The 57,671-nt window shown below is 63.9% G+C and carries 48 protein-coding genes, 2 tRNA genes, 3 rRNA genes, 1 other RNA gene and 1 pseudogene (2 of these 55 running past the window's edge); 17 read left to right on the forward strand and 38 right to left on the reverse strand.

Going from position 1 to position 57,671, the window contains the following annotated elements; translation table 11 throughout:
- Together pyrC and AKI39_RS19740 are read right to left on the reverse strand one after the other, a co-directional pair.
- Nucleotides 1–519, reverse strand: partial view of a dihydroorotase gene (gene pyrC, locus AKI39_RS19735; protein ID WP_066639940.1) — the 5' end (the start) only. 546 nt of this gene lie to the left of the window's left edge; the window shows 519 of its 1,065 coding nt (coding positions 1–519); it begins with the start codon at nucleotides 517–519; its stop codon lies off the left edge, out of view.
- Between the two features lie 75 nt (nucleotides 520–594).
- On the reverse strand, nucleotides 595–1,788 hold the full coding sequence (locus AKI39_RS19740; RefSeq protein ID WP_066639943.1) for a M20 aminoacylase family protein: 1,194 nt from the start codon (nucleotides 1,786–1,788) through the stop codon (nucleotides 595–597).
- Nucleotides 1,789–1,934: 146 nt separating this feature from the next.
- Between AKI39_RS19740 and AKI39_RS19745 the strand changes: the two genes are divergently transcribed.
- Complete coding sequence (locus tag AKI39_RS19745) at nucleotides 1,935–2,213, forward strand: SWIB/MDM2 domain-containing protein (RefSeq protein WP_066639945.1); 279 nt, start codon at nucleotides 1,935–1,937, stop codon at nucleotides 2,211–2,213.
- A gap of 253 nt (nucleotides 2,214–2,466) precedes the next feature.
- Here the strand turns inward: AKI39_RS19745 and AKI39_RS19750 are convergent, their stop codons facing one another.
- The 7 genes from AKI39_RS19750 to AKI39_RS19780 form a co-directional block, all read right to left on the reverse strand.
- Nucleotides 2,467–2,835 (reverse strand): DUF4870 family protein, encoded by a 369-nt coding sequence (locus tag AKI39_RS19750; protein ID WP_066639947.1) that lies wholly within the window; start codon nucleotides 2,833–2,835, stop codon nucleotides 2,467–2,469.
- A 225-nt stretch (nucleotides 2,836–3,060) separates the two neighbouring features.
- Nucleotides 3,061–3,173, reverse strand: a 5S ribosomal RNA gene (rrf, locus tag AKI39_RS19755).
- Nucleotides 3,174–3,479: 306 nt separating this feature from the next.
- Nucleotides 3,480–6,365, reverse strand: a 23S ribosomal RNA gene (locus AKI39_RS19760).
- A gap of 342 nt (nucleotides 6,366–6,707) precedes the next feature.
- Nucleotides 6,708–6,783: transfer RNA gene (locus tag AKI39_RS19765), tRNA-Ala, on the reverse strand.
- A 27-nt stretch (nucleotides 6,784–6,810) separates the two neighbouring features.
- A tRNA-Ile gene (locus AKI39_RS19770) sits at nucleotides 6,811–6,887 on the reverse strand.
- 83 nt (nucleotides 6,888–6,970) lie between these two features.
- Nucleotides 6,971–8,501 (reverse strand): 16S ribosomal RNA (locus AKI39_RS19775).
- Together the 16S, 23S and 5S rRNA genes with 2 tRNA genes alongside form the textbook arrangement of a ribosomal RNA operon.
- Nucleotides 8,502–9,251: 750 nt before the next feature.
- Nucleotides 9,252–9,728 (reverse strand): Lrp/AsnC family transcriptional regulator, encoded by a 477-nt coding sequence (locus tag AKI39_RS19780; RefSeq protein ID WP_066639949.1) that lies wholly within the window; start codon nucleotides 9,726–9,728, stop codon nucleotides 9,252–9,254.
- A 138-nt stretch (nucleotides 9,729–9,866) separates the two neighbouring features.
- Here AKI39_RS19780 and hppD point away from each other — a divergent pair, with 138 nt between their 5' ends.
- Nucleotides 9,867–10,994: a 4-hydroxyphenylpyruvate dioxygenase gene (gene hppD, locus AKI39_RS19785; RefSeq protein WP_066639957.1), complete on the forward strand. Its 1,128-nt coding sequence runs from the start codon at nucleotides 9,867–9,869 to the stop codon at nucleotides 10,992–10,994.
- Nucleotides 10,995–11,132: 138 nt separating this feature from the next.
- Here hppD and AKI39_RS19790 read toward each other — a convergent pair whose 3' ends face one another.
- Entirely contained in the window at nucleotides 11,133–11,486 is a 354-nt protein-coding gene (locus AKI39_RS19790; RefSeq protein WP_066639959.1) for a c-type cytochrome, read from the reverse strand.
- Complete coding sequence (gene ilvD / locus AKI39_RS19795; RefSeq protein ID WP_066639962.1) at nucleotides 11,470–13,155, reverse strand: dihydroxy-acid dehydratase; 1,686 nt, start codon at nucleotides 13,153–13,155, stop codon at nucleotides 11,470–11,472. Before ilvD ends, AKI39_RS19790 begins: the two co-directional genes overlap by 17 nt.
- Before the next feature lie 89 nt (nucleotides 13,156–13,244).
- On the opposite strand from ilvD, the gene lgt reads away from it, so the two are divergent.
- A complete protein-coding gene (gene lgt / locus AKI39_RS19800) occupies nucleotides 13,245–14,036 on the forward strand; it encodes a prolipoprotein diacylglyceryl transferase (protein WP_066639964.1) in 792 nt (263 codons plus the stop codon).
- Here the strand turns inward: lgt and AKI39_RS19805 are convergent.
- From AKI39_RS19805 to AKI39_RS19820, 4 genes are all read right to left on the reverse strand, one after another.
- Nucleotides 14,011–14,787, reverse strand: a complete 777-nt coding sequence (locus AKI39_RS19805; protein ID WP_066639966.1) for an SIMPL domain-containing protein — start codon at nucleotides 14,785–14,787, stop codon at nucleotides 14,011–14,013. The genes lgt and AKI39_RS19805 overlap by 26 nt on opposite strands.
- 170 nt (nucleotides 14,788–14,957) lie before the next feature.
- A non-coding RNA gene (gene ssrS, locus AKI39_RS19810) (6S RNA) lies at nucleotides 14,958–15,145 on the reverse strand.
- 102 nt (nucleotides 15,146–15,247) lie between these two features.
- Nucleotides 15,248–15,559 (reverse strand): cell division protein ZapA, encoded by a 312-nt coding sequence (locus AKI39_RS19815; RefSeq protein ID WP_066639968.1) that lies wholly within the window; start codon nucleotides 15,557–15,559, stop codon nucleotides 15,248–15,250.
- A 2-nt stretch (nucleotides 15,560–15,561) separates the two neighbouring features.
- Nucleotides 15,562–16,008, reverse strand: a complete 447-nt coding sequence (locus AKI39_RS19820; RefSeq protein WP_066639973.1) for a hypothetical protein — start codon at nucleotides 16,006–16,008, stop codon at nucleotides 15,562–15,564.
- A 478-nt stretch (nucleotides 16,009–16,486) separates the two neighbouring features.
- On the opposite strand from AKI39_RS19820, the gene AKI39_RS19825 reads away from it, so the two are divergent.
- From AKI39_RS19825 to AKI39_RS19840, 4 genes are all read left to right on the forward strand, one after another.
- Nucleotides 16,487–16,951 (forward strand): tripartite tricarboxylate transporter TctB family protein, encoded by a 465-nt coding sequence (locus AKI39_RS19825; protein WP_066639975.1) that lies wholly within the window; start codon nucleotides 16,487–16,489, stop codon nucleotides 16,949–16,951.
- A gap of 13 nt (nucleotides 16,952–16,964) precedes the next feature.
- Entirely contained in the window at nucleotides 16,965–18,470 is a 1,506-nt protein-coding gene (locus tag AKI39_RS19830; RefSeq protein ID WP_066639978.1) for a tripartite tricarboxylate transporter permease, read from the forward strand.
- A gap of 300 nt (nucleotides 18,471–18,770) precedes the next feature.
- Nucleotides 18,771–20,375: a gamma-glutamyltransferase family protein gene (locus tag AKI39_RS19835; protein WP_066639985.1), complete on the forward strand. Its 1,605-nt coding sequence runs from the start codon at nucleotides 18,771–18,773 to the stop codon at nucleotides 20,373–20,375.
- A gap of 44 nt (nucleotides 20,376–20,419) precedes the next feature.
- Nucleotides 20,420–21,325: an NAD(P)-dependent oxidoreductase gene (locus AKI39_RS19840; protein ID WP_066639988.1), complete on the forward strand. Its 906-nt coding sequence runs from the start codon at nucleotides 20,420–20,422 to the stop codon at nucleotides 21,323–21,325.
- 123 nt (nucleotides 21,326–21,448) lie between these two features.
- On the opposite strand, the gene AKI39_RS19845 is transcribed toward AKI39_RS19840, so the two are convergent.
- From AKI39_RS19845 to AKI39_RS19870, 6 genes are all read right to left on the reverse strand, one after another.
- Nucleotides 21,449–22,375 carry a 2-hydroxyacid dehydrogenase gene (locus tag AKI39_RS19845; protein ID WP_066639991.1) on the reverse strand — a complete coding sequence of 309 codons (927 nt, stop codon included), beginning with the start codon at nucleotides 22,373–22,375 and terminating at the stop codon, nucleotides 21,449–21,451.
- Nucleotides 22,376–22,590: 215 nt separating this feature from the next.
- Nucleotides 22,591–24,114 (reverse strand): tripartite tricarboxylate transporter permease, encoded by a 1,524-nt coding sequence (locus AKI39_RS19850; RefSeq protein WP_066639994.1) that lies wholly within the window; start codon nucleotides 24,112–24,114, stop codon nucleotides 22,591–22,593.
- A 6-nt stretch (nucleotides 24,115–24,120) separates the two neighbouring features.
- The gene (locus tag AKI39_RS19855) at nucleotides 24,121–24,564 is read right to left on the reverse strand and encodes a tripartite tricarboxylate transporter TctB family protein (protein ID WP_066643395.1); all 444 of its coding nucleotides are present in this window, start codon (nucleotides 24,562–24,564) and stop codon (nucleotides 24,121–24,123) included.
- Between the two features lie 161 nt (nucleotides 24,565–24,725).
- Nucleotides 24,726–26,291, reverse strand: coding sequence for a sensor histidine kinase (locus AKI39_RS19860; protein ID WP_066639997.1), 1,566 nt, complete (start codon nucleotides 26,289–26,291; stop codon nucleotides 24,726–24,728).
- 7 nt (nucleotides 26,292–26,298) lie between these two features.
- Nucleotides 26,299–26,991: a response regulator gene (locus AKI39_RS19865; protein ID WP_066640000.1), complete on the reverse strand. Its 693-nt coding sequence runs from the start codon at nucleotides 26,989–26,991 to the stop codon at nucleotides 26,299–26,301.
- A complete protein-coding gene (locus AKI39_RS19870; protein ID WP_066354653.1) occupies nucleotides 26,972–27,544 on the reverse strand; it encodes an RNA pyrophosphohydrolase in 573 nt (190 codons plus the stop codon). Before AKI39_RS19870 ends, AKI39_RS19865 begins: the two co-directional genes overlap by 20 nt.
- Before the next feature lie 66 nt (nucleotides 27,545–27,610).
- Here AKI39_RS19870 and AKI39_RS19875 point away from each other — a divergent pair, with 66 nt between their 5' ends.
- From AKI39_RS19875 to AKI39_RS19920, 10 genes are all read left to right on the forward strand, one after another.
- On the forward strand, nucleotides 27,611–29,344 hold the full coding sequence (locus tag AKI39_RS19875; RefSeq protein WP_066640002.1) for a proline--tRNA ligase: 1,734 nt from the start codon (nucleotides 27,611–27,613) through the stop codon (nucleotides 29,342–29,344).
- Complete coding sequence (gene ybgC, locus AKI39_RS19880) at nucleotides 29,341–29,775, forward strand: tol-pal system-associated acyl-CoA thioesterase (RefSeq protein ID WP_235610682.1); 435 nt, start codon at nucleotides 29,341–29,343, stop codon at nucleotides 29,773–29,775. The genes AKI39_RS19875 and ybgC overlap by 4 nt, the downstream gene beginning before the upstream one ends.
- A 2-nt stretch (nucleotides 29,776–29,777) precedes the next feature.
- On the forward strand, nucleotides 29,778–30,455 hold the full coding sequence (gene tolQ / locus AKI39_RS19885) for a protein TolQ (protein ID WP_066640005.1): 678 nt from the start codon (nucleotides 29,778–29,780) through the stop codon (nucleotides 30,453–30,455).
- On the forward strand, nucleotides 30,455–30,946 hold the full coding sequence (locus AKI39_RS19890; RefSeq protein WP_066640007.1) for an ExbD/TolR family protein: 492 nt from the start codon (nucleotides 30,455–30,457) through the stop codon (nucleotides 30,944–30,946). The genes tolQ and AKI39_RS19890 overlap by 1 nt, the downstream gene beginning before the upstream one ends.
- Nucleotides 30,947–30,970: 24 nt before the next feature.
- Nucleotides 30,971–32,122: a cell envelope integrity protein TolA gene (gene tolA, locus AKI39_RS19895; protein WP_066640009.1), complete on the forward strand. Its 1,152-nt coding sequence runs from the start codon at nucleotides 30,971–30,973 to the stop codon at nucleotides 32,120–32,122.
- Between the two features lie 16 nt (nucleotides 32,123–32,138).
- On the forward strand, nucleotides 32,139–33,452 hold the full coding sequence (gene tolB, locus AKI39_RS19900) for a Tol-Pal system beta propeller repeat protein TolB (RefSeq protein WP_066640011.1): 1,314 nt from the start codon (nucleotides 32,139–32,141) through the stop codon (nucleotides 33,450–33,452).
- A gap of 34 nt (nucleotides 33,453–33,486) precedes the next feature.
- Entirely contained in the window at nucleotides 33,487–33,984 is a 498-nt protein-coding gene (locus AKI39_RS19905; RefSeq protein ID WP_066640013.1) for an OmpA family protein, read from the forward strand.
- A gap of 99 nt (nucleotides 33,985–34,083) precedes the next feature.
- A complete protein-coding gene (gene ybgF, locus AKI39_RS19910) occupies nucleotides 34,084–34,770 on the forward strand; it encodes a tol-pal system protein YbgF (protein ID WP_066640015.1) in 687 nt (228 codons plus the stop codon).
- A 3-nt stretch (nucleotides 34,771–34,773) separates the two neighbouring features.
- Entirely contained in the window at nucleotides 34,774–35,826 is a 1,053-nt protein-coding gene (locus AKI39_RS19915; RefSeq protein ID WP_066640017.1) for a FecCD family ABC transporter permease, read from the forward strand.
- Between the two features lie 20 nt (nucleotides 35,827–35,846).
- Complete coding sequence (locus AKI39_RS19920) at nucleotides 35,847–36,740, forward strand: ABC transporter ATP-binding protein (RefSeq protein WP_066640018.1); 894 nt, start codon at nucleotides 35,847–35,849, stop codon at nucleotides 36,738–36,740.
- Here the strand turns inward: AKI39_RS19920 and tssM are convergent.
- From tssM to tssA, 17 genes and pseudogenes are all read right to left on the reverse strand, one after another.
- The gene (gene tssM, locus AKI39_RS19925) at nucleotides 36,685–40,341 is read right to left on the reverse strand and encodes a type VI secretion system membrane subunit TssM (protein WP_066640020.1); all 3,657 of its coding nucleotides are present in this window, start codon (nucleotides 40,339–40,341) and stop codon (nucleotides 36,685–36,687) included. The two genes, AKI39_RS19920 and tssM, sit on opposite strands and share 56 nt — an antisense overlap.
- A 40-nt stretch (nucleotides 40,342–40,381) precedes the next feature.
- On the reverse strand, nucleotides 40,382–41,401 hold the full coding sequence (gene icmH / locus AKI39_RS19930; protein WP_338012433.1) for a type IVB secretion system protein IcmH/DotU: 1,020 nt from the start codon (nucleotides 41,399–41,401) through the stop codon (nucleotides 40,382–40,384).
- Nucleotides 41,394–41,672 (reverse strand): annotated as a pseudogene (locus tag AKI39_RS26275) (type IVB secretion system protein IcmH/DotU); the annotation flags it as partial. The pseudogene AKI39_RS26275 and the gene icmH, both read right to left, overlap by 8 nt.
- Nucleotides 41,654–42,994 carry a type VI secretion system baseplate subunit TssK gene (tssK, locus tag AKI39_RS19935; RefSeq protein ID WP_066640024.1) on the reverse strand — a complete coding sequence of 447 codons (1,341 nt, stop codon included), beginning with the start codon at nucleotides 42,992–42,994 and terminating at the stop codon, nucleotides 41,654–41,656. The pseudogene AKI39_RS26275 and the gene tssK, both read right to left, overlap by 19 nt.
- A 14-nt stretch (nucleotides 42,995–43,008) precedes the next feature.
- Entirely contained in the window at nucleotides 43,009–43,539 is a 531-nt protein-coding gene (tssJ, locus tag AKI39_RS19940; RefSeq protein ID WP_158515192.1) for a type VI secretion system lipoprotein TssJ, read from the reverse strand.
- A complete protein-coding gene (locus AKI39_RS25755; RefSeq protein WP_158515193.1) occupies nucleotides 43,532–43,804 on the reverse strand; it encodes a hypothetical protein in 273 nt (90 codons plus the stop codon). Before AKI39_RS25755 ends, tssJ begins: the two co-directional genes overlap by 8 nt.
- A complete protein-coding gene (locus AKI39_RS19950; protein ID WP_235610684.1) occupies nucleotides 43,801–45,738 on the reverse strand; it encodes a type VI secretion system Vgr family protein in 1,938 nt (645 codons plus the stop codon). The genes AKI39_RS25755 and AKI39_RS19950 overlap by 4 nt, the downstream gene beginning before the upstream one ends.
- Nucleotides 45,739–45,832: 94 nt before the next feature.
- Nucleotides 45,833–46,222 carry a DUF4280 domain-containing protein gene (locus AKI39_RS19955; protein ID WP_066640032.1) on the reverse strand — a complete coding sequence of 130 codons (390 nt, stop codon included), beginning with the start codon at nucleotides 46,220–46,222 and terminating at the stop codon, nucleotides 45,833–45,835.
- A 23-nt stretch (nucleotides 46,223–46,245) separates the two neighbouring features.
- The gene (locus AKI39_RS19960; protein ID WP_066640034.1) at nucleotides 46,246–47,583 is read right to left on the reverse strand and encodes a hypothetical protein; all 1,338 of its coding nucleotides are present in this window, start codon (nucleotides 47,581–47,583) and stop codon (nucleotides 46,246–46,248) included.
- 211 nt (nucleotides 47,584–47,794) lie between these two features.
- Nucleotides 47,795–50,425, reverse strand: a complete 2,631-nt coding sequence (gene tssH / locus AKI39_RS19965; protein WP_066640037.1) for a type VI secretion system ATPase TssH — start codon at nucleotides 50,423–50,425, stop codon at nucleotides 47,795–47,797.
- A gap of 15 nt (nucleotides 50,426–50,440) precedes the next feature.
- Nucleotides 50,441–51,454 carry a type VI secretion system baseplate subunit TssG gene (tssG, locus tag AKI39_RS19970; protein WP_066640039.1) on the reverse strand — a complete coding sequence of 338 codons (1,014 nt, stop codon included), beginning with the start codon at nucleotides 51,452–51,454 and terminating at the stop codon, nucleotides 50,441–50,443.
- The gene (gene tssF, locus AKI39_RS19975) at nucleotides 51,439–53,313 is read right to left on the reverse strand and encodes a type VI secretion system baseplate subunit TssF (RefSeq protein WP_066640041.1); all 1,875 of its coding nucleotides are present in this window, start codon (nucleotides 53,311–53,313) and stop codon (nucleotides 51,439–51,441) included. The genes tssG and tssF overlap by 16 nt, the downstream gene beginning before the upstream one ends.
- Nucleotides 53,310–53,822 (reverse strand): type VI secretion system baseplate subunit TssE, encoded by a 513-nt coding sequence (gene tssE, locus AKI39_RS19980; protein WP_066640043.1) that lies wholly within the window; start codon nucleotides 53,820–53,822, stop codon nucleotides 53,310–53,312. The genes tssF and tssE overlap by 4 nt, the downstream gene beginning before the upstream one ends.
- 115 nt (nucleotides 53,823–53,937) lie before the next feature.
- On the reverse strand, nucleotides 53,938–54,420 hold the full coding sequence (locus AKI39_RS19985; protein ID WP_066640046.1) for a type VI secretion system tube protein Hcp: 483 nt from the start codon (nucleotides 54,418–54,420) through the stop codon (nucleotides 53,938–53,940).
- 97 nt (nucleotides 54,421–54,517) lie between these two features.
- Complete coding sequence (gene tssC, locus AKI39_RS19990) at nucleotides 54,518–56,014, reverse strand: type VI secretion system contractile sheath large subunit (RefSeq protein WP_066643416.1); 1,497 nt, start codon at nucleotides 56,012–56,014, stop codon at nucleotides 54,518–54,520.
- Between the two features lie 36 nt (nucleotides 56,015–56,050).
- On the reverse strand, nucleotides 56,051–56,587 hold the full coding sequence (tssB, locus tag AKI39_RS19995) for a type VI secretion system contractile sheath small subunit (RefSeq protein ID WP_066640055.1): 537 nt from the start codon (nucleotides 56,585–56,587) through the stop codon (nucleotides 56,051–56,053).
- Between the two features lie 68 nt (nucleotides 56,588–56,655).
- On the reverse strand, nucleotides 56,656–57,671 hold the 3' portion of the coding sequence (gene tssA / locus AKI39_RS20000; protein ID WP_066640057.1) for a type VI secretion system protein TssA. It continues 25 nt past the right edge of the window; only the last 1,016 of its 1,041 coding nucleotides appear in the window; the start codon falls outside the window, past its right edge — the gene reads right to left on this strand; it ends in the stop codon at nucleotides 56,656–56,658.

Genomic DNA, 57,671 nt, shown 5'->3' on the forward strand with positions numbered 1-57,671 from the left:
CTGTCGCAGCGGCCGCATGACGCGCTCGATGAACAGCGCCTCGCGATCAAAGACGTCCACCTGCGGATCGGTTACCTCGCCATGCACCAGCAAAGGCATGCCGCATTTTTCCAGCGCGTCCAACGCAGGCCGGCACTTGCCCAATAGGTCGGTCACGCCGGCGTCCGAGTTCGTCGTCGCGCCGGCCGGATAGAGCTTCACCGCGTACACGCTGCCCGATTTGCTGGCGCGGCGGATTTCATCGGCAGAGGTGTTATCGGTCAGGTAGAGCGTCATGAGAGGCGTGAACGACCCGGCGGCCACCCCCGCGCGGGCGAGTGCGGCCTCGATGCGTTCGCGGTACGCCAGCGCCTGCGCCGTTGTGGTAACAGGCGGCCTCAGGTTGGGCATGATGATCGCCCGGGCGAACTGCCGCGCGGTGTCGGCCACCACGGCCACCAGGGCATCGCCATCGCGCAGATGCAGATGCCAATCATCCGGCCGCGTGATGACCATGGTATCGAAAGACTGTGTGGACATTGAATTTCCAAGGAAGATGATGGCGGTGTTCGGCGTTCGGCGTTCGCGGAAATGATGTCACGGACGGGGCGGCAATTATTCCGACAGCGGCATGCCCCGCTCGGCCAGCGCGCAGAACATCGCCGCGCCCAGCGGAATGACGGCGTCGTTGAAATCGAAATGGCTGTTGTGCAGCGTGCACCCCGATTCCGCGCCGCCCTGCCCCAAGCGAAAGTATGCGCCCGGACGGGATTGAAGCATGAACGAGAAGTCCTCCGATCCCATGGAAGGAACCAGGTCGCGGACGACGTTCTCCTTGCCCACCATCTCGGTAGCGATATCGGCGACCAGGTTGGCGTGCTGGGGCGTATTCAGCGTGGCGGGATAGATGCGCTCGTACTTCACCTCCGCGGTCGCGCCGAACGCGCTGGCGATCGACGTGGCCAACTCGCTCATGCGGCGTTCGACGAGCTCCTGCACGGTCTTGCGGAAGGTGCGCACCGTACCCACCATCCGGGCTTCCCGGGGAATCACGCTCATGGCGCCCGGATGGCCGGCCTGCACGGAGCCCACGGACAGTACCGCGGAATCCAGCGGATTGATGTTGCGCGCGACGATGCTTTGCAGGGCCGTGATCAGGTGCCCGGCCACCACCACGGGGTCTATGGTCTGGTAGGGATGCGCGCCGTGGCCACCGCGTCCGTTGATGACGATCTCGAAACGGTCGGCGGCGGCCATCATCGGCCCCGGGTTGATGCCTATCGTCCCCGGTGGCAGTCCCGGCCAGTTATGCAGGGCATAGATGGCATCGCACGGAAAAGTGTCGAACAGTCCATCTTCCATCATTGCCTTGGCACCACCGCGGCCTTCCTCCGCGGGCTGGAAGATAAGCACCGCGCTGCCGTCGAAGTTGCGCGTTTGCGCCAGGTAGCGCGCCGCGCCCAATAGAACCGTCGTATGCCCATCGTGCCCGCAGCCATGCATCAGGCCTGGCTTGGTGGACTTGTGCCCGAAAGCGTTGTCTTCGGTCATGGGCAGCGCATCCATATCGGCGCGCAATCCGATCATGCGGCCGCTGTCCGTGCCGCGGCCGCGAATTACCCCAACCACGCCTGTTTTGCCGATACCCCGGTGCACTTCAATGCCCAGCGCTTCGAGCGCGCCGGCCACGATCCCCGACGTGCGCACCTCCTCGAAGCCGAGCTCTGGATGCGCATGCAGGTCGCGCCGCAGTGCCGTTAGTTCATCATGGAATAAGCGTATCGATTCGAGCGCTGAACGCGGATACATAGTCCGTCACGGATTACAAAGTTGCGGAGATCAGTGGGTAATTTTAGTTGCTACAGACGATAAATGCCTTTGTCTTTAGGGCGCAGACACGTTATGCTCCGGCCGCAGGATCAATTTTCCAACACTCAGAGAAGGAGAGCCGCATTATGGCCACACCCTCCAAAACCGCGTCCGCCCGCAAGCCGAATGCTGCTTTCATGAAGCCGCTCACCCCGAGCGCGGATCTGGCTGCGGTCATCGGTCCCGAGGCCGTGCCGCGCACCGAGGTCACGAAAAAGATCTGGGAATACATCAAGAAGCACAACCTGCAAGATGCCAGCAATAAGCGCAATATCAACGCAGATGACAAACTGCGGCCGCTGTTTGGCAAAGACCAGGTTTCGATGTTCGAATTGACCAAGTTGGTCAACGCCCATCTCAAGTAAGGTTCGCTTCACCGCGAGACCACATGGACCAGGCTGATGCGTCAGCGGGTTCCATCCTTGCGGACCCCGGCAAACGATAGCGCCGCGACGCGTTTCGTATCAGCAGGCGCCGTGCCAGGGAACGTGGGCACCGACCTTCCATGGCTGTGTTCTGATAACCGCCCGGGACAGATTAAAAAAAACGGCTGGCATTCGTGCCAGCCGTTTTTTTTCACTCTCCGCCCGCGCGACTTACGTGCGCTGGCCGGTGTGATTAGCCATACGTCGCGGTGGGCGCTCGCCCTTCCATCAGCGCAAGCCAGCCCTTGATGAGGCGATAGAGCACCCATATCACGGTGGCGGCGACACCGATCCAGCCGACAAAAATCAGCGTCGCAATGGCGCTGATCGCCAGCCACAGCAAGGCCCACCAGAACGTGCGCAGCAACCAATCGAAGTGCGAAGCGTAGTAGGTGCCGGCTGCATCCGCACGCTTGATATACACGAGCACAACGGCCGCAAGTGTCGCGATGGCGAGGAAACCACCCGTCACGAAGCCCAAGGCATACAGGCCATACGCCACGTGCGTAATGGTGCGCAGGTCGGGGGCACTGCTGGTAACAGGGGTCTGGGGCTCACTCACAATAACCGCTCCTTCTCGTTGACCCGAATATGGTACCGCACAACATCCGCGGCCTTCGCCGAACAAGAAAACCGGAGTGTTGAACGTTGTTATTTGCGGACGTCTTCGAAGCTGCCCGCAAAAAGAGATCGCTATCAAGCGAAGGGGGCGCTGTGACGTCTTCCGAAGGGCGGCACATAAAGCAAAACCCCGCTGGGGTGACCCAGCGGGGTTTTGGGGGTAAGAGCCTGACGATGACCTACTTTCACAGACGTCCGTCCACTATCATCGGCGCGAAGGCGTTTCACTGTCCTGTTCGGGATGGGAAGGAGTGGGGCCACCTTGCTATGGTCGTCAGGCGTAAAGGGTTGCGCGGCGTGCCGGCCCGGTTGGGGGGCTGGCGCGTCACGCCAATCTGGTCAAAGCACACGCAAGCGCGCTTGCGGCGAGGGTATTGGGGTTGCCGGCAGCGGCGGCGCTGTTGAGGCGCGGCCGGTGAGCGGCATAGGATTCGGGTTGGGACTGCGTGGCGGATCGCATGGATCCGCGTGGCACGTCTACGCCAAGCATCATGGCAAGCGGGCGGCCTGGGCAGGTGGCTCAGGCGACCGGCTCGCAGTCAGTTGCGAGGGTTGCAATTGTTGGGGTCTAACCATCAGGGTTATAGGATCAAGCCGCACGGGCAATTAGTATCGGTTAGCTTAACGCATTACTGCGCTTCCACACCCGACCTATCAACGTCCTGGTCTTGAACGACCCTTTAGGGGGCTCGAGGCCCCGGGATACCTAATCTTCAGACGAGTTTCCCGCTTAGATGCCTTCAGCGGTTATCTCTTCCGTACATAGCTACCCGGCAATGCCATTGGCATGACAACCGGTACACCAGAGGTACGTCCACTCCGGTCCTCTCGTACTAGGAGCAGGCTCCGTCAAGTATCCAACGCCCACGGCAGATAGGGACCAAACTGTCTCACGACGTTTTAAACCCAGCTCACGTACCTCTTTAAATGGCGAACAGCCATACCCTTGGGACCGGCTACAGCCCCAGGATGAGATGAGCCGACATCGAGGTGCCAAACACCGCCGTCGATATGAACTCTTGGGCGGTATCAGCCTGTTATCCCCAGAGTACCTTTTATCCGTTGAGCGATGGCCCTTCCATTCAGAACCACCGGATCACTATGTCCTGCTTTCGCACCTGTTCGACTTGTCAGTCTCACAGTCAAGCACGCTTATGCCATTGCACTATCAGCACGATTTCCGACCGTACCTAGCGTACCTTCGAACTCCTCCGTTACGCTTTGGGAGGAGACCGCCCCAGTCAAACTGCCCACCATGCACTGTCCCCAACCCGGATAACGGGCCAAGGTTAGAACCGCAAACAGACCAGGGTGGTATTTCAAGGTTGGCTCCACCGAATCTGGCGACTCGGTTTCCGCGCCTCCCACCTATCCTACACAGGCCGGTTCACAGTCCAATGCAAAGCTACAGTAAAGGTTCATGGGGTCTTTCCGTCTAGCCGCGGGTAGATTGCATCATCACAAACACTTCAACTTCGCTGAGTCTCGGGAGGAGACAGTGTGGCCATCGTTACGCCATTCGTGCAGGTCGGAACTTACCCGACAAGGAATTTCGCTACCTTAGGACCGTTATAGTTACGGCCGCCGTTTACCGGGGCTTCGATCAAGAGCTTGCACCCCATCACTTAACCTTCCGGCACCGGGCAGGCGTCACACCCTATACGTCGACTTTCGTCTTTGCAGAGTGCTGTGTTTTTAATAAACAGTCGCAGCCACCGATTCTCTGCGACCCCATCATGCTCAGCGCGCAGGCGCCTCACACTACCGGGGCATACCTTCTCCCGAAGTTACGGTATCAATTTGCCGAGTTCCTTCTCCCGAGTTCTCTCAAGCGCCTTGGAATATTCATCCCGTCCACCTGTGTCGGTTTGCGGTACGGTCTCGTACAGCTGAAGCTTAGAGGCTTTTCTTGGAACCACTTCCAATCACTTCGCGAGACATGCTCGCTCGTGCCACACCCTTGAGTCACGCGCCCGGATTTGCCTAAGCGCCCTCTCTAATGCAGCAACAGGGACATCCAACACCCTGATGATCTTCCGCGATCCGTCCCCCCATCGCACTGTACGACGGTGCTGGAATATTAACCAGCTTCCCATCAGCTACGCATCTCTGCCTCGCCTTAGGGGCCGACTCACCCTGCGCCGATGAACGTTGCGCAGGAAACCTTGGACTTACGGCGAGGGGGCTTTTCACCCCCTTTATCGCTACTCATGTCAGCATTCGCACTTCTGATACCTCCAGCAACCCTTACGAGTCACCTTCACAGGCTTACAGAACGCTCTCCTACCGCGTGCAGTTTGACCTGCACACCCGCAGCTTCGGTTTATCGCTTAGCCCCGTTACATCTTCCGCGCAGGACGACTCGATCAGTGAGCTATTACGCTTTCTTTAAAGGATGGCTGCTTCTAAGCCAACCTCCTGACTGTCTAAGCCTTCCCACTTCGTTTCCCACTTAGCGATAATTCGGGACCTTAGCTGGCGGTCTGGGTTGTTTCCCTCTTGAGTCCGGACGTTAGCACCCGGTGCTCTGTCTCCCAAGCTGGACTTGCGGGTATTCGGAGTTTGCCATGGTTTGGTAAGTCGCCATGACCCCCTAGCCATAACAGTGCTCTACCCCCCGCAGTCATACTTGAGGCACTACCTAAATAGTTTTCGGAGAGAACCAGCTATTTCCAGATTTGTTTAGCCTTTCACCCCTATCCACAGCTCATCCCCTAGTTTTTCAACACTAGTGGGTTCGGTCCTCCAGCACGTGTTACCGTGCCTTCAACCTGGCCATGGATAGATCATCTGGTTTCGGGTCTACACCCAGCGACTAAATCGCCCTATTCGGACTCGCTTTCGCTACGCCTTCCCTATCCGGTTAAGCTTGCCACTGAATGTAAGTCGCTGACCCATTATACAAAAGGTACGCCGTCACCCCACAAGGAGGCTCCGACTGTTTGTATGCATACGGTTTCAGGATCTATTTCACTCCCCTTCCGGGGTTCTTTTCGCCTTTCCCTCACGGTACTGGTTCACTATCGGTCGATCACGAGTATTTAGCCTTGGAGGATGGTCCCCCCATCTTCAAACAGGATTTCACGTGTCCCGCCCTACTTCTCTTACGCTTAGTTCCACGCATTGCATTTCGCCTACAGGGCTATCACCTGCTACGGCCGGACTTTCCATTCCGTTCGACTATACAACGCGCTAAAACGTAAAGGCTCTTCCGATTTCGCTCGCCACTACTTTCGGAATCTCGGTTGATTTCTTTTCCTCGAGTTACTGAGATGTTTCAGTTCACCCGGTTCGCTTCCTGGAACCTATGTATTCAGCCCAGGATACCGTCTCGCGACGGTGGGTTTCCCCATTCGGATATCTGCGGATCAATGCTTGTTTGCCAGCTCCCCGCAGCTTTTCGCAGGCTACAACGTCCTTCATCGCCTGTGATCGCCAAGGCATCCACCATATGCACTTAGTCGCTTGATCCTATAACGCTAATGGCTATAAAACCGAACAAGCAACCGTCTTGCTTCTGACATGATTACTTCGCGTTTGTGCCGTTCAAATCAATTCACTTGAGTTTGAACTATCATGCAATCACAACCCGTATCCAACGGCGCATTCAACTTCAATGCACCGCCAATACTTCTCGTTGTGCTTCTTCCAGATTGTTAAAGAACGAATAAAACTGTCGAGTCAAAAACCCAACGCTCAAGACTCGACCCGCCAGAACCCGGCAGGTCAAACACTGAGCGTTGAACTCTTTCTTCGCGGACCCGGCACTCGCACTCACCAATGGCCGCCAATTGACCAGCAATTGACAGTAAATGGTGGAGGTGAACGGGATCGAACCGATGACATCCTGCTTGCAAAGCAGGCGCTCTCCCAGCTGAGCTACACCCCCAATTAAAGCGTCGCCGCCCTAATCTCGTGGTGGGTCTGGTTGGATTCGAACCAACGACCCCCGCCTTATCAAGACGGTGCTCTAACCGACTGAGCTACAGACCCAATGCGTATCGGATCCGCTATCGATCCAGTCTTTTCAACAACCGATAAGTGTGGCCGCTTAACAAACCCTGACGCGCGCTCTGAAAGGAGGTGATCCAGCCGCACCTTCCGATACGGCTACCTTGTTACGACTTCACCCCAGTCATGAATCCTACCGTGGTAATCGCCCTCCTTGCGGTTAGGCTAACTACTTCTGGTAAAACCCACTCCCATGGTGTGACGGGCGGTGTGTACAAGACCCGGGAACGTATTCACCGCGACATGCTGATCCGCGATTACTAGCGATTCCGACTTCACGCAGTCGAGTTGCAGACTGCGATCCGGACTACGATCGGGTTTCTGGGATTGGCTCCCCCTCGCGGGTTGGCGACCCTCTGTCCCGACCATTGTATGACGTGTGAAGCCCTACCCATAAGGGCCATGAGGACTTGACGTCATCCCCACCTTCCTCCGGTTTGTCACCGGCAGTCTCATTAGAGTGCCCTTTCGTAGCAACTAATGACAAGGGTTGCGCTCGTTGCGGGACTTAACCCAACATCTCACGACACGAGCTGACGACAGCCATGCAGCACCTGTGTTCCGGTTCTCTTGCGAGCACTCCCAAATCTCTTCGGGATTCCAGACATGTCAAGGGTAGGTAAGGTTTTTCGCGTTGCATCGAATTAATCCACATCATCCACCGCTTGTGCGGGTCCCCGTCAATTCCTTTGAGTTTTAATCTTGCGACCGTACTCCCCAGGCGGTCAACTTCACGCGTTAGCTGCGCTACCAAGGCCCGAAGGCCCCAACAGCTAGTTGACATCGTTTAGGGCGTGGACTACCAGGGTATCTAATCCTGTTTGCTCCCCACGCTTTCGTGCATGAGCGTCAGTGTTATCCCAGGGGGCTGCCTTCGCCATCGGTGTTCCTCCACATATCTACGCATTTCACTGCTACACGTGGAATTCCACCCCCCTCTGACACACTCTAGCCCGGTAGTTAAAAATGCAGTTCCAAGGTTAAGCCCTGGGATTTCACATCTTTCTTTCCGAACCGCCTGCGCACGCTTTACGCCCAGTAATTCCGATTAACGCTTGCACCCTACGTATTACCGCGGCTGCTGGCACGTAGTTAGCCGGTGCTTATTCTGCAGGTACCGTCAGTTACGCCAGGTATTAGCCGGCGCCGTTTCTTTCCTGCCAAAAGTGCTTTACAACCCGAAGGCCTTCATCGCACACGCGGGATGGCTGGATCAGGGTTGCCCCCATTGTCCAAAATTCCCCACTGCTGCCTCCCGTAGGAGTCTGGGCCGTGTCTCAGTCCCAGTGTGGCTGGTCGTCCTCTCAAACCAGCTACGGATCGTCGCCTTGGTGAGCCGTTACCCCACCAACTAGCTAATCCGATATCGGCCGCTCCAATAGTGCGAGGTCCTAAGATCCCCCGCTTTCCCCCGTAGGGCGTATGCGGTATTAGCTACGCTTTCGCGTAGTTATCCCCCGCTACTGGGCACGTTCCGATACATTACTCACCCGTTCGCCACTCGCCGCCAGACCGAAGTCCGCGCTGCCGTTCGACTTGCATGTGTAAGGCATCCCGCCAGCGTTCAATCTGAGCCAGGATCAAACTCTTCAGTTCAATCTCTGTTTCGTACAACCCACGTATCCGGAGACACGGGGCTGTCTTTCGCTAGCGCTCTCAAAGGAAGTGAGGACCCAGACGAACTAAATCGCCTGATTCCTGACACTTACTTTTGTGAGCACTTGATTTCTTCGGCCCCATCCCACCCGGCATTTGCATGCCACGCGAGACAGGTGCGCCTTGATTCATCAAGCGCCCACACTTATCGGTTGTTTCGTTTTTAAAGAACAAGTCGGGCTCGCCACCCCGGGCACCTTGCGGTTCCCGCTGACCTCGCATCGGCATTTCAGCCTTGCCATCCAAGCCGCCTAAGTCACCGTTGCCGGCTGCTTCGCGTCGCTTGCTGTGTCAGCAGCAGAGAAACGAGATTATGAAGACATTTTTTTGGGCTGTCAAATCGATCTTCTCGAACTGGATTTCGTCGCTAATCGTTCCGACAAAATCCCGGTCGATGGGCTTGCGACAGATTGCCCTGATTGGGCCGCCCGCACACGCCGATCACCTGACTCAGGTAGTCGCCGCATACCGCCGGCCACCACCAACCCGCAATCACCCTAACAAGGCCGCCCATCTCGTCGGCGGACTTGTCTCCAGTCCAATAACGCAACTGGAACTGAATATCATAGCACGGCGGCCGCCTCATCCCAACGGGTGGCCCCGCTTCCCTCGGTAAGGCGGCTCTGCCGCTGACAGGGATTGCGCCGAGGCCCCTGCTTGACGGGGGACCGTGGCCCGGGCGGCCCTGCCCTACAGCGCCAGCTCCGTCGTTTCCTTGATTTTCTGGAGCGAGAAGCTGGAACGCATGTCGATGACCGCGGGGTGCTGCATCAAGGTATCCATTGCGAAGCGAGAAAAGTGCGCAAGATCCTGCACCTGGATGCGCAACAGGTAGTCCATGTCCCCGGTCATGGCATAACAGGACACGACCTCCGGCCATCCTTGCACATCCCTGGCGAAGTCGGCCATCGGCGCGTGGCTGGAGCCGGTGTGCTTGTTCAGCCGGATGGTGACGTAGGCCACCAGCCCAAAGCCCACTTTTTCGGCGTCGACCACGGCAACGTAGCGACGGATATAGCCTTCTTCCTCCAGGCGCCGCACCCGCCGCAGGCAGGGACTCGGGGAGAGCGATACACGGTCCGCCAGCTCCTGGTTGGTCAGGCGGCCGTCGCGCTGCAGCTCGTTCAGAATCCTGCGATCCGTCCTATCTAGTGATTCTTTTGGCATTTTCGACCCTCTATTTTCATTTCAGAGCATTTTATTGCTTGAAATATGTAGAACGCAGCCATTTTCGCAATCGACTGCCGGGGCATGTTTTCTACAATTTTGGGACTTCTTCCAACGCAGAATATAGGGACGCAAATCATGACCGCAGCCTTCCACCCCTGGGATAACCCGATGGGCACCGCGGGGTTCGAGTTCGTCGAATACGCCGCGCCGGACCCGGCCGCCTTGCGCCGGGTATTCGAGCACCTGGGCTTCAAGGCGATCGCGCGCCATCGACACAAGGACGTCATCCTGTACCGCCAGGGCGGCATCAATTTCCTGGTCAATGCGGAGCCGGACTCCTTTGCGCAGCGCTTCGCACGGTTGCACGGCCCGTCGATCTGCGCCATTGCCTTCCGGGTCCAGGATGCCGCGGCCGCCTATCGCCGCGCCCTGGAACTGGGCGCCTGGGGATTCGACTCGCACAGCGGCCCGATGGAGCTGAACATCCCCGCGATCAAGGGCATCGGCGATTCCCTCATTTATCTGGTGGACCGCTGGCGCGGCAAGGATGGGCACGGGGGGATCGGCGATATCGGCATCTACGACGTGGATTTCGAGCCCATCGACCCGCGGACCGCGGAAAGCGATATGAACCACGTGGGCGCCGGGTTGACGATGGTCGACCATCTGACCCACAACGTGCATAAGGGCCGCATGGCGGAATGGGCCGAATTCTACGAGCGCCTGTTCAACTTCCGCGAAGTCCGCTATTTCGACATCGAGGGCCAGGTGACGGGCGTGAAGTCCAAGGCCATGACCTCGCCCTGCGGCAACATTCGCATCCCGATCAATGAAGAGGGCACCGAACAAAAGGGACAAATCCAGGAATACCTGGACCTTTATCACGGCGAAGGCATTCAGCACATCGCCATGAGCACCGACGACATCTATGCAACGGTGGAGGCGCTGCGCGCGCAGGGTGTCACCTTCCTGGATACGCCGCAAACCTATTACGAGCTGCTGGATCGGCGGCTGCCCGATCACGGCGAGCAGACGGAGCGGCTGGAGAAGAACCGGATCCTGCTCGATGGGGCCCCTGGCGGCGGCCTGTTGCTGCAGATCTTCACGGAGAACCAGATCGGACCGATTTTCTTCGAGATCATCCAACGCAAGGGCAATGAAGGCTTCGGCGAAGGCAACTTCAAGGCGCTGTTCGAGTCGATCGAACTCGACCAGATGCGCCGCGGCGTACTAAAGCCCGCGGACACAGCCAGCAAGGCATGAGCGGGGTCGCGCCTCAGCGGGAAAATAGGCGGCGGCCGGCCGGCAGGGTGCCACTCTATAAGGTGACCTGCGGCTGGCATTCGAGGTGACACTGGCGGAGTGGCACGGGGGGTGACGCTCTATCCCCCCGGCCGGAGATCAAGGATCTTTTCGCGCCGGCGCCAGGGACAGGATCCAGCTCGCGATTTCGCGTGCCTCTTCGGGACTGACTTGCGGCTGCGCGGCCATCGACAGCTTGCCCCAACGGTAGCGGCCCCCATTGCGTATGGACTGGGCCAGATAGCTCACCGCCTCCGGCTGCCCGGCATAGCGCTGGGCCACCGCGGTGAAGGGCGGCCCGACGCGCGGTGCGTCCACCTGGTGGCAGCCCAGGCAGACCTTGCTCTTTACCAACGATTCGCCCAAGGTCTGGGCGTGCGCGCCCTGGGCAAGCAGCAGCGACAGCGCGGCGTAGGCAGCGCCACGCCATATCGGCTCAATCTTCGAATGCATCGGTGACGGCTCCGCGACTGGCGGTGCCGGCCAGTTTGCCGAACTTCGCCAGCACGCCACGCGTATAGCGGGGCTTGGGCGCGGTCCAGGCTTTACGGCGTTCGGCCATTTCGTCGTCGCTGATATTCAGTTGCAACAATAGTCGGTGGGCATCGATGGTAACCGAATCGCCCTCCCGGATCAGCGCGATGGGGCCGCCCACGAACGCTTCCGGCGCCACATGGCCGACCACCATGCCCCATGTCCCGCCGGAGAACCGCCCATCGGTGATCAGGCCCACGGTTTCTCCCAAGCCCTGGCCCACCAGGGCGGCCGTGGGCGACAGCATTTCCCGCATGCCGGGCCCGCCCTTGGGACCCTCGTAGCGTATGACCACCACGTCCCCGGCCACGATGCCGCGCGCCATGATCGCGGCCATGGCATCGTCCTCGGAATCGAAAACGCGGGCAGGGCCGGTGATCACAGGGTTCTTCAGGCCGGTGATTTTCGCCACACAACCTTCCGGCGCCAGATTGCCCTTCAGGATGGCCAGATGTCCGTGGGAATACAAGGCCCTGTCCACGGGCCGGATGATGTCCTGCCCCGCCGGCGGCGCATCGGGTACATCGCGCAGCGTTTCCGCAATGGTCTTACCCGTGATGGTGGGACAGTCGCCATGCAATAAACCCGCATTCAACAGCAGCTTCATGACTTGCGGAATACCGCCGGCGCGATGCAAATCGGTGGCCACATAGCGTCCGGACGGTTTCAGATCGCAGATGACCGGTACGCGCAGGCGTATGCGTTCGAAGTCGTCGATGGTCCATTCCACTTCGGCGGCATGTGCGATGGCAAGAAAATGCAGCACGGCATTGGTGGACCCGCCCGTGGCCATGATGACCGATACCGCGTTCTCGATGGAACGCCGCGTGATCAGGTCCCTGGGCCGGATTCCCCGGCGCACGGCCTCCACCAGCACCCGCGCCGATTCGGCCGCGGATGCCGTCTTTTCCGCATCCTCGTTGGACATGGTGCTGGAATACGGCAGGCTAAGCCCCATCGCCTCGAACGACGAGCTCATGGTATTGGCCGTATACATGCCGCCGCAGGAACCGGATCCCGGCACCGCGCAGCGTTCGATCTGCTTGAAGTCCGTTTCGCCCATGCGTCCCATGGTGTATTCACCCACGGCCTCGAACACCGACACGATAGTCAGGTCGCGCCCCTGGTAATGCCCAGGCTTGATCGTGCCGCCATAGACATAGATGGCCGGCACGTTCATGCGCGCCATGGCGATCATGCCGCCGGGCATGTTCTTGTCGCATCCCCCGATCACGACGACGCCATCCATCCACTGCCCCTGGACGGCCGTCTCGATGCAGTCGGCGATGACCTCGCGGGACACCAGCGAGTACTTCATGCCTTCGGTACCCATGGACATCCCGTCCGATATCGTCGGTGTGCCGAAGATCTGCGGATTCGCGCCGGCATCCCGTATGGCCTGCACCGCGGCATCGGCCAGGCGCTGCAGCCCGCTATTGCAGGGCGTAATGGTGGAATGGCCGTTGGCCACGCCGATCATCGGGTTGTCGAAGTCGCTTTCGCGATATCCCAACGCGTAGTACATGGCGCGGTTCGGGGCGCGCGCGACGCCTTGCGTTATATGCCGGGAACGTTCATTCGCTGCCATGATCTGACTCCTTGCCCACGCACGATCCGCACTGCGGCCTGTCTGCGGGGCGGTTATGATCGGGCCACTTCGTTTTATACATCGAACCCATGCTGCGCTATCCGCAATTCGATCCCATCGCCGTCCGTATCGGCCCGCTGGCCGTCCATTGGTATGGACTCATGTATCTGTTCGGCTTCGGTCTGGTGTATCTGCTGGGGCGCTGGCGCATCGCGCATGACAAGGTAGCGGGAGGATTCTCGCCGCGCGACCTGGAGGACCTGATCTTCTACAGCGTGATCGGCGTGGTCGCAGGGGGACGGCTGGGCTATGTGTTGTTCTATAAACCAAGCTATTACTTCACGCACCCGCTGGAGATTTTTTATTTGTGGGAAGGCGGGATGTCCTTCCACGGCGGCCTGTTGGGCGTCATCCTGGTCATGTTGTACTTCGCCCGCAAGCGCGGCGTATCGTTCTTTACCGTGAGCGATTTCATCGCCCCACTGATACCGCTGGGCCTGGCAATGGGCCGACTGGGCAACTTCATCAACGGCGAACTATGGGGCCGGCCTACCACCGTACCGTGGGCCATGGTATTCCCGCAAAGCGGCGACGGCATCCCGCGCCACCCATCGCAGCTCTATGAACTGGGCCTGGAAGGCATCGTCCTGTTCATCCTGATGTGGTGGTTTGCCCGCAAGCCCAGGCCCACGGGCCAGGTCAGCGCCCTTTTCCTGATCGGTTATGGAACGTTCCGCTTCCTGGTGGAGTTCACCCGGGAGCCGGACAATTTCCTGGGCCTGCTGGCCGGCGGACTCAGCATGGGCCAATGGCTGTCCATCCCCATGGTTTTGATGGGCATCCTGATGTTCGTCTTTACTGCAAGACGACCGTCCCGCTGACGTCGACGCTGACCGTCACCATATCGGCCTGCAGCGGGACATCGGCGGCCGGCGCCGGGGCCGGCGCCCCTTTGGCCATCGCCATATAGGCACGCGGGGCGACGGCGCCCACGCCGCCCAGCTGGATTTTCTTGACGCGATATCCGCTGAAACCGAACGCGGATGCAGCCGCGAGCGCGCGCTCGCGGAAGGCCTGCGCCGCCTGGTTCAGCAATTTGCGTTCGGCGGCCTCGCGCGCCTTGCGCGACAAGGTAAAGCTGATATTCGATATGGCGCTCTTGTCGCCCATTTTGGTCGCCAGCGCGGAAGCCGCATCGAAGTCGGTCGATTCCAGGATGATGGAGCCCTCGCCCTGCCAGCCCACCAGCTTGCCTTTGTTACTGGTGTTCGGCCACACACGATAGCTGCCGGTGCGCGCGTTGACCTGGGCGTTGCTCTTGGCGGTTTTCATCATGTCGTCCAGCAGCAGGTTCAACTTGCGGCCGACCGAGGCCTGATCCGGCGCCTCGACCTGGGCGCTGACCGTGATCTGCACCGTGTCCTGCCTGACGTCTTCGGAAGCGGCGGCCTGCAGCGTCAGCAAAGGCCCCGTGTCCGCCTTGTCATCGCCGTGCGGCGCCGCGGCGGCGCCTGGCTCGGCGCCCGGCGCCGTCTGCGCCACCGCGCCCGGCGCAACGCAGACGGCGGCCAGGACCACTGCCCCGCGCGCCAGGAGGTGACCAAGAGGAATGGGCAGGAAGCGTTCGGGCATGTGTGTATGGCCTTTGAAACGGTGTACAGGGTAAAGGCGGCCTCGCGCCGGGCTGCTTGGCCGGCGCCTTGCATGACCGCCGAACGCGCAACAGGACAGCGGCGGAAGATATGCGCTTTATGCGCTTTGCCGATATGCCGCGGGCCTGCATGAGAGCAGGCCCGCAGAGTAAATGCCCCGCCTGTGCCGTCAGGACCGGCATCTCGAACCGAGAGGTTCAAGGTGGTCGCGATCGGAGGGGCCTCGGGTTCGTCTGACAGAGAGACGATCACACCAGCCCCCACATTCACGCAACCTGTATGCCATAAAGCATAGGTTCAGAGAATGTATGGTCCAGTCACGAGCACGGCAGGGACAAACCGAAAAACCGTGGATGAATCAGGATGCGGGCGCATCGTAGCGTGCAAGTGCGGATTGCACCGCCGATTCCTGTGTGCCCGCGGCACACGAGGATACACGACTACAGCAACTTTTCCTGCCCCGAGAGGGCGTCGTCCAGCATCGAATTCATGTCTTCAATTCTACGCTTGAAGTCGCCGACCGCCAACCCGCCCAGCGGACCGTCGGGCGCTTTCATCGACAACAGCTCGCCGGCCACCTGAAGCGCCGCCATGACGGCGATGCGTTCATTGCTCGACACTTTACCGGTAGCCTGGATACGCTGCATCAGCTGGTCCACATGGCGCACGGCGGCCACCAGCGTGGGTTTTTCATCCACCGAGCACGCGAGCGAATACTCACGTCCCAGGATATTGACATCTACGCGTTCCATACTTACTGGTGCTCCTCGACCGGCGCGCCAGGCAGGCGCGCCAGAACGGCGTCGATACGTTCACGCGCCGCCACGGCCGCCACACGCAAGCGCTGCAGGTCGGTTTCGCGCGCATTCAAGCGCGTTTGCCACGCGCTTTCCTGAGCGGCGAGCTGGTTTTCCAGCGCCTGGCGCTGTTCCGCATGTTTCTCGAGCTCGGCGCGCAGCCTGGCTTCGGCTTCTTCGGACTGCGCCAGCTTGGCGGCGAGTTCGCTATCGTGGGTCTGCAGGCGTTCCTGCAGGGCGTGCAGACGCGCATCCGCCTCGTCGCAGCGTTCGCGCAGTTTGCGGGATTCCTGTTCAGCCTGGGCCAGGCGGGATCGCAAGGCATCCCGTTCGCCATGCAGCTGGCGGGTGCGTTGCACCAGTTGCCCGATACGGGCAGCGAGTTGGTCTAGGTCTTGCAGCATGGGCGCTATCGTAAACCATTCGCAGCGCCGCTACATGGTCATATGCACCGTGTGATACCTGGCAATATTCGGTAGAACTGTCGCCCCGGCCGCGGCCGCGCCGCGCCCTTCCACGGCCAGTTCAGGCAGATCCGAACCCGCGGACAGTCCGTCGGCACGGGCCCCGGTGCCGCGTGGCAAGCACGCCACGGCGCCCTGGATGGGCTTTCCCTTCTCTTTCTAACTACTTTCAGAAAGCTTTCATTTACCTGCCAGCAAGGCCGGTTTGTAACGACTCAGGTACCTGACAGCTTCAATTTTAGGGAAAACCATAGGCTTTCAGCCAAATTACAGGGTTTCATCCCTCCATGGGCTCCATTACCATGCAGCCATTCACGGAGCTGTGAGTTTACTTTCATCAAGCAAACTTGAACCTGAAGCCAAGCAAACGGCCACCTGAACGTTTTTTTATCACATGCTGTATTAGGAGCAGACAATCATGCAGCTACGTAACAAACAGGACTTCTGGTCAGGGGTGATGTTCGTCGCCCTCGGACTGGGATTCGCCTGGCAGGCGACCAGCTACCAGATGGGTACCGCTGCGCGCATGGGCCCAGGATACTTCCCGTTCTGGCTCGGCGTCGTGCTGGCCCTGCTGGGTGCGATCGTTCTGATCGGCTCGCTGTCCGCCAAGGCCACCGAAACCCACGTGGAACACTTCGACTGGCGCATCGCTTTGCTGGTGCTCGGCTCGGTCGTCCTTTACGGTGTCGTGCTGAAGTTCCTGGGCGTTTACATCTCTGTCTTCCTGCTGGTGATCGTCAGCAGTCTGGCCAGCCACGAATTCAATTGGAAAGTGGCCGCGGCCAACGGTATTTTTCTGGTGGTGTTCGTCTACCTGGCTTTCATCAAGGGCCTGGGTCTGATTTTCCCGCTGTGGCCGTCCTTCATCGGCGCGAACTAAGGAGTAAACGGCCATGGAATTGTTTGATCACCTGATGCTGGGTTTCTCCGTCGCGATTTCGCCGGAAAACCTCGCTTATGCCCTGCTGGGTTGCCTGCTGGGTACCTTGATCGGCGTGCTGCCGGGTATCGGCCCCGTGCCGACCATCGCCATGCTGCTGCCGATCACCTATGTCCTGCCGCCTGTCGCGGGCCTGATCATGCTGGCCGGCATCTACTATGGCGCGCAGTATGGCGGCTCGACGACGGCCATCCTGGTGGCGCTGCCGGGTGAAACCTCCGCGGTGGTCACCGTGCTGGACGGCCACCAGATGGCACGCAACGGCCGCGCCGGCGCCGCCCTGGCCATCGCCGCGCTGGGCTCGTTCTTCGCCGGCTGCGTGGCGACCATGCTGCTGGCCGCCTTCGCGCCCCCGCTGGCCGAAGTGGCCTTCAAGTTCGGCCCCGCGGAGTACTTCTCGCTGATGGTGCTGGGCCTGGTCGGCGCGGTGGTGCTGGCGTCCGGCTCGCTGCCCAAGGCCATCGCGATGATCCTTCTGGGTCTGCTCCTGGGCATGGTCGGCACGGACGTGAACTCCGGCGTTGCCCGCTACGACTTCGGCATCCCGGAACTGCAGGACGGCATCGATTTCGCCATCGTAGCCATGGGCGTGTTCGGCTTCGCCGAAATCATGACCAACCTGGAACAGAAGGAAAATCGCGTCGACATCACCGACAAGATCGGCAGCCTGTACCCCAACAAGACCGAGTTCAAGGAAGCCTATCCCGCGGTCCTGCGCGGTACGGCGCTGGGTTCGGCGCTGGGCATCCTGCCGGGGGGCGGCGCAGTGCTGTCTTCCTTCGCGTCGTACACGCTGGAGAAAAAGATCTCGCGCCAGCCCAAGCGTTTCGGCAAGGGACACCCGGCCGGCCTGGCCGGTCCGGAATCGGCCAACAACGCCGCGGCGCAAACCTCGTTCATTCCCTTGCTGACGCTGGGCATACCGGGCAACGCCGTGATGGCCTTGATGGTCGGTGCGATGACCATCCACAACATCCAGCCCGGCCCGCAGGTCATGAGCAGCCACCCCGAGCTGTTCTGGGGCCTGATCGCCTCGATGTGGATCGGCAACTTGATGCTGGTGGTGCTGAACCTGCCGCTGATCGGCCTGTGGGTGAAGCTGCTGAAGGTGCCCTACCGCGTGCTGTTCCCGGCCATTCTGGTGTTCTGCACGATCGGCGTGTATTCGCTGAACTACAACACCTTCGATATCTTCACCACCGCGTGCTTCGGCCTGATCGGCTATGTGTGGGCCAAGCTCAAGTGCGAAGGCGCCCCGCTGCTGCTGGGCCTGGTGCTGGGGCCCATGATGGAAGAAAACTTCCGCCGCGCCTTGCTGCTGTCCCGCGGCGACTTCACGACCTTCATCAGCCGTCCCTTGTCGGCCAGCCTGCTGGCTGCCGCGCTGGCGCTGGTGATCATCGTCGCCCTGCCCTCCATCCGCAAGAAGCGAGACGAAACCTTCGTCGAGGAAGTTTGAACGGCATACGACCGGCCCCCGAACGGGGTGCCGGACCGGATGCGGGAAGCGCCCCCTGCGGGCGCTTTTTTTCATGCCACGCCCGGGATGCCGTGGGCCGCGCCAGGGACACGTACGGCGCGCAGGACCAGCGCGGGGCCGGCCAGGCCGGACCAGCTCAGCTGCCCTCGGCCCGGAACACCGCGCGCATCCCGCCCGGATACGGCCCGGATAGGGCGCGATCCGGATATGGTGCAGTGCACACAATCTCTTACGTTAAAGTAGGGGTTTACCCCCTCCTGAACGCCGTTCCCGCACCCTATGACTTTTGATTGGCAGAATCCCTACAGGACTGCGCGCGCGCCTGTGTTCGCACGCAATGTCGTGGCGACCTCGCAACCGCTCGCGGCCCAGGCCGGCCTGCGTGTGCTGGCCGCGGGCGGCAACGCGGTGGACGCGGCCATCGCGGCCGCGGCCACGCTGACCCTGACCGAACCCGTCAGCAACGGGCTGGGATCTGATTGCTTTGCCATCGTCTGGGACGGCTCGCGCCTGCATGGCCTGAATGCGTCCGGCACGGCGCCGGGGGCGTGGAATCCCGATTACTTCAAGCGCAAGCACAACGGAAGCATTCCCATGCGGGGCTGGGACAGCGTGACCGTGCCCGGATGCGTCGCGGGCTGGGCCGCCTTGCACGAAAAACTGGGCTCGCTGTCCTTCGAGGACATCCTGGCGCCGGCCATCGATTACGCGGAGCGCGGTTTTGCCGTGTCGCCCATCGTGCAGCAGAAGTGGGCCGCGCAAGCCGACGTGCTGCAATCGCTGCCCGGCTTCGCGGAGCACTTCCTGCCGCGCGGACGCGCCCCGGCGGTGGGCGAGCACTTCGTCCTGAAGGGTGCCGCCAGCACGCTGCGGCGCATCGCCGCATCCGGCGGGCGCGATTTCTACGAAGGCGAAACGGCTCACAAGCTGGTGGCGCATGCGCAGGCCCACGACGCCGGCATGACGCTGGCGGACCTGCGAGACTTCCGGCCCGAATGGGTGACGCCGCTGGGCCAGAATTATCGCGGCTATACGCTGCACCAGATCCCGCCCAATGGCCAGGGCATCGCCGCGCTGATCGCGCTTGGAATACTGGAAAACTTCGACGTCGCTTCCCGGCCGGTCGACCATCCCGATACGCAGCACCTGATGATCGAGGCCATGAAGCTGGCCTTCGCCGACGTCTATGCGCACGTGGGCGACGCCAGGCATATGTATGTGTCGCCGGAACAGATGCTGGCCCCCGACTACCTGGCGGCACGCGCAAAGTTGATCGACATGCGCCGCGCCAAGCTCTTCACGACCGGGCATGCGCCGACGGGGGGGACGATCTACCTGACCGCGGCGGACCGCAACGGCATGATGGTCAGCTTCATCCAGTCCAACTACATGGGTTTCGGCTCGGGTGTGGTCGTTCCCGGCACGGGTGTCAGCCTGCAGAACCGCGGCCACGGCTTCACGCTGGAGCCGGGCCACCCCAACCTGGTGAGCGGCGGCAAGCGGCCCTTCCATACGATCATTCCAGGCTTCCTCATGAAGGAAGGCGCGCCGGTGATGAGCTTCGGCGTGATGGGCGGCAATATGCAGCCGCAGGGCCATCTGCAGACGCTGGTGCGCATGCTGGATTTCGGCCAGCAGCCCCAGGCGGCCTGCGACGCGCCGCGCTGGAAATGGAATCATGGCATCTCGGTCGATGTCGAACCGGAAATGCCCCAGCAAGTGCTGGACGCGCTGCGGGCTCGCGGCCATTTGCTGGAAGGCCTGGAGGATCCTTACATGGACTTCGGCTCCGGCCAGTTCATCTGGCGCCTGGGCGATCCCGCGGTGGACGGCTACGTCGCGGCGAGCGACAGCCGCCGCGACGGCTTGGCGGCGGGTTTCTAGGCGACTTTTTTTGTTCGATAACACCTCTGCAACCGGAGATCTGCATGGCTTCCATCGGCAGTAAAACGTACGACGCGACGTCATCGAAGAAAGTGGCCTTCCTGGGCCTGGGCGTGATGGGGTTTCCCATGGCGGGCCATCTGGCGCGCGCCGGACACCAGGTGACGGTCTATAACCGCACCGCGGCCAAGGCGCAGGAATGGGCTGGGGAATTCGGCGGCAAGACCGCCGGGACGCCGCGCGAGGCCGCCGCGGGGGCGGAGATCGTGTTCTGCTGCGTGGGCAACGACGACGATTTGCGCAGCGTCGTACTAGGCGACGACGGCGCATTCGCCGGCATGGGCAAGGCGGCGGTGTTCGTCGACCACACCACCGCGTCGGCTCAAGTGGCGCGCGAACTCCATGCGGAAGCCACGCGCCGGGGCATGCACTTCATCGACGCGCCGGTCTCGGGCGGCCAGGCAGGTGCGGTCAACGGCGTGCTCACCGTGATGTGCGGTGGCGAGCAGGACGTTTTCGATCGCATCAAACCGGTGGCGCAGGTGTTCGGCCGGGCGGTGACCCTGGTCGGTGCGGCCGGCGCCGGACAGCTGGCGAAAATGGTCAACCAGATCTGTATCGCGGGGCTGGTGCAAGGCCTGTCCGAAGGCCTCGCGTTCGGACAGGCTGCCGGCCTGGACATGAAGCTCGTGCTGGACGTGATCAGCAAGGGCGCCGCTCAAAGCTGGCAGATGGAGAATCGCGGCTCCACCATGGTGGACGACAAATTCGACTTCGGCTTCGCCGTGAACTGGATGCGCAAGGACCTGGGCCTGGTGCTGGAGGAAGCACGCGCCAACGGTGCCCGCGTACCCGTCACGGCGCTGGTGGACCAGTTCTACGCCGACGTGCAAAAGATGGGCGGCGGCCGCTGGGATACGTCCAGCCTGGTCAAGCGTCTGCGCGACTAGGGCTTGTCAACGCCGGACGGAGCCTCGAACCGGCCGCGGAACCCGCGAAATGACGGCCGGTCACTGAAGGGATAACGGCCGGCGCAGGCCGCCCAGCGGCCGGCGTCCGCGTACTTGCCCGGCTCAATAACCACGCTGCGGCGTCACCACGCCCGATATCGGCTCGCCTTGCGCGAGCCGACGTATTTTGGCGGCGATCTGGGCGATCGCTTCGGCGCGCAGCGTGCTGGCCGCGATGTGCGGGGTGATGTGGACACGCGGGTGCGTCCAGAACGGATGCCCCGCAGGCAGGGGTTCCACGTCGAAGACATCCAGCGTGGCACCTTCCAGCCGGCCCTCGTCCAACAGTTCGAGCAGATCCGCCTCATTGACGTGGCCGCCCCGGCCGACATTCACCAGATGCGCGCCGGGCATCAATTGCGTAAGGATGGCGCGGTCGAGGATGCCGGTGGTTTCCGGTGTCAAGGGCAGCACGTTGACGAGCACGCGGGTACGCCGCAGGAACTCCGGCAATTGCTCGGTGCCGGCGTAGGTCTGGATGCCATCGACGGAACGCGGCGAGCGCGACCATCCCAGCACCGGGTAATCGAAAGCGGCGATCGATTGCGCGACGCGACCGCCCATTTCGCCCAGCCCCAGGACCCCGACGGGCCATTGTTCCCGACGCAGGCCGGGCTGGGGCGCCCACTGGGACACAGCCTGGTCGCGCTCGTAGCGGCCGAACGCCCGGGATACGCGGAGCAAGGCATACAAGGCGTATTCCGCCATCTGCACCGCCATGCCCGCATCTTCCAGGCGAACGATCTGGATATGCGAAGGCAGATCCATCTGCAACAGCGCGTCCACGCCTGCCCCTAGATTGAACAGGGTCTTCAGGGTGGGCTCATGGTCGAACAGCGCCGCGGGCGGTTTCCATACCAGGGCAACATCGGCGCCGGACGGGGGCCCGGAGGGATCCCACACCGAGATCCGGCAATCCGGCAATTCGGCGGTCAGCCCTGGCAACCAATCGGCGGGGTCGTTGTGGGGGCAGGCAAAAAGAACATGCATGGCGTCTGATGTGGGTTCGTCAAGCTTGAAACCTTAGCATGCGCCAGGCGAGGCGGGCCGGGACGTGCTGGATGAAGAGCCGCGCCGCCGGTGGCAACGGACCTGCGCAGCCGCGCTGGGAAGGACAGCCGCCGCGGCGTTGCGCCACGGCCCTCAAAGAAAAACCGCCGCGTCCTTGCGGAACGCGGCGGCTTCGGTAACACGCCGGAAAACGATCAGGCGGTCTTGGGCAGCATGGGCTTGCCGCGCTTTTTGAACTTCTTGCGGGCATGGGCAATGATCTGCAGCAAGATCAGCAAGGTCGAGATACCCACGAACCAGGCGCTGATGGGACGCTGCACGAAGATCATCATATCGCCGCGCGACAACAGCAGTGCGCGACGGAAGTTTTCTTCCACCATGGGTCCCAGCACAAAGCCCAGCAAGATGGGCGCGACCGAGAAGTCGAGCAGCATGAAGACCGCGCCAATCACGCCGAAGGCCAAGGCTTCCCAGATCTGGAACAGGCTGTTCTGGGTACTGAACACGCCCACTGCGATGAAGAACAGCGCGGACGGGAACAGATAGCGATAAGGCACTTGCAGCAGCTTGACCCAGATGCCGATGAGCGGCACGTTCAGGATGACCAGCAGCACGTTGCCCACCCAGAAGCTGGCGATCAGGCCCCAGAAGATGTCCGGGTGCTCGGTGATCAGCTGCGGACCGGGCTGGATGCCCTGGATCAACAGGCCGCCCAGGATCAGCGCCATCACCGCGTCGCCCGGGATACCCAGGCTCATGGTGGGGATGAAGTCGACCTGGGTCTTCGAGTGCGAAGCGGCCTCGGGCGACGCCACGCCGGCCAGCATGCCCGTACCGAAACGCTCCGGCGTCTTGGAGATCTTGCGTTCCAAGGCATAGGCAATGAAGGTTGTGATGGTCGGGCCGGTACCGGGCATGGCACCGAAGAGCGTGCCCACCAGCGTACCGCGCACCAGCGGCAGGAAGGACTCCTTGAGTTCCTTCGCCGACGGACGCATATCGCGCAGGCGCAGCTTCGTGCCGGTGCCGATGATGGTCATGCGGTTCACGCTCATCAGGAAGTCGGCGACGCCGAACAGGCCCATGGCGATGGCGACGAGCTCCAGGCCGTCGGACAAGTCCAGGATGCCGAACGACAGGCGGATGGTGCCCGTGTTGACGTCCGTGCCGACCACGCCGCACAGCAGGCCGAAGAGCGTCATGCAGATGCCCTTCAGGGGCGAACCGCGCGACATCGTCGAACCGGCGATCAGGCCCAGCAACATGATGGAGAAGATCTCCGTCGGGCCGAACTTGAACGCGACTTCCACCAGCAGCGGCGAGAAGAAGATCATCACCAGGATGCCGACCGACGCCGCGAAGAACGACGCGATCATGGTGATGCCCAGCGCCGTGCCGCCCTTGCCCTGCTTGGTCAACGGATAGCCGTCAAGACACGTCACCGCATGCGGCGGATGGGAAGGCAGATTGAGCAGGATCGCGCCGATGGCGCCGCCGTACTGCGAGCCGTAGAAGATACCTGCCAGCATCATGATCGCGGGGACCGGATGCATGACGTAGGTCAGCGGCAGCAGAATGGAAATGGCCGACAAGGCGCCCATGCCGGGCAGCACGCCGATGAGGTTACCCACCAGCACGCCAAAGAACGACCACATCAGGTTATGGGGTTCGAACGCGACGCCAAAACCGAACCAGAGATCAACAAGTGCTTGATGCATGGCGTATCAACCCCACTGGATCAGTGGCAGCTGCAGTTGCAGCGCCCACCAGAACACGACCACGGCGATGACCACCATGCCCAACGAAAGAATCAAAGCCTGCTTCACCGTGTTCTTGCGATCACCCAACGCGGAAATGAAGGTGATGGCGAAGGTCGCCGGCAGCAGGCCGCCATAATGCCCCAGGCCGATGAACGCCAGAATGCCGACGATGATGCAGATCGCGCCGCGCATGTCGGGCATGCCCGTGGGATGCGAGGAAGGGACGTGGGTAGCTTCGCCGTCTTCCGTGTCTTTTGCTCCGGTCTTGCCGCCGATGGCGATCAAGACGCCCGTGAATGCCAGCAACCCCCCTACCGCTGCCGGGAAGAACCCGGGTCCCATATGGCTTAGCGTACCGATCTGATAATTCAGACCACCGTATATCGACCCCAGGCCGATCAGGACCATCAGCGCACCGCCGTAGTAGTCCTTTTTGTATTTTTTCAGTGTTTCCACTGCATTCCTCCGTGTACTAGGCTTACACCAGCCTTTATAGGAAGCGCTCAGGGTGAGCGCGTCCCTCTCACAAAGCACCGTGAGCCTGGAGGGCAGAATAAGGAGGAAAGCTGCTAATCCGCTTTCTTTAGACTGTCTGGTTCCTGAATCCCAGGGTTATCCCCTAACAGGGGAATCCATAGGATGGCGCATAGCCCCACCCCACCCTGGGCATTCGTTTCCCCATCGGCCAGGACGATATCGCCGCCATTGCGGCGGGCGTAGGCCTGCGCGATCGCCAGTCCCAAACCCGACCCGGATGTCGGCGCGCCACCTGCCTCCACACCGGCGCGATCAAAGCGCGCGAAGGCACGCGCGCGCAAGGCAGGATTGAGTCCCGGTCCGTTGTCGGACACCCGCACTTCCACGCGCGCATCTCCCCGCACCACCGATACGGTGATACGCGCCCCGCGGGGCGCGTAGTTCACCGCATTGTGGACTAGGTTCGCGATGGCTTCGTGCAGCTCCACCTCCGAACCGGCGACCGGAGCCGCCGGGCCTGTCAGACCGCTTTCAATGGTGTCGCCCCGCGCGTCGCTCCAACCCAGGTCCTGCTGTTTTTCGTGGGCAAGGGGCAGATATTGCAAGACAACCTCGCGCGCCACGTCATTCAGGTCCAGCACCCTGTGCGGCGATTCGCCGCCCTGGCTGGCGTGCGCGAGCTGCAGCAGCTGTTCGGTGAGGCGGCGGGTGCGCCCCAGCTGCGCGACGATCGCGCGCAGGCCGTCGCGGATCAAGACCGGGTCGCGTTCGCGCAGCGCGTACTGCGCCTGGGTCGACATGATGGCCAGCGGCGTGCGCAGCTGGTGCGAGGCATCGTCGAGAAAGCGCGACTGTTCCTCCAGCATGTGCCGGTGGCGCGCGATGTGGTGGTTGACCGCCTCGACCAGAGGCGCGACTTCGGAAGGCACGCGCCAGGCGTCCAGCGGCGTCAGGTCATCGGCCGAGCGGGCGCGGATGTCGTTGCGCAGCCTGGCCAGCGGCCGCAGGGCCCAGGCCACGCCCCACCAGACCATCAGGACCACCAGCGCCAGCATGCGGCCGTCGCGCAGCAGTTCCTTGCGCCGGGCGGCATCCTCGGCCTCGATGCGCTTGCCCGTGCTTTCGCCGACCAGGATCAGGACCTGGCGGTGCGTGCCGTGATAGTAGAGGTCGCGCACCAGGGCCACCATGCGCACGGGATCGTTGCGATAGGCGCCGTCGTAGAACATCGGCTGTCCGTCGCTGCGCGGCCAGACGGGCGGCCGCGGGATATCGGGCATGCCGAGCAGGGCGAGCCCGGGCGCGCCGGGCGCCTGCCCCGACGGCAGCGGCGGATCGATTTCCTCGATGTGGAAATATTTGCGCAGGCCGGCGCGCGATTCGAGCATGACCTGCGCGTACAGGGGCGTCACCACCTGCAGGGCGCCGTCCGGCGTGAACTCGATGCTGCTTTCCAGGACACGCGCCGGCTCCAGGAGTGCGCTGTCGTAGGCGTCGTTGGTGATATCGGCCAGCGTCTGGTAATCGTTATAGCTGTCGATGACCAGCAGCGCGATGACACCAGGCAGCAGCAGCGAGATGAGGAGCGCGCGTATGCCGACCCGCGCGGACCACGGGCGGCCCGTGGCCGGGCGCCGGGGCGTGGGATGCGCGGCCACCGATGAACTAGGCGTTCGCCGATTGCGATTCGCTGGCGACGCTTTCGAGCATGTAGCCGAGCCCGCGTACCGTGACGATACGGATATCGCTGCCCGCCAGCTTCTTGCGCAGGCGGTGCAGCACGACCTCGATGGCGTCCGGATTTGCCTCGCTGTCGTGGTTGAAGACCTTGCCGAACAACTGCGACTTATCGACCGGATAGCCGCTGCGCGTCAGCAGGGCCGCCAGGGCGGCATGTTCGCGGGGCGTGAGGAACAGCAGCGAACCGTCCAGGGTGAAGGCCCGGCTTTCGCTGTCGTAGGACAGCGACCCGCACTGCAGGCGCGGATGCTGCCTGCCACGGCTGCGCCGCACCAGCGCGGTCAGGCGCGCTTCCAGTTCCTCGAGCGCGAAAGGCTTGGTCAGGAAATCGTCGGCCCCCAGGTTCAGGCCGCGGACGCGGTCCTGCAGGGCCCCCTGCGCGGTGAGGACGAGAACCGGCGTGCGGTCGTCGCGATTGCGCATTTCTCGCAGCACCACCAGGCCGTGCTTGTCCGGCAGGCGCAGGTCCATGACGATCGCGTCGTATTCCGTGCCCGCCATGAAGGCTTCGGCCGTGCGCGCGTCCGGCGCGTGATCCGGCACGAAGCCGCTCTGGGCCAGCGCACGCACCAGCCAGGACGCCATGTCCCTTTCGTCTTCAACCAGCAATATGCGCATGGCCGTCAGGCCCTCCAGCCAGATTCTCGGCAGCCCGCTGCCCGTGCACGCGTTGTCGCAGGTAGCGTGTTTCGTGGTGCCGCCTGAACAGGATAGCCGAGAGTTCGTTCAGGGCCTGCGTATAGACGTCCCGCTTGAATTCGATGACGGCATCGAGCGGAACCCAATATTGGCTCCAGCGCCAGGCGTCGAATTCCGGGTGCTGCGTGGCGCGCAGGCAGACGTCGCTGTCGCGCCCCACCAGCCTGAGCAGGAACCAGATCTGCTTCTGGCCCTTGTAATGGCCACGCCATTCCCGCCGGACGAAATGATCCGGGACGTTGTAGCGCAGCCAATCGCGTGTGCGCCCCAAAATGCGGACATGCTCGGGCTTCAAGCCCACTTCTTCATGGAGCTCGCGATACATGGCCTGCACCGGGCTTTCGCCGTACTTGATGCCGCCCTGCGGGAACTGCCAGGCGTGTTCCCGGATTCGCTTGCCCCAAAAGACCTCGTTTTTGGTGTTGACGAGAATGATGCCGACATTGGGACGGTAGCCTTCGCGGTCCAGCATGGGCCACCCCCACCAAATTCAATACAATTACGTCTGATTATACGTACCTGCCGCCTCCTGGAAACCATGCGCGCCTCCAACTATCACATCAATACTCTCAAAGAAGCGCCCGCCGAGGCCGAAATCGTCAGCCACCAGCTCATGACCCGTGCCGGCATGATCCGCAAGCTCGCCGGGGGAATCTATACGTATATGCCCTTGGGGCTGCGTGTCATCCGCAAGATCGAAAAGATCATCCGGGAGGAAATGAACGCCGCCGGGGCCATCGAACTGCTGATGCCGGTCGTCCAGCCGGCGGAGCTCTGGCAGGAATCGGGCCGCTGGGTGCAATATGGCCAGGAACTGCTGCGGATCAAGGATCGGCATGACCGCGATTTTGTGCTGCAGCCCACCTCGGAAGAGGTGATCACGGACATCGCCCGCAACGAAATCCACAGCTGGCGCCAGTTGCCGCTGAACTTCTACCACATACAGACGAAGTTCCGGGACGAAAGGCGTCCCCGATTCGGCCTGATGCGGGGGCGCGAGTTCACGATGAAGGATGCCTATTCCTTCGACCGCGACGAGGCGGGTGCCTTGCGCAGCTATGACGCGATGTACGACGCCTATATGCGCATCTTCCGCCGGCTCGGACTGGAGTTCCGCGCCGTGACGGCCGACACCGGCTCCATCGGAGGCACGCGCAGCCATGAATTCCAGGTGATTGCCGATACCGGCGAGGACCTGATCGTCTACAACCCCGAAACGCAATATGCGGCGAATATCGAACTGGCGGAAGCCGCCGCCCTGATCCCGCAGCGGCAGGCGCCCACGCGCGCGCTGGAAGCCGTGCCGACCCCCGGCGCGGCCAAGTGCGAAGACGTGGCCGCGCAGCTGGGCATTCCCCTGGAGACCACCGTCAAGTCCATCGTACTGGCCACGGAACCGGAGCCCGGCCAAGTGCGCATCTGGCTGCTGATGCTGCGCGGGGACCACGTGCTGAACGAAATCAAGACGGCCAAGGTGCCTGGCCTGGACCAAGGCTACCGCTTCGCCACCGAGGACGAGATCATTGCCCATTTCGGCTGCAAGCCCGGCTATCTGGGCCCGATCGGCACGAAGCAGGCCGTAGAGGTCATCGCCGACCGCACCGTCGCCAACATGGCGGACTTCGTCTGCGGCGCCAACCGCGAGGGCTACCACTACGTAGGCGCCAACTGGGGCCGGGACCTGCCGGAGCCGGCGCAGGTCGCCGACCTGCGCAACGTGGTGGCGGGCGACCCCGCGCCGGACGGCAAGGGCGCGCTGGTGATCCAGCGCGGCATCGAGGTCGGCCACGTCTTCTATCTGGGTACCAAGTATTCGGCGGCGCTGAAGGCGACCTACCTGGACGAGACCGGCAAGCCCGCCATCCTCGAGATGGGCTGCTACGGCATCGGCGTGACGCGCATCGCCGCGGCCGCCATCGAGCAGAACAACGACGATCGCGGCATCATCTGGCCGCGCGCCCTGGCGCCCTTCGAAGTGGTGATCTGCCCCGTGGGATGGGCAAAAAGTGAAACTGTTCGTAACACTGCCGAATCGCTCTATAACGCGCTGCGCGAACGCGGGATCGATGTGATCCTGGACGACCGCGATGCGCGCCCTGGCGTCATGTTCGCTGAATGGGAACTGATAGGCGCCCCTTTGCGCGTAACAGTTGGAGAGCGCGGACTGAAGGACGGTGTGGTCGAATTGCAGGCCCGGCGTGAAGCCAGCGCCAGTACGACCCCGGTCGACCAGGCGCTGGAGCAAGTGCTGGCCAAGCTGGAAAACCTTTGACTTCGCCGTTGTCGCCGTATCTCCCCGTGGAATCGACGCTGGATATCCGTGTCTATTACGAAGACACGGACGCCGGCGGCATCGTTTTCTACGCCAATTATCTGAAGTTCATGGAACGCGGGCGCACCGAATGGCTGCGCGCGCTGGGCTTCGATCAATCCCGCCTGGTCCGCGAATCCGGCCACATCTTCGTGGTCGCCAGGCTTGACATGTCCTACCGCAAACCGGCCCGTCTGGACGATGTGCTTACCATACGTTCGCGTGTAACACGACTGGGCCGGGCTTCGATACACTTCGCGCAGCGGGCGGAACGCAGCGGGGAACTGCTGGCCGAGGGCAACATCCAAGTGTGCTGCGTGGATGCGACCACCCTCAAGCCAGCGGAACTGCCTCCGGAATTGCGCGCAACACTCGAATCTATTCAGGGATAAAAATGCAAGTCTCCAACGACCTGTCGTTGTTTGCACTGATCGCGCATGCGAGCGTGCCGGTCCAATTGATCATGCTGTTGCTCCTGGGCATTTCCATCATGTCCTGGACCTACATCTTCGCCAAGCGCTACGCCATCAAGCGGGCGCACCAACAGACGCGCCGCTTCGAGGACGACTTCTGGTCGGGTGGCGACCTGTCCATGCTGCAGCAGGCCGTGGCCAACCGGCGCGCCGAGCAAGGCGCGCTGGCGCGCATCTTCGATGCCGGCATGACCGAATTCCTGAAGGCGCGCCGCACCGCGGCCAGCGACGCCAACGCCGTGCTAGACGGCGCCCGGCGGGCGATGCGGGCGGCCTATCAGCGCGAGATGGACGCGCTGGAAGCCCATCTCAACTTCCTGGCGTCCGCCGGCTCGGTCAGCCCGTACATCGGCCTGCTGGGCACCGTGTGGGGCATCATGCACGCCTTCATCGGCCTGTCGAACATGCAGCAGGCCACCCTGGCGTCCGTGGCGCCCGGCATCGCCGAAGCCCTGATCGCCACGGCCATCGGCCTGTTCGCGGCGATTCCGGCGGTCGTGGCCTACAACCGCTTCACCAACGACATCGACCGGCTGTCCATCCGGTTCGACAGCTTCGTCGATGAATTCCTGAACATCCTGCAACGACAGGTGCGCTGATGCCCTCGGTACGCTCGGGCGGCCGTTCCGGCCGCCGCATGAAAGCCGATATCAACGTCGTTCCCTATATCGACGTGATGCTGGTGCTGCTGGTGATCTTCATGGTCACCGCGCCGCTGATCACCCCTGGCCTGATCAACCTGCCCTCGGTGGGCCAGGCCTCGGACGTTCCGGTCAAGCCGCTGGAAGTGCAGATTTCGCAAAACGGCGACATCGCGCTGCGCATGCGCGAACCCGGCGCCAATCCCGAGACCATCGGCCGGTCCGAACTGGTCAGCCAGGTGCGCGCGCGCATCACGGCGGACACGCCGGTCGTCATCGCCGCTGACGGCAAGGTGCCTTACGAATCCGTCGTGAAGGTCATGGACGAACTGCGCACGAACGGCGTGACGCGGCTTGGGCTGCTGGTGGACCAGCAGTCCTCGACCGGCGCCGCCGCCGCGGCCGCCGGACAGCCGCAGCGTCCCGCGCCCGCGGCGCCGAAGCGCTGACCCGCGCCTTATCCATTTCACTCAATGACGCCACCTCTAATCAAGCACTCCAGCCGCCCGCCCGAAGCGCCGCCCGCGCAGGACAATCGGAAAGCCTTCGGCTTCGCCGTGGCGGTCCACATCATCCTGGTGCTGGTCCTGGTGCTCGGCGTGAATTGGCACACGGAAAATCCGGGGCCCGTGCAAGTCCAGCTGTGGGCCAACGGCGATTCCCCGGTCTCGCCGCCGCCGGAACCACAGCCCGAACCCACACCGCCGCCGCAACCCCAGCCCACACCGGAACCGCCGCCGCCCCCGCCGCAACCGCAGCCGGCGCCGCCTCCCCCGCCGCCGCAACCGCAGGCCCAGCCGCAGGACACGCCGGATCCCGAAATCGCACTGGAAGCGGCCCGCAAGAAGAAGGAACAGGAAGAAAAGGAACGCCAAGCCGCGGCGGCTGAACAGGCGCGCCTGGAAAAGGAACGCCAGCAAGCCGCGCTGGAGGAAAAACAGCGGCTGGAAAAACAGCGCCAGGACGCCGAAAAGGCCGCGGCCGCGAAGGCAGCGGCGGAGAAAGCCGCCGCCGACAAGGCCGCCGCACAGAAAGCAGCGGCTGAAAAAGCGGCGGCCGAGAAGGCCGCGGCCGAGAAAGCCGCCGCCGAGAAGGCGGCCGCCGACAAGAAGGCCAAGGAAGATGCCGCCAAGAAGGCGGCGGCGGAGAAGGCGGCGGCCGACAAGGCGGCGGCCGAAAAAGCGGCCGCGGAAAAGGCGGCAGCTGAAAAGGCAGCCGCCGAAAAAGCCGCCGCGGCCAAGAAAGCCGCGGCCGACCGTGCGCTGAAGGAAGCATTCCGCAATGACGCGCTCGGCGCGGCCGGGATTCCCGGCGGCACGGCCGACCGCAACCAGGCGGGGGGCGGACGCGACGACGGCTATGGTGCCAAGGTCCGCGCCTGCATCCAGCCGGGCGTATCGTACCCAACGCCGCCGCGGGCCGGCTCGGCCAACCCGACGGTGCAATACCGGGTACAGTTACGCTCGGACGGCAGCGTTTCCTCGGTGAGCCTGACCACGTCGTCGGGCAATACCGGATTCGACCGCGCCGTGGAAACCGGCATCCGGCGCTGCAACCCCTTCCCGAAACCTTCGACCGGGCGGTACGAGCCGGTGATCGACGTTATTTACCGTATGTATGACTGACAGGAGATTGCTCACCATGACTCCAGCCTATCGCCGATCCTCGATCCAGGCTGCGCTGAGGACCTACGGTTTCGGCCTGTTGGTGTTGCTGGCAATCCTGCTGGCCGGACGGCCGGCCCACGCCCAGCTGCGTGTGGATATTTCCGGCACGGGCGCGACCCAGTACCCGGTAGCCATTGCCGATTTCGCCGGCGACACTGCGCGCGGCCATGCCCTGACGGAAGTCATCCGCGCGGACCTGAACCGCACGGGCCAGTTCCGCCTGATCGACGGCTCGAATGCCGGCCTGACGGTGGACAGCAGCGTCAACTATGACGACTGGCGCGGCAAGGGCGCCGACTTCCTGGCCTATGGCAGCATGAACCAGACACCGGACGGCCGTTTCGATATCCGCTACCGCTTGGCCGATACGGTCAAGCACGGCCAGCTGGATGGCGTGGCCTTTTCAGGTTCTGAACAGGAATTGCGCCGCGTGGCCCACCAGATCGCCGATCGTATCTACGAAAAGATCACGGGCGTGCGGGGGGTGTTCTCGACGCGGATCGCCTATGTCCTGAAGCAGGGCAGCACCTATGAGCTGCAGGTGGCGGATGCCGACGGGCAGAATCCCCAGGTCGCCCTGCGCTCGCGCGAACCCATTATTTCGCCGCGCTGGTCGCCGGACGGTACGCGCCTGGCCTATGTCAGCTTCGAATCCGGCAAGCCGGTCGTCTATGTGCATACCCTGGCCACCAGCGCCCGGGTGCCCGTGGCCAACTACAAGGGCAACAACAGCGCCCCGGCGTGGTCGCCGGATGGCAGTACGCTGGCCATCGTGCTGACCCGGGACGGACTGTCGCAGATTTACATCATCAGCGCGGACGGTTCCAACCTGCGCCGGGTGACCCGATCGCCGGGGATCGACACCGAACCGACGTTCACGCCGGACGGCCGTTCCATCATCTTTACCAGCGACCGCAGCGGCGGGCCGCAGATTTACCAGGTGAGCATAGGGGGGGGGGAGCCCAAGCGCTTGACGTTTAACGGTAGTTACAACGTCTCACCCCGTATTTCGCCCGATGGTTCGACCCTCGTGTACGTTGCAAGACGCGACGGCGCATTTCGCATCGCTTCGCTCAATCTGTCCGGCGGCAACGAAACTTTGCTGACTAATGGCAACGATGACCAATCTCCCAGTTTTGCGCCGAATGGAATGCAAGTACTATACGCGGCTATCCAAGGCGGGCGTAATGTTCTTGCAGTGGTATCGAGCGATGGCCGAGTGCGGCAAACGCTGTCGGTACTGAACGGGCAAATCAACGAACCGACTTGGGGCCCATTTACCCGCTAACACGTGTGACTCACTTATCAACAAAGGAACCATCATGAAGTCGCGCATTGCCAAAAGCCTAACCGTTGCAGCGCTCGTCGCAACTCTGGCCGCTTGCAGCTCCGTCCCCCTGGAAGACAAGGGAGGCCAGGGCGCTGGCTCGGCGGGCACCGCCGGCGGCGGCGCGGGTCCCGTTATGGACCCGTTCAACCCGAGCAGCCCGCTCGCCCAGCAGAAGAGCGTGTTCTTCGATTTTGACAGCTACACGGTCAACGACCAGTACAAGTCCCTGGTGCAAATGCACTCGAGCTACTTGACTGGCCATGGCACGCAGAAGGTCCAGATCCAGGGCAATACCGACCCGCGCGGCAGCGCGGAGTACAACCTGGCGCTGGGTACCCGCCGCGGCAACGCCGTTGCGGACCTGATGAAGCTGAACGGTGTCAGTGCCTCGCAAATCGAAGTCACGAGCTTCGGCAAAGAGCACGCCACCGGTACGGACGAATCCGGCTGGGCCCAGGACCGCCGGGCGGACATCTCCTACCAGCGTTGATCCGAACAGCTGACAACGGCTGATCTTTGCCTTACAACATGCGTCGGGATGGTCGAATGGCCGCCCGGCGCATGTTTTTATCTTGACCCAGGAATTCACATGAACGATAGAGTCCCGTCTTTGCGTCTCCTGGTGGCCGCCGCCGGCATGGCACTCGCCGCCCTGTCCTCCCCTGCCCATGCCTTCTCGGACGACGAGGCACGCAAGGCGATCCTGGAGCTGCGCCAGCAGGTCCAGCAAATGAGGCAAATCAACGAAAATTCCCGCATGCAGCTGGCGGACCAGATCCAATCGCTGCAGCAACAAGTGACCGAACTGCGCAACCAGGTCGAAATGGCCGTGCACCAGGAAGTGCCACGCGCGCCCGCCAATGGCACCCAGGCCGATACCGGCGGCGCGACCGCCGGCGATCCGCAGGAACAGGCGACCTACGACAGCGCCCTCGAGCGCTTCCGCAACCGGCAGTACAAGGAGGCCGCGGACGCGCTGACCGCCTTCTTGGCCCTGTACCCCAACAGCCAGCTGGCCCCCACGGCGCAGTTCTACCTGGGCAGCAGCCGCTACGCGACCAAGGACTACAAGGGCGCGATCGACCAATTGCAGACGATGGTCAAGACCTCGCCTGACAATGCGCGGGCGCCCGACGCACTGTTGGTCATCGCCGGCAGCCAGATCGAAATGAACAACCGGGCCGGCGCCAAGGCCACGCTGCAGCGGATCGCGAAGGATTATCCCGGCACGCCCGCGGCCGACACCGCGAAGAACCGACTGCAATTGCTGCAATAAGGCATGCGCGGCGCCGTCTTCGGCAGCCCGGTGCACGCGTACCGGAGCATCCTGCGCCGCCGCATCCTTGTCCTGTGCGGGCTCGCCATCCTTGTGGCGGCGAGCCTGCTGGCGAACTTCATGGTGGGTACGTCCACCATCGCCCCTGCCAGCTTGCTGAGGACATTGCTGGATCCCCAGCACGCCCCCGCCGTCGACCGTATCATCGTCTGGACGATACGCCTGCCTTACGCCATGGCCGCCGTTGCGGTGGGCATGGCGCTGGGCCTGGCCGGCGCGGAGATGCAGACCATCCTGGACAACCCCCTGGCCAGCGCCGACACCCTGGGCGTGTCCTCCGCCGCGGCGCTAGGAGCCTGCATCGCCATCGCGCTGGACGCCTGGCTGCCGTCGGGCCTGCCCGCGGATTGGGCCGTCACCGCATGCGCCTTCGTATTCGCAATGGGTAGCGCTTTGCTGCTGAACGCCCTGGCGCGCTGGGGCGGAATGTCCGCCAGTGCGGTCGTCCTGTTCGGCATCGCCCTGGTGTTCCTGTGCAATGCGCTGGTGTCGGCCATCCAGTTCGCCGCCAGCGCACAGGCATTGCAAAACGTGGTCTTCTGGACAATGGGCAGCCTGGATCGCTTGAACTGGAGCCGGCTGGGCATCCTGGCCGGGGCGCTGGCGATATCGGGAATTTTTTCCCTGCGTTCGGCATGGCCGCTGACCATGCTGCGCCTGGGCGAAGACCGGGCCGCCAGCGCGGGGGTGGACGTGCGGCGCCTACGCCTTGGAGCGATGGCGCGCATCAGCGTCTTGTCGGCGCTGGCGGTTTCCATGGTGGGAGTGATCGGTTTCGTCGGCCTCGTGGCGCCTCATATCGCGCGCCGACTGTTCGGCGAGGATCATCGCCCCTATCTGGCCGGCAGCGCGCTGATCGGCGCCGTGGTTCTATCGCTGGCCTCGCTGTTGTCGAAAATCCTGGTGCCGGGCGTCGTGCTGCCCGTGGGCATCGTGACGGCCTTCGTGGGACTTCCCGTTTTCCTCGCGGTTGTATTGCGGCGACGGCTGCCATGACCGAGGTTAAAGGACATCGCATGCCGGGGAACCTGCCTCCGCAAGCCTGGCCGGCGGCGGACGCCTGCCTGGATATTGCGGGCCTGCGCGCGGGTTACGGTGCCCGGGAAGTCATCCCGGGCCTGACCATGGCCGGCCTTCGCCCAGGCCGGATCGCCGCCGTGCTGGGACCGAATGGCAGCGGGAAGTCGACACTGCTGAAGGCGGTGGCCGGATTGGTACCGCCGCGCGGCGGCGCCATCATGCTGGACGGGGTCGATCTGGCCCGCGTGGCGCCACGGATCCGCGCGCAGCGCGTGGCCTATGTTCCGCAGGACCTGCCGTCGGCCGTCCATTTGCGGGTACTGGAAGCGGTATTGGCATCCGGCCGCGCCCAGGCAAGCGGAGCCCGCGACACCCACCGCGTGACTCCCGAAATGGCGCAGGCGCTACTGACGCGCCTGGACCTTGGCCCGCTCTCGCTGCGCTACCTGGACGAACTCTCGGGCGGGCAGCGCCAGCTGACCGGACTGGCCCTGGCACTGATTCGCCGCCCGCGTATCCTGCTGCTGGACGAACCGTTGTCCGCGCTGGACCCGCGCCATCAGTTCCAGATCATGGCGCTGCTGCGGCGGGAAACGGTCGAGCAGGGCTTGATTACCGTGCTGGTCGTCCACGACATCAACGTGGCCTTGCGCCACGCCGACCGCGTCATCATGTTGCGCGACGGGGCCCTCGCCGCGGACGGCGCGCCCGCCGAGGCGATTGCACCCGCCACGCTGGAGGCCGTCTATGGCGTTCGCGGGCGGGTGGAACAATGCAGCCTGGGCCTGCCCTACGCCATCATCGACGGCATTGCCTCCACCGGCGAAATCGACGCTACAGCTGCTCCGGACACCGGAAAACGCGCAGCGCGTTCAGCGCGAACGGATTGATCACGCTGCTGGCGTCCAGTTGCAGCGTGACGCTGCGCCCGCCCAGGTTGAAGGTCAGCTTGTAGCGGTCCGCGCGCACGCGCTCGGTCCTGCCCCGATCCAGCAGGCGGAACAGCGCCCATGGGCCGTCTATGGTGAAAGCGCGATCGGCGGCGGTGTCTCCCGTCTGGTAAGCCAGGCGCACGCTTTGCGTCCCGCTGCCCGACGGCCACTGGAATTCCACGGGACGCACGGGCCCATGGGCATAGTCCAGTGTTGTGCCACTCAAGGCCAGCGAAAAACGGGTGATGCTGGCATCCAGCGAAAGCGGCTGCAGCAAAAAACGTATGGAAAGGGCCTTGCCGCCATCCGGGAAAAACGCCGCGCGGATCGCGGCCGCACGCTGAAACGCCATCAGCGTGGCATCGGACATTTTCGGCGTGGTGGCGCCGGCCCGCCATTTCCACGGAGAAGTCCCCGTATCGATATAAGGAAGCAGATTGGCCTGGAAGAAGCTGTCCATCGCGCCGCCGGGTCCGAACACGCGCGCGAAATCGTCCGGGGTGACATCGACACTCGCGTAAGGGTCCAGGGGATAGCGATGATCAAGGGCCGCATGGCAGAACACCGCGCTGGATTGCCACAAATCGTTCAGCCGCCTGCGTTCGGTGTTCAGCGCGAGTGAATCGCCATTGGCCGAAAGGCTCTGCAGCATCTGGCGCAGCGGCTCCGGCTGTACCTGGGCGATTTGCCGAAGCTTGTCCAGCGCGTCCCCCGCCGGCATCGGCAGGCCGCGTTGACGCGCCGCCTGCACGGCTTCCAGGTACACGGCGGTTTCCTTCAAGGCCCCCTGTACTTCGTCCATCGGCGCAACACCGCTGGCCGATCCCGGCACGAACAACCGGTGCAAGGTATCGAAATGACGGTCCACCGACGTCGGTTCATCGTCGTCCGCGGCGTAGGGGGCAGGTGTATCGGCACTGGCCGGCGATGCGGACGCGGTGCCGCTACCGAAAATCGTGCCGCGCGTCGGATCGCCGCCTGACCCATCGGCCGTCGAGGGCGCCGGGGCGCCACCGGCGGGCGGGGAAGCCGCGGCGGCGCCGGACGCTGGATCCGCGGCGCCAGGCTGCAACGTCGTCTGGACCGCGGCCGCCTTGAGCAGCAGGCGCAGCGGCGAATCGCCCGCCGCGAGCATCCTGATCAGCCAGACGTCGCCGGGCGAGCTGGACAGCGGGACCAGGCGCATGTCGTTGAGCAGATCGTCCCAGGCTGCGATGTAGCGATGGAAATACAGCTTGTCCAGGTCGTTCTTCAGCGCGGCGCGGCGCGCGGCGATGGACGCACCGCTATCCATGCCCAGCACCCATCCCTCTTTTTCTATTTCGGCAAGGACGGCGTCGCGCAACTGCCTGTAATGCCGATAGCCTTCCACGGTATACGCGCCCGGCACGCCTTCGGTGAGCCACCGGCCGCTCGCCCTTACCAGGATCAGGGGTGCGTTCACGCCGCCCATCCGCGCGACCGATAGGGTGTCCGGCACGGCCTTCGTCAAGCGGCCCAGGATGTCCGCATACAAGCGATCGAGTGTCGAATAGCCCATCAGTTGTGCGCGTACCCGCGCCACGGCCGGCGGATCCAGCTGTATATGAGGCGCGTACGTGACGCAGCCGAACAAGGCCTTGATGTGCGCCATGAATTCCTGCCGCTGCGCCCGGTTGGCCAGGAACCGGTCTGCCTGACCCTGGGTCCATGCCATGACCACGGCGGCGTCATAGACGCGCGGCGTGCCCAGCATCAGATAGACACGCAAGGCTTGATAGCGCTGTGCGGCATCCAGGCTTGCGTCGCTCGCGACGTCCATGGCCCGGCGGGCGATGACGGGAACCACGGTCTGGCGCAGCACCTCGAGATACCGCTCGCGGCCGGCGGCGGCGACACGCACGGCGGGCCGCCAAGGTACCAGCCAGGACATCGGCCAGGCATGCGGCGGCGCCGCCAGCTCCCGCGCCGCATCGAGCAAGGGCAGCATGGACGCGGGCTGGTCCTGCGAGACGCCCTGCCGTGCCCGCGCGGCAAGGACGGCCAGGCGATCGTTGACCCTTGCCATGAAGACCTCGTCCTCACGCGCCGCCAGCCCCACGCCGGTACACACGGCGATCGCGCAGGACAGGAGCACGGCGCCGGCACCATAGCGCGCCCACCGGCTTTGAGGCACCAACGCGGCCCGCCTGAAAGCCAACCCGCTTTCCTGGAGTACCAGGTCGCGCAGCAGGCGCGCGGTGAAATAGCTGCGCAAGTGCGGCAACGCCTGCGGCGCGGCATGCACCGACGTTGCCAGCGACGTCGCCAGCGGGCTTGCGCCTTGCATCTGGACCGGCCCGCCGGCCTGCTCCGCGCTGGTGAAGTACACGCCGCGCAGCCAGGGAAGCGGAGCCTGGGGCGATGGCGTGAATATCTCGGCGAGGAACCGTGCGATTCCCTGGGTCAGCAGATCGAACTGCGCGGGAAATCCATAGACTTCGGCCCGGCGGTCCAGGGTCGCGCGGCTGCCCAGTATGCGAACCATGCGCCCGTGCAGGCGCTGCACAAGGTCCCGGCACATCACCGGGAAGGACTTCACGCCGTCTTGAGATGGATCCGTGTCGGCGACCGGAAATGTCAATCCGAACACCTTCGCGCGGCGCGCGGCATCCAGGTCATCGAAGTAGGCACGAAAGCCGGCCACGCGGTCGCACTGCGTGATGACCACATAAACGGGGAAGTGGACCCCGAAGGTAGACCGCATCTCCTTGAGCCGCGAACGCAGTGCCGCCACGTCGGGCTGCGGGCCATCGGTATCGCCGAACAGCGCGCCGGCGGCAAGCGTGACGATGGCGCCGTTGACCGGACACCGCCGGCGCGCCCCGCGCAGGCGGCGCAGGAGCACGCTCCAGAACGCGTGATCGGGCACCCCATGGCCCGCCTGCCCGGCCGCCGTGCCGGGAACGCCCACTTCGAGAAGGACCGCTTCATCGGCGATCCACCAGCGGCAGGGATCGGTGGATCGCAAGCCGGCTTCCATTCCATCGCGCGCGTACTCCAATCCAGAGGCGTTCAATAGCGCGCTCTTGCCGCTGCCCGCCGATCCCAGCACGACGTACCACGGCAGGCGGTAGGCGCTGTTCCGGCCCAGGCGCCACCATGGCCCGCCCCTGCCGAGCACCTTCAGCGCCGCGTCGAACCCCCGTTCCAGCTTCGCGACCGCATCGCCGTCGGCGGCGGGCGGGGCGATATCGACGCACCGCGTTACGGCGGCGCTTTCCTGCGCCGCCGGTTCACCGGCGCCCTGCCTCGTGCCCGGCCTGCCTTGCGCCGGCTCGGTGGCGACCTGAGGCGGCGGCGCCCATACCACCCGCAACCGGGGCATACCGCGCATCAGCCGCGCGATACCGCGATAGGCGAACCACATCGCGAACAGAAGCGCGATCAGCCCCACCCGCGCCCAGGGATCGGCGAAGGGGTGTGTGCCGCCCAGCGAAAGAGCGGGCGCGTAAATCCATGTCAGCGACACACCGAACAGCGCGGCAAGCGCTCTGATGAAGGTATGCAGCATGGATCCGGGCGAAATGCGTTTCACCATAGGGCGCGTACCTCGTGTGCAGGATTGAAAAATGGAGTGGTCACCGGGCGGCTCCCGGCGCCACGAGCGTGATCACGACACGCCGGTTGCGGCCCCGGCCGGCCTCCGTATCGTTGGGCGCGACGGGCTCCGTATCGCCACGTCCCTGAACAAGGAAACGATCGGGATCGCTAGCCTCCTGGACCAGCAGGTCCTTTACCCGGCCGGCCCGCCGCAGGGACAGCTCCTGATTGGACGGTGCCCCTGGAGCGGGCCGGATGTCGTCGGTATGGCCGACGATGGTCACGTCCCCCGGTACGTCGTGCAGCGCGGCGCCGATGCGACGCAGCAATGGCACATGTGCGGGAAGCACCCAACTGCTGCCGGAAGCGAAAAGGCCGTCGCTGTTCAATGTCAGGACGGCCCGGTCGCCGTTCTGGTCCAGGCGCACGGATCCGTTGGCGATTTCGGGCGCGAGTATCGCAGCCAGCTGCCGGATCGCCGGATCGAAGCGGGAAGCCGGCTTGGCCGGCACGGCCGGCGGCGGTGGGGGCGGCGCCGGCTTGGGCATGCGCACCGCCACGTATACCTTGCCCAGGGCGTCCATGATGGCCTGCGCCGGCCCGCGCATCCTCCAGTCTGCAATGCCCAGCGTCGCGGCCAGCATGAGCACGGAAATCGCCAGGGCCAACCATAAGGGGCGTATGTGCCAAAGGGGACGACGGCGGCCGGGCACGCTGCTCGGCTCCGGCGAAAAACCCTGTTCCACGGTGCCGCGCGTATCGCCGATCAACTGCAGCAGGCGAGCGCGCAATTGCTCCAGCTCCATTGCGCCGCCTTCCATCAGGCGGTAGCGCCCTTCCATGCCCAGCGACAGGATGATGTAAAGCAACTCCAGTGCATCGATGTTGGCGGCCGGATCCCGGGACAGATGGTGCAGGATGGTGAAGAAACGTTCTCCGCCCGACGCCTCGCCATGGAACGTGACCAGCAGGCTGCGGCTGGACCATGCGCCCCCTCCCCCCCCATGGCGTGGCCGCGATGACTTCGTCCAGGAAGGTGGAGAGGCAATACCGGGCAGCGGCCAGGAGTTCCGCGTCGATGCCCTGTGCCCGCTCGACGAAGGTACGCATCATGCCGACCAATTGCGCGCGCAAGGCCTCGAGCGAGGCCGGCGCGGGGGCATGGCGCAGCAGCGTTCCTACCTCCAGCAAGGGATGGGCAGCGCCCACGAGACGATTCAAGCCCTGCGGCCTGGCCGTACGGGCGGGCGACGGAACGCGCGCCGCATCGTACAGGGCGTCGGCCGAGAACATCGGAGCGGACAGCTCCGTCATGCCCTTATCGCCCATAGATCGATCTGCAATCCCGGGAAGTCCCCGGCGACATGCAAGGCGATCCCGGCGGACGTGGCCAGCTGCGGCCAGAGTTCGTCATGCATGTCCAACGCGAAGTAGCAACGCCCCGCGCGAAAGGGCAACTGGCGCGGCGCGACGCTCAATGGACGCAGCCCGATGCCGGGCAGCTGCAGCGTCACCAGGTCGTGGATCTTCTCCACCGGGCCGATCTTCACTTGGGCCGGCAGCGCGGTCAGCAGTGCCTCGGCCGGCATATCCGCGGCGATCTCCAGTACGAATTCGGCGCTCTTGAGCAGCCCCGTGTCCGGCACCCTGCCGATGTGCAAGCCAAACTTGCCGGGTTCCAGCGCGATCGATACCGCGCGCGGGTCCGAGACCAGACTGAGCGCCCGGCGCAGTTCGTCCATGAGCGGCGTGAAGGTTGCGGCCAGATCGTCGTGGCGATACGGCCTCGGCACGCCGGGACGCTTGGCATCGCGCACGAAGGTGGCGAGTTCACCGGAAAGCTGCAGCAATTCGCGGTAGAGCACCTCCGGGTGCAGCGACTCCGATGCGACGAAATGATCGAACAAGGGTTCGACGCGATTGATCAGCTGCAGCAGCAGGAAATCAACGATTTCGGCCGTGCCATGCGAACCGGCCCCGGCCAATCGCGACGACAGCGTCTGGCCACGCTGATGCAGCAACCCTTTCAGCTCCTCGATGAATCCGGCCAGGCGCGGGGCTGCCCGGCACGCCAGCGAGGGCGGGGAGTAATCCATGTCCAGGACCACGCAATGGTCGGGGCGTCGCTCGCGCACGCGGGCCACGCCCAGCGTCGCGTATCCCTGCGCGACGGTATCGGCCAGCGCCAGCCGCAGGCGCAACTTTCCGACTTCCATCAGCACGCCCTCCCCTGCGGACGCCGTGCTGTCGGCGACCGTGCATTCGGCGCGGCGATAGCGCGCGTGCGCCTCGGCATCGTCCCTGCCATCGGGCGCGACATCCGGCACGCCCAGGCGCCGCAAAGGCAGGGCCAGCACCACCATCGCGTCGCGCCTGTCTTCGGGGATATCCAGCGACGGCGGCACGCCATCGTCCGCGGGCAGGGAAAACGGCGTGCCGTCGGGCATCACGCCTTCGCATGCCACCAGCCCGACCTTGCCCAGCCCCAACTGCTGCTCGTCGATCACAAGCCGCGTGTATCCCCAACCGTAGCGGCCCCGTGCGCGCCAGTAGGACTCCACCAGGTGATGAAAATACCGGTCGTGCTGCTGCAGATGCTGTTGCTGCAACAGCATGCCTTCCGACCAGACAACCTTGCTATTCCAATCCACGATACTTGCCCCTCTCATCGGTCCGGATCGTTATCGGCGCCGCCACCGGCGTCGTCCTTGGCATATCCCCCCGCGTTTACGGCCTCGGCGCGTATCGCGGTGCGTCGCAGATCGACGGCAATACCATGGCTCGCCAACCCCGACACGGGGAAGTCGCGCCGCCACTGCGCATGTTCGATGTCCCGATATGCGGCGACGATCGCCACCACGCGGGTCTTCGGGTCCAGAGGCTGCCCGACGATTTTCTCTGTGCCGGGAAGCAAGGTGATCTCGCTGCGCGCCAGCAGGTTGGGACCCAATATCTGCCTATCCTTGTCGTGCAGATCGAAGAAGCTGGCACGGTCGAAGGCTTCGGTATCCGTCAGCTGGTAAATGCGGACCACGATAGGCGAAGGACGTCCGGAAGCGTCGGGATTGACATCGGCGGACGTTTCCAGCACCACCTGCAGCGATGCGCATGGCATCGATTGCGCACTGCAGCCGCCCAGGGCCAGAATCCAGGCCCATGCCGCGACGGCCATCGACACACGGACGATCCTACGCATCGCCGCCTCCGGATCCAGACGGATACGCCGGCACGACCGGCAGCGGGGAAAAGGCCTGGCGCTCCGGCGCGGCGTGGTCGCCGCGGACTGCCGGCTTGGCCACGCCGCGTTTCGCATGGACCAAAAGACGGAGCGGATCCGCCTCGGCCATGACGTCGATGCCGCGCTCCAGCACCGGATTTCCGGAGAGGAGAGCGGCCTGGGAAAGCCCATCGCGGGCGCTGTTGGCCCCGCAAGAATATCGATAGAGATTTTTTAGCTTCATTTGACCTGTACCGAAGAACCGTCGTCCGCCTTTTCCGGCGTTTCGGGGGATTCAGGGGAACCGCCGGGACCGCTGCCCGCCGCGCCCTCGCTGTTCAGGGCAACGATCGGCCCGGATATCTGCACGCCCGCCGCGTTGACCGAGATGAAGCTGTTACCCACCTTCAGGGACACCATCGCCTCGGCTTCGATGACGACGGTGGCGCCACCCTTGATGTGGACCATCTCGCCATTCACGACATAGCTCATGCCTGCCTGGTGCAGCACGTTGACGGCCGCCTTCAGTGAGGCACTGCCGTCCACCTTGACCTTCCGGCTGCCGCTCACGGAAATATGCTGCGCGCCGGCATGCAGCAGCTGCCGGCCCTTGACCGTGCGATGCTCGTCCTCGCCTACCCAGGTAAAACCGCTTTTCTTGACGTAGGTATCGAAGCGCCCACCGGTATAGAGCAGGACCTGCAGCGCCTTGTCGTTGAAGCGCAGCTCGTTGCGGTCCTTCTCGCCATCGCCCAGCGAATCGGTGCGGATGGCGGCAATTTCCGCATGTCCCGCGCCGATATACGGCGGCGGGTTGCGGCTGTTGTAGACGCTACCCACGATCATGGGATGGTCGGGATCCCCGTCCAGGAAGTCGACCACGACCTCCTGCCCCGCGCGCGGCACGAACACCGCGCCCCAACCCTTGCCCGCCCAGGCCTGCGCCACCCGCACCCAGCAGCGCTGCATGCGCTGGCTGGCCTTGGGAGGATTGAACTGTTCCCAATGGAACTGCACCTTGACCCGACCATGGGCGTCGGTGGCCATGGGTTCGCCGTCCGGCGCCACCACCATGGCCGTCTGCAGTCCCGGCCGCGGCACCGGCGTGGCACACGCCGCGCGCCATGGCTGCTGGCGCGGAATTGCCGAGAACGTGCAATCGAACACCGGCTTGCGTTCGTGGGCCGCGCGCGGCGCCGCGGTGTAGTCGTCGCCGCCCAGGCGATAGTCGGCGGAGACGACCAGGTATTCGTCGTTCTGGTCGGCGCGGGGATGGTCCGTCATGCGGAACCAGGCGCCCGGCTTTACGCCGCGGGCCGTCGCGCGTCCCGTCGCGCGGCGCGAACGTGCGCGATGCGCGTCCAGCCGCGCCTGCGCATGGCGGCGGCCGTCAGCCTGGTCGTCATAGCGCAGCGCATATTCCTCGAGCGTGCCGGCGCCCGTGTCCGCCTCGGCCGTGGCACGCGCCAATAGTCCCTGGCTTTCGCTGCTCTTGACGTTGAGGAAATCGAATGCGTTGAACTCGCTGGTCCCGGGCGCGATTTCCGCATCCAGGGCCCAGCGATAGATGGACTCCTGCGGCGCGCCGTCGTCGATGGCCAGCGGCGAGAAAAGGATGGACTCGTAACCGGGCGTCGCTTCGTGCGCTTGCGGCGAATCCACCAATACCACGGTCTCGGTGCCGTTCGCGTGTTCGAAGTAGTAGTAGATACCTTCGCGCTCCAGCAGACGGCTCATGAAATCGAGGTCCGTCTCGCGATATTGCGCGCAATGCTGGAGCTTGGGATAACTGGCCGTGCAGGCGATGCGGTACACCACCTGGTGGTCGTCCAGCAGCTGCCTGACGATATCGGGGACCGACATATCGAAGAAGAAGCGGCAATGCGACGAACGACTGAGCAGCCATAGCCGTGGCCGCATGATGGCGCGGTATCGCGTCAGCCTGTCGGGCCGGTCCTGCGACAGCGCGGCACCGGCGATACCGAAACGGCTGACGATACCGTTGAACTCGCGCTTGCCGGACGAGGTGTCGAGCCTGACGCGGATTTCGCTGCCCAGCAACTTGGCAGGATCGATGCCGGCATCCGCGCTGAGCAGCTCGAGCCGGAACTCGAACGGCTTGCCCAGGCGCTCTTCGCCGCGCAGCCCGCACAGCAGCAGCGTATCGGCGGCGAGCAACGCGCTCTGGACTGCAATTCCGCGGTTTTTCTGGGTTGGGCGCGAGGACATGGTATCGGGGAAAAGTGAACGGGCTGGAAAAACGTGTCGGCGATCAGGGCACCAGCGTTCTGGCGCTGCCCGGCATGCCGATGCTGATCAGGCCTCCCCACTGGCACATGCAGGTCGAGGTATTGTCCAGAGCCGGCATATTCCCGATCAGCACCGTAGGCGCGCCGGGCAGCCAGGGAGCGACGGTGACCGGGATGCAAGGCATGGGCGTCAATACGCCCATGGCCGCCGCGGTGGCGCTTGCCACCGCGGGGTTGGCGGGCGACGTGCACATCGCAAAGGTGGGGATATTGACCACTGGCTTGTTGTCCTCGATGGTCGCCGCGGGACGCCCTTCGACGATGACGCGCGCCGTGGGCAGGACCACCAGCGCGGTGGGCGCCGTTCCGAAGGTACACGTCAGGGTTGCACCCATTACGACTTGCTGGGCCATGGTTGTCCTTTTCGGCTTCCGGATCAGTTCATGGCGTACCCATGGGTCGCGATCAACCCCAGGTAGTACCAGAACCCTTTCGCTACGACCGGATCGTCGCGAATATGCAGGCTGAGCGACTTTTCCATGTTGAAGCGCGGATGCGTGAATTGGAGGCCGGTCGCATTCAGATAGAGGCGGGCGTCGGTGCGCAGGTACTCCATTTCCTGCAAGGCCTCGTTGAACCGTGCCTGGTTAAGCAAAGTCTGGCCGCCTTGCGACAACCAGTATCTGGGATCCTGCCCCATGTTCAGAAAGCTCCAGGCGTCTCCGACACCGTGGGGGACGATCAGGCCGAGACACGCGGCGGCAGGAAACCAGCCGATATGGTTGGCGTAGAACGCGTCGAAATCCCGTTCGTGCATTTTCTGTGTGGCGGCGTCCAGCGTGGGAAGGCTGAACTTCGGTTTGTCGCCGTCGCCCACGGAGTAGCCGTGATCCTTGGCAAAACACCTGGCGTACCCGATGAGGCGGCCCAGGCGCAGGTGTTCCGACAGGCGGATGAATAACGTCGTCAACCTTTGGGCAAGCGCCGCGGCCAACTTGACGGGCCAGGCCACGACAACACCGCAAGAGGCGGCAGCGCTGAACGCGGCGTTGGCCAGGCGCGTGGAATCCATCAGCCCCGACAGGGCACGGCCCAGGTAGACCCCGCTGCTGATGTGGCGCGGCAAGCCCGCCGTATACGCTGTGGGGCCGAATTGGTGATAAACGGTATGGCACGCCCTGGAGGCCAGGTAGCAGACGCTCCGGACCGCACTGAGTACCGCCGCCCCGTGGCGAATCTTGTCGACTGCCGCTTTGTCGAGGACGCGGGCCACGAAATAGGCCACGAAATTGACCGCATCACTCAGGATCACGCGTTCGTCTTTCATGAGGTCCATGACCCTGTTCTTCGCATTGCTGCCCGCGGCGGCCAGGGTCCCGTCGCTGAAGGCTTTCACGAACTTCTCCCACGCGTTCTTGACGACCAGGACGATGACCTTGGACAGGTGTTTGTCACCGGATTCCTTGAGCGTCTCGAAGGCGCTATTTTCCAGCCAGCTCAGGCCGGCCGGTGAAGCATCGATCAACTTCTTGAAGAAATCATCGCCCTTTTCACCCACGCGTTTGCTGTCCTGGCTAATCGCCCAGTCTGCCGCGGTGAGACTGAAATCGGGGTTCAAGGGAATATCCTTGATGATGCCCGCGATCTCTCCCGCCGAGTCGCGCTGGACGTCGAGACCGCAGAACAGGTCCAGTAGCCCTACACGGGCGATGTATTTCTGGGTGGAAAAGCTGGAGTCGGTGACGGGAATCCGATCGAATACTGTTTCTGGCATTGAAGTTTATGGTTGAGGTTGCTATCGCGGAAACCGTCGGGCCCCCGTCCCGGCAAGCAGGACGTGGGCCATGGCGGCTCCGATGTTCAAGGAATCGATGCCCCCGGTACCGGCATACCGGCCGGGTGCGATGCGCGCCGAACGCCGGCATGGACCTGGCCTGTACGCCGCGCCATGAGCCGATGACGCCGGTGTCTCAAAGGCATGGCGCTCAGTCGAAATCGCACTGCCACGCTCCCTCTTCGACACGCACGCCGACCCGTGTTGCCGTCCGCCGGTCCTTTTTTCGTACGAGCAGCTCGTGGCTCAACACGGGCAGCAATTGCTGGGCGAGCATCGTGTCTATCAAGCGGGCGCCGCTTTCGCGGACCTCGCAGCCATCCAGCACGGCCGCCACGACCGTCTCGTCGTAGTGCATCGCGACACCTTGCTGTTCGTGCATGCGGGACGCCAGGCGGTCCAGCTGCTGTCGGACGATGGCCGCCAGGCTGTCCGGCCCCAGGGGCAGATAGGGCACGATCGTCATCCGCGCCAGCAATGCCGCCGGGAACACCCGCAGCAGCGGCGCGCGCAGCACGCGGCACAGATCGTCCAGGCCCCGCGATGCCTCGTCCGCGTCCAGCATCTGGTCCGTTCCGGCGTTGGTCGTCAGCAGGATCAGCGTGTTGCGAAAGTCGATCACGCGGCCCTCGCCATCTTCCATCCAGCCTTTATCGAAAACCTGGTAGAAGACTTCGTGTACGTCGGGATGGGCCTTTTCCACTTCGTCGAGCAGGATGACGCTATAGGGCTTGCGTCGCACGGCCTCGGTCAGCACACCACCCTGGCCGTAGCCGACGTAGCCCGGCGGCGCGCCCTTGAGCGTGGATACCGTATGCGGCTCCTGGTATTCGCTCATATTGAGCGTGATCAGGTTCTGTTCGCCGCCGTACAGGGCCTCGGCGAGCGCCAGCGCGGTCTCGGTCTTGCCGACGCCCGACGATCCCGCCAGCAGGAACACGCCGACAGGCCTGCCGGGACGATTCAGTCCCGCGCGCGCCGTGCGGATGTACCGTGCCAGCAGGGCAATGGCGCCGGGCTGGCCGACGATGCGGGTATTCAATGTATCTTCCAGCGCCAGCAGGCCGTCGACATCGTCGGCCACCATCCGGCCGACGGGGATACCCGTCCAATCCTGCACGACAGCGGCCACGGCCTGGCGATCCACGTCAAGCAGGACCAGCGGCGCTTCGCCCTGGCAGGCTTCCAGTTCCGCGTCCATGCGGCGCAGCGCCGCGAGCCGCGGATCGTCATCGCCCGCCGGCGGCGTTTCGATCAAGGCCGCACGGCAGGCCAGCACATCGGCCACCAGGCGTTTTTCGGCCTCCCAGTGCTGGACGGCATCCGCGCAGGCCTGCCGGTCGGCCGCCAATTCCTCTCCCAGCCGCGCCACACGGTCGTGGGCGCCGCGGCCCAACGCGGCTTCGCGTTCCAGCAGGGCCAGTTCCGCTTCCTTCGCCGCGATCGCCGCGCGCAGCTGCTCGATCGCGGGCGGCGTCGCGTGCCGGCTGGCGGCGACCCGCGCGCCCACCGTATCGAGCAGGCTCACCGCCTTGTCCGGCAACTGGCGATCGGCGATATAGCGATGGCTCAGCTGCACGGCGGCCCGCAGTGCCTCGTCGGCGATGCGTACGCCATGATGCGACTCCATGGCGGGTGCCAGGCCGCGCAGCATCCGCAGCGCCCGGGCCTCGTCCGGCTGGCACACGGCGACAGGCTGGAAGCGGCGCGTCAGGGCGGGGTCTTTTTCGATGTGCTTCTTGTATTCGGCCCAGGTGGTGGCGGCGATGGTGCGCAAGGATCCGCGCGCCAGCGCGGGCTTGAGCAGGTTAGCCGCGTCCCCCGTGCCTGCCGCGCCACCGGCACCGATCAGCGTATGCGCCTCGTCGATGAACAGGATCACGGGATGATCCTGCGACTGCGCTTCTTCCACGACCTGGCGCAGCCGCTGCTCGAATTCACCCTTCATGCTGGCACCGGCCTGCAGCAGGCCGACATCCAGCGTGCGCAGCGCCACGCTGCGCAGCGCGGGCGGCACTTCGCCGGCAACGATGCGCTGGGCCAGGCCCTCGACAACGGCGGTCTTGCCCACGCCGGCTTCGCCGGTCAGGATGGGGTTGTTCTGCCGGCGACGCAGCAGTATGTCCATCACCTGGCGGACTTCCTCGTCGCGGCCGACGATGGGATCGAGCTTGCCGTCGCGCGCCTGGGCGGTCAGGTCCACCGTGTAGCGGGCCAGGGCCTCGCGCGCGCCCAGCGCCGCCGCCGGGATGGCGCCGCTCGCCTCCCCGGGCGCGGCGGCCATGGGCGGCGCGCTGGCTGCATGTTCGGGCGAAGACGCCAGCAGAGCGTCGAAGCGTTCGACAAGCGCATTGCACTCTATGCGCGCGAACTGCGACGAGATCTCCGCCAGGCGCCGCCGCAGCGACGCGGTCTTCAGAAGGGCGATCACCAGATGGCCGGTGCGGACCTGCGTCGCGCCGTACATCAGCGAGGCGTATACCCAGGCACGCTCGACCGCTTCATCGACGTGGGGGGACAAGTCTATGGCGCCCGCGGCGGACCGCGGCAGGCGTTCCAGCGCGTCGGTCAGATCGCGCGCCAGCACCGCCATGCCCAGGCCGAAGTGGCGCACGATACCGTGCAGGTCGGAATCCTGGCCCTGCAGTATCTGGTGCAGCCAGTGTTCGATCACCACGCGAGGATTACCCCGCAACTTGCAGAATACGGTGGCGCTTTCGATGCTGCGGTATGCCAGCGCGTCGAGTTTGCCGAAGAGCACGGCACGGCTGATTTCTGCCATGAAGCGATATCCTTTTTAGCGTCGTTCAAGAGAGTCGCGAGACTGGAAACGCAAGCAAGGCGCGCCCGCGGTCCCGCCCGGCCGGCCCAGCCAGGTACTGCGCGACAAGCGCGCGTTGCCATCCAGCCGCATTGCGGCGGCCGCGCCCGGCGCCAGGCGCAGCTCCACGTCCCAATCCAGAATCGAGCCGGCGTACAGCCGCACCCATTCGGCCAGGCGGCGGAACCCGTCGGTGCCCGGCTGCAGGCCTTGCGCGCGCGCCTTGTCCAAGGGGCCGAGAACCACCCGGAACTTGTGCTGGCGATCCCATACCCTGGCACCCAGTGGCAGGCCATGTCCGAGCCGCTTGGCGCCGCCGCGGCCCAGGCGGGCGCGGTCTTCCCCGGACAGGTACAGCCACTGGCCGACGAACTGGTTTATCGCGGCCGGGACGCGGAAATAGCGCGACAACAAGGAGGCCAGGCCATGCGCGTGGCGCGTGCGCGCGGCGAGCAGGCCGCTGAATTGCAATTTGGCGTATTCGCCGATGCCATCGGTGCGGTGCGTGGCCGGCGATCCCAGCCCGCACAGGCTGCCGACGTATTTGGCGTAATGGTTGCCGTCCGCGCGATCGTGACCGATCACCGGCTGGCCCACGGCCCAGGCACGGTAGAACAGGCTCATCATGCGGTGATGGAACATGTCCAGGAAGCCGGCCAGCGTGGTGTCTCCCGCATGGCGAGCCCGATCGCGCACGTATTCCGTCAGATGCAAAGGCAGCGGACCCGTCGTTCCCATCAGGCCCAGCGCATTGACGGCCAAGCGCGCGGGGGCCTGGGCCGTTGCCGGCCGGTAGGCGGATAGCTCGCTCGGAACGAAGGCCATATCGGCGTCCTGCCCGAAACGAACGGGATCGTCGGCCGCGCGCGCGGACGCGCCGATGCGCGGCTTTGCCGGATAGGCGCATTCGATCTGGCGCATCGCCTGATAAAACGCGTACCGGCAGGGATCGGCGGCGAGGCGCCGGTCGAGCGCTACAGGATCTGGCATAACCCTGCCCTCGCCGGCCACCGCACGATGCTCGTGCCCGGAGAAGTCCGGATCACGGTCTCGACGAAGTGGTTGATCGAAACGTAGGAAGAAAGAAAAACATGCAAGACCGCGCCCAGCAGGAAAGCGCCCGTTCCTTCGAAAACCGTTTCGTCGAAGGTCAGGGTCAATTCCATGCCGCGGCCGAAGCTGATCGGACCTGTGCCCGGCATGCGCCGTGTGAGCGGCCGCGCTGCGACGCCGCACAGGCCGGCGATCTGCCGGCGTGCGGCCTCGTCTTCCGGGTGCCGGTACAGTTCCAGCTGTTCGCGCAGGGCCCGCGCGCCGCCGTCGCCTTCGGCCAGCGACAGATAATTGAGCGATAAATGATTGAGGAAGCGCCAGACCGCCGCGTCGGCCGCCAATGCGGGCCGGGGCTCGCTGGGACCGGACAGGCAGCGCACCGAATCGGCGGGGATCTCCGCGCTGAACGTGAAGTCCGTCGCCCCCACGCCCACCGGCATCGACAAAGGCAGGTCGCGGTTGGTGCAAAGCAGGTCCACGCCCAGCTGCCGCAAATCGTCCGAGTACGGGGCGTCATGCTCGTCGACCAGCGCGATGTAGGCCTCCGTGCCCAGGTAGCGCGAGCGCGCCCCATACTGCCGTTCGCGCGCGGATTGGGCGCGCGTTTCCCGACGCAGCTGGAAGTACGCGCCCCCCGGCTGGCGCGAGGCCCACGGATCCAGCGATCGATAGAACGGCTGGAAATGCCGGGGTTCGGTATCGCCGGTGCGGTAGCCGCGCACGCCCTCCACGGCGTACACCTCGAAATCGATCGGCCGTGTGCGGTCGACGACGATGGGGTATTCGAACTTGTCGTTCGACAAGGCAATCCGGTCGGACGATCGGTTGAACAGGTTGATCGCCGGCGTGCAGTGCAGGGCGAAATGGGACACGCCTACGGACCGCTCCACGGCCGCGTCGTACTTGTCCAGCAGCAGGAACAGGTCGAAGGCGCGGTCCTTGCGATCGCGCAGCGCCGCGCGCAAGCCATTCAGGCCCACGAACAGATAACGCTGCTGGAAAGAGAAGTACTCGTGGAGCAGGCGATAGCCCAGGAAGGTCTGGCGGGATACCGGCAGCAATGCCTCGTCGTCGGTGAACCCCATGGGGCAAATGCAGTCGGCGGCAAGCATCGAATGCCAGGCCGGCGGCCGGTCCGCGGGCAGCACCACGGCGGCAATCACGTGGGCCGAAAGCTGTTCATACAGCCGCACGGAAAAACCTTCTTCGCCGCGCAGATAGAGCGGGATGCCATCCAGATCCGGCATGCAGGCCGGCACGTCCCCCATCATCTCGAAGCGCAGCCGCAGCACGGCTTGCGGTGCGCCGGGCAGGTCCAGGGATAGGCCGGCGATGGCGCCGGTATAGGGAAGGTAGTCGGCCTGCGCGATGCGCAGCGGAAGCAGCGGCACCGCATGGGCGGTGCGGTACTCGCAGCGCGTCGGACTATGCCGATCCAGCTGGCTGTGCAGGACGGTGTGCCGCGGCACGGTGTAGCCCTTGGACAAACTGGAATGGCTCCAGTCCGGTTCGAACTGCACCACCGCCATCGACGGCGTGGGCGCCATGAATTGCGGATACACCATCTCCGCGAGATGCCCGGTGAAGCTCGGAAACTCCGCATCCAGCTTCATCTGCACCCTGGCCGCCAGGAAACTGAAACCCTCCAGCAGGCGCTCGACATAGGGATCCGCGCATTCGAAGCTTTCCAGGCCCAGGCGGCCGGCAATCTTCGGAAAGGCAGCGGCAAACTCGGCGCCCATTTCGCGCAGGTGCTGGAGTTCCCGGTTGTAGTAGCCGAGCAGCTTGGCGCTCATGCGATCGCTACCTCGCCGCCATCGATGAGCCGCGCCTCGCCTGCCTCCAGATCCAGCTCGGTCTTGAAATAGAGGCGCTCGGGATAGGGTTGCGCCCACAGCTCGCCTTCCACCAGGAAGGCCATCACGCTGCCACCGGTCTCGGCGCTGTGATCCAGGGGCGTCACGCGCAGGGAATGGCCGCCGATGCGCGGCTCGAATCGACGGATCGCCCGCGCGATCTCGTCCGCGACCGACGCCGCATCGATATCCGCCAGCGTTTTACCCGTCAACCCGCGCAGGCCGTAGTTCAGCACCGAAGCCTCGGCCAGGGAGAACGCACCGAGGTCGCCCATCCGCGCCTGGACCGCGTTGAATAAGTAAGTCAAGTCCCGCAACACGCTCACGCGCAGCTGGCGCATGGAGACGACGCGGCGTTCCCGCGGTTCGAAGGCAGCGTCGGGCGCCAGATCGGTCAGGCGATCCAACAGCGCGGGTTGCAGGCGATCTCTACTGGTAAGTTCCGGCATGGATGAAGGAATGGCGCAATGAGAGGACGGCTTCGCGGTGAAGCCCGCCCTCCCGGAGATCTGACAGGACCTGACAGGGCGGCGCCGGTTTCTTCCGGTACCGTCCCTTGCAGGATTACGAAACCTTCTTCGTCAAGATATCGAAGGTCACGTTGCCGGCCGGTTCCAGCGCGCTGGTCTCGGTGTTCTGCTTGAAATACTCGCGCTTCACGGACTCGAAGGTCATGGAAAAGTCTTCGACGCCACCCGGAGAGATCTGGTACTGCCAGATCCGCGCGTTGGTCAGCGTGATCTTCATGAAGGGCTTGGGCTGGGCTTCCCCATCCGCCTTGTATTCATGGATCTCCACGGTCTTGATCGGCTTGCCCTCGTAGAATTGCTTCTCCGCGGGCGCCGAGGCCTTGCATTGCTTTTTGTGAAGGCTGATCGGAGAGACGTACGTCGCGCCGGAGCCGGACAGACCAGGCCCACGACCATCGATCGGGATCGACGCGCTGTAAGCGAAACTCAGGATATCGACGTGATCCGTGGCGCCGGCAATCAGCGAATCGCCGGGGATGCCATCCATCTTCATGGTAATGACGGTATGATCGGACATAGTTGCTCCAAGGCTGGATTTTTCAGTTTAGGAATGGGTCTCCGAAGGAATATCAGTCCTTCGGAAACCGTGAGAGACGGGCGGCCAGGCCCGTCGTCTACTTCCCTCCGATGGAGGGAAGCTTGCTGACCAACCGCAGCGATACGGTCAGCCCTTCAAGCTGGTAATGCGGTTTCAGGTAGAAGCGCGAGGTGTAGTAGCCGGGGCTGCCCTCGACTTCCTCGACGATGACCGATGCGCCGGCCAAGGGACGCACCGCCTTGGCCTCTTCGGACGAATGGGTGGGCATGCCGTCGACGTAGTTGACGATCCACTGATACAGCCATCGCTGCATGGCGTCCCTGTCCTTGAACGAGCCGATCTTGTCGCGCACGATGCACTTCAGGTAATGGGCGAAACGATTGCAGGCGAAGATATACGGCAGCCGCGCCGCCAATGCGGCGTTGGCGGTGGCCTCGGGATCGTCGTACTCGGCGGGCTTGTGCAGGGATTGAGCCCCCAGGAAAGCGGCGGTCGACGTGTTCTTCATATGCACCATCGGCAGGAAACCGTTCTTGGACAGCTCTGCTTCGCGCCGGTCGCTGATCGCCACTTCGGTCGGACACTTCGCGTCGAAGCCGCCATCATCGGTGGGGAAAACATGCGTGGGCAGATCGTCCACTGCCCCGCCCGACTCTATCCCGCGGATCCGCGAGCACCAGCCGTAATGCTTGAACGACCGATTGATGTTGGCGGCCATGGCATAGGCGGCATTGGCCCAGACATAGCGGTTCGTGTCACCGCTGGCGGTGTCTTCCTCGAAGCCGAATTCGTCCACGGGATTGGACTTGGCGCCGTAGGGCGCGCGCGCCAGGAAGCGCGGCAGGGCAAGGCCGATATAACGCGAGTCCTCGGATTCCCGCAGCGCGCGCCAAGCGGCATGTTCGGGAGTCTGGAACAGCTTGGTGATATCGCGCGGGTTGGCGAGGTCGCGCCAGGACTCCAGCAGCATGACCGAGGGCGATGCGCCGGCGATCAGCGGCGCGTGGGCAGCCGCGCAGATGCGTCCCATCTGGCTCAGCAGGTCCACGTCGGGTCCGCTATTGTCGAAGTAGTAGTCCGCAACCAGGGCGCCGTAGGGCGCGCCGCCGAACTGCCCGTACTCTTCCTCGTACATCTTCTTGAAGATCGGGCTCTGGTCCCACGCCGTGCCCTTGTACTTCTTCAGCGTCTTGTACAAGTCCGACTTGGAGATATTCATGACGCGTATCTTCAGCTGCTCGTCGGTTTCCGTGTTGGAAACCAGATAGTGCAGGCCGCGCCACGCGCCTTCCAGCTTCTGGAATTCAGCGCAATGGAGGATCGCGTTGATCTGTTCGGTCAGCTTGCGGTCGATTTCGGCAATCAGCGTCTCGACGGTGCTCAGCACATCGTTCGATACGAGCGACGCATCGGCCAGGGCATGGGCGGCGAGTGTGCGCACCGAGTCCTCGACGGCCTGTCGCGCCTCGTCGGTTCGGGGTTTGAATTCCTTCTTCAGCAGGCTGGCGAAATCGTCGCCGCCCGCGGCCTCGACCTGGACATCGGGGGAGACGTCCCCGGCCTCGGTAGTCATGTCAGTCATCGATGGTTTCCTTGCAGATCTTCGGGTTTACGCATCCGGAGCCTGGGCGGCTTCGGTATCGGCTTGCGCCGCGGGCTTGGGCATGGCCGCCAGGCTTTGCATCAAGGCAGGATCGGACAGCAGCTTCGCAACCAGATCCTCCGCGCCTACCTTGCCGTCCATATAGGTCAGCAGGTTCGCGAGATGGCCGCGCGCTTCCAGCATCTTGCGCAGCGGCTCGACCTTGCGCGCGATGGCCGCGGGCGAGAAATCGTCCATCGACTCGAACACGAGATCGACGCCGAGGTTGCCCTCGCCCGTCAGGGTATTGGGCACGCTGGCCGCCACGCGCGGCTTCATCGCCTTCATGCGCTCGTCGAAGTTGTCGCCGTCGATCTCCAGGAACTGGCGTTCGGCCACCGGCAGCGGGGCCTGCAACGACTGTCCCGAGAGATCCGCCATCACGCCCATCACGAACGGCAGGCTGACCTTCTTCTGCGCGCCGTTGACCTCGACGTCGTATTCGATCTGCACGCGCGGCGCACGCGTACGGCCCAAGAATTTCTGACTGCTTTCCTTGCTCATCTGAGTCCTTCCGTAAGAGGATGAATCGTTGCGGGAACGGGGGGATGCGCCGATGCCGCGAATGACCGCTAGGCGGCGATGCCAGCGATATGGTTGACCTGCGCAACGCTTTCGGGCGACAGGTCGTTCAGGAGATCGATGAAGGGCACGCCCACCAGGCGCCGTGCGCGCTGCAGCAGCAAGGGCACGGGGCTGCCAGGCTCTTCCTTGGCGTAGTAGTCGCAGATGCGATCGATCATCGCGATCACGTCGTCGCGCGTCTCCAGGACCCCGGTGCCGGATCTCCCGCCGGCGCCCGGGACGCCATCGGACGTGCCGTCCGGCCCGTCACCGTCCGATGCCATATCCGCCGCCCGCCAGTCCGGATGCGAAGAGAGGCGCCCTTGCACGGCATCGGCGGCACGCTGTAGAAGTTGGCATAGGCTGCGCAGCGCCACGGCGCGCGCATGGCCCACCCGTTCGGTGACCAGGGTTTCGATATGCTCGGCGCGGCGGGCCGCTTGCGCGAGCAGCGCGGCGGTGTCCTTGAGCGATTGCAGGGAGGCGGTCTTGAAAATCGCGTCGATCGTCGACGCTTCCATGGCGGTTTCGTCGCCGGCTGCCGTCAACTCGCCAGCGGCGATATCCAGGTCGCGCAGGCTGACGCGGCCCTGCATGGGCGAATCCGCGAGCGGCAGCGTGTACGACTGGCGCAGCAGGCCGTCCTTTTCTTCCAGGGCGACAAGGGTATTGACGCGCTCGGTGGGGTCGTCCTCGTCGTCGGCATCCAGGAGCGGATACACGTGAGCCCAATGCTGTTCGATATACCCTTCGACCAGGGCCAGGCCGTCATCCAGCCCGGCAAAGCCGTGCAGCGCGGTGAGCGCGCGTGTGAGCCATACCGCGAGACGCAGATCCCGCGTCCGGCCCAGCAGCGCCAGGGACGAGGCCTTGACCGCCTTCCAGTCCGGATCCGCCGCAACCTGGCGCATCTTGCCGTATTCGATATCGGGCGTGCCCCGCATCAACTGCAAGAGCGCAACGTATTCGGCCGAATACTCCAGATCGGGACCGCACGGCGAATCCAAGGCGATCGCGGGCAGCA

Source organism: Bordetella sp. H567 (assembly GCF_001704295.1).
Lineage (GTDB): Bacteria > Pseudomonadota > Gammaproteobacteria > Burkholderiales > Burkholderiaceae_B > Bordetella_C.

Coding starts and splice junctions, on each gene's coding strand:
- AKI39_RS19740 (WP_066639943.1), bottom strand. CDS start 1,788: ATGTATCCGCGTTCAGCGCTCGAATCGATACGCTTATTCCATGATGAA.
- AKI39_RS19745 (WP_066639945.1), top strand. CDS start 1,935: ATGGCCACACCCTCCAAAACCGCGTCCGCCCGCAAGCCGAATGCTGCT.
- AKI39_RS19780 (WP_066639949.1), bottom strand. CDS start 9,728: ATGCCAAAAGAATCACTAGATAGGACGGATCGCAGGATTCTGAACGAG.
- hppD (WP_066639957.1), top strand. CDS start 9,867: ATGACCGCAGCCTTCCACCCCTGGGATAACCCGATGGGCACCGCGGGG.
- AKI39_RS19790 (WP_066639959.1), bottom strand. CDS start 11,486: ATGCATTCGAAGATTGAGCCGATATGGCGTGGCGCTGCCTACGCCGCG.
- ilvD (WP_066639962.1), bottom strand. CDS start 13,155: ATGGCAGCGAATGAACGTTCCCGGCATATAACGCAAGGCGTCGCGCGC.
- lgt (WP_066639964.1), top strand. CDS start 13,245: ATGCTGCGCTATCCGCAATTCGATCCCATCGCCGTCCGTATCGGCCCG.
- AKI39_RS19805 (WP_066639966.1), bottom strand. CDS start 14,787: ATGCCCGAACGCTTCCTGCCCATTCCTCTTGGTCACCTCCTGGCGCGC.
- AKI39_RS19815 (WP_066639968.1), bottom strand. CDS start 15,559: ATGGAACGCGTAGATGTCAATATCCTGGGACGTGAGTATTCGCTCGCG.
- AKI39_RS19820 (WP_066639973.1), bottom strand. CDS start 16,008: ATGCTGCAAGACCTAGACCAACTCGCTGCCCGTATCGGGCAACTGGTG.
- AKI39_RS19825 (WP_066639975.1), top strand. CDS start 16,487: ATGCAGCTACGTAACAAACAGGACTTCTGGTCAGGGGTGATGTTCGTC.
- AKI39_RS19830 (WP_066639978.1), top strand. CDS start 16,965: ATGGAATTGTTTGATCACCTGATGCTGGGTTTCTCCGTCGCGATTTCG.
- AKI39_RS19835 (WP_066639985.1), top strand. CDS start 18,771: ATGACTTTTGATTGGCAGAATCCCTACAGGACTGCGCGCGCGCCTGTG.
- AKI39_RS19840 (WP_066639988.1), top strand. CDS start 20,420: ATGGCTTCCATCGGCAGTAAAACGTACGACGCGACGTCATCGAAGAAA.
- AKI39_RS19845 (WP_066639991.1), bottom strand. CDS start 22,375: ATGCATGTTCTTTTTGCCTGCCCCCACAACGACCCCGCCGATTGGTTG.
- AKI39_RS19850 (WP_066639994.1), bottom strand. CDS start 24,114: ATGCATCAAGCACTTGTTGATCTCTGGTTCGGTTTTGGCGTCGCGTTC.
- AKI39_RS19855 (WP_066643395.1), bottom strand. CDS start 24,564: ATGGTCCTGATCGGCCTGGGGTCGATATACGGTGGTCTGAATTATCAG.
- AKI39_RS19865 (WP_066640000.1), bottom strand. CDS start 26,991: ATGCGCATATTGCTGGTTGAAGACGAAAGGGACATGGCGTCCTGGCTG.
- AKI39_RS19870 (WP_066354653.1), bottom strand. CDS start 27,544: ATGCTGGACCGCGAAGGCTACCGTCCCAATGTCGGCATCATTCTCGTC.
- AKI39_RS19875 (WP_066640002.1), top strand. CDS start 27,611: ATGCGCGCCTCCAACTATCACATCAATACTCTCAAAGAAGCGCCCGCC.
- tolQ (WP_066640005.1), top strand. CDS start 29,778: ATGCAAGTCTCCAACGACCTGTCGTTGTTTGCACTGATCGCGCATGCG.
- AKI39_RS19890 (WP_066640007.1), top strand. CDS start 30,455: ATGCCCTCGGTACGCTCGGGCGGCCGTTCCGGCCGCCGCATGAAAGCC.
- tolA (WP_066640009.1), top strand. CDS start 30,971: ATGACGCCACCTCTAATCAAGCACTCCAGCCGCCCGCCCGAAGCGCCG.
- tolB (WP_066640011.1), top strand. CDS start 32,139: ATGACTCCAGCCTATCGCCGATCCTCGATCCAGGCTGCGCTGAGGACC.
- AKI39_RS19905 (WP_066640013.1), top strand. CDS start 33,487: ATGAAGTCGCGCATTGCCAAAAGCCTAACCGTTGCAGCGCTCGTCGCA.
- ybgF (WP_066640015.1), top strand. CDS start 34,084: ATGAACGATAGAGTCCCGTCTTTGCGTCTCCTGGTGGCCGCCGCCGGC.
- AKI39_RS19915 (WP_066640017.1), top strand. CDS start 34,774: ATGCGCGGCGCCGTCTTCGGCAGCCCGGTGCACGCGTACCGGAGCATC.
- AKI39_RS19920 (WP_066640018.1), top strand. CDS start 35,847: ATGCCGGGGAACCTGCCTCCGCAAGCCTGGCCGGCGGCGGACGCCTGC.
- tssM (WP_066640020.1), bottom strand. CDS start 40,341: ATGGTGAAACGCATTTCGCCCGGATCCATGCTGCATACCTTCATCAGA.
- tssJ (WP_158515192.1), bottom strand. CDS start 43,539: ATGCGTAGGATCGTCCGTGTGTCGATGGCCGTCGCGGCATGGGCCTGG.
- AKI39_RS25755 (WP_158515193.1), bottom strand. CDS start 43,804: ATGAAGCTAAAAAATCTCTATCGATATTCTTGCGGGGCCAACAGCGCC.
- AKI39_RS19955 (WP_066640032.1), bottom strand. CDS start 46,222: ATGGCCCAGCAAGTCGTAATGGGTGCAACCCTGACGTGTACCTTCGGA.
- AKI39_RS19960 (WP_066640034.1), bottom strand. CDS start 47,583: ATGCCAGAAACAGTATTCGATCGGATTCCCGTCACCGACTCCAGCTTT.
- tssH (WP_066640037.1), bottom strand. CDS start 50,425: ATGGCAGAAATCAGCCGTGCCGTGCTCTTCGGCAAACTCGACGCGCTG.
- tssG (WP_066640039.1), bottom strand. CDS start 51,454: ATGCCAGATCCTGTAGCGCTCGACCGGCGCCTCGCCGCCGATCCCTGC.
- tssF (WP_066640041.1), bottom strand. CDS start 53,313: ATGAGCGCCAAGCTGCTCGGCTACTACAACCGGGAACTCCAGCACCTG.
- tssE (WP_066640043.1), bottom strand. CDS start 53,822: ATGCCGGAACTTACCAGTAGAGATCGCCTGCAACCCGCGCTGTTGGAT.
- AKI39_RS19985 (WP_066640046.1), bottom strand. CDS start 54,420: ATGTCCGATCATACCGTCATTACCATGAAGATGGATGGCATCCCCGGC.
- tssC (WP_066643416.1), bottom strand. CDS start 56,014: ATGACTACCGAGGCCGGGGACGTCTCCCCCGATGTCCAGGTCGAGGCC.
- tssB (WP_066640055.1), bottom strand. CDS start 56,587: ATGAGCAAGGAAAGCAGTCAGAAATTCTTGGGCCGTACGCGTGCGCCG.